The following is a 57,671-nucleotide window of genomic DNA, read 5'->3' on the forward strand; positions in this document are numbered from 1 at the left end:
AGCATTATCCCTTGTATTTCAACCGAAAAAAGCCCCAAAAATCCAAGGCGATATTATGGATTACATCTATGGGAATGCCTCATAATTGATAACTTTTATCGGTCTCACATCATTGACAAACCTACACGTTATGTACAGCATACCGCCCTCCCCTGCAAAATTCCTTCTTTGCCGCTCAGGCGGGAGCAGCCCGTTTCTCCCTTCCGCCGACGGCTTCGAGGAACGGATAGGACAATCCCCCGGACAGGGCGATGGAGCTTCACCGTCCCATACGGGGGAATCTGTCACCTGAAAGAAAGTCTCTCCTTGAAAAACAGCAACCAAAACATCCACTCAATCCAGCAGATGATTCATCCGTGTCAGCGGAGCGGAAAGATCCATATGTCCGGCTAAGGTTTCCACTTTTTCCCCATCGATAAGGATCTGTACTTTCCGGATCTCAGAAAATCCGGTCATGGTATTGACGACAGAACCGACCAGCATCTCCTCACCGGTCGAGCCGCCGGCAAAATGGCGAACCAGATCCCGGCTGAAATCCACATACGCCGTATCCCCGCGGACGCTGACGCTTCGCAGCTTCGTCTGACGAGGAATGATGTTCGTCTGCCCTTTCTCCTTCGTCCCTTCCAGCAAAGCTTTCATCGCTGCCGTATATTTATCGCCGCCTGACAGGCTGATCGTGCGGCGTACCGCAATAAGCTTCATCCCCTGATCATCCGGGTAATACACTTTGATTTGCATGGTTTTCGCCGCTTCCTTCTTCGCAGGAGAAGAAGAGGACACCTCTCCGGCAGAAGTCCCCGTCCCGGCTGTGACCGACGATGAAGTTCCGTTTACTGTCCCTCTTTCTCCTGCCGTTCCGCAGCCCGCCGTCATAACAGCTGCCGCCAGAATCATCCCCGTCAGCAGAATATCCTTCCACTTCTTCATGATATCACCTCATATTTTCTGTCCGGCTGCTGCCTTCCGAAAAGTAACGAGCCAGTGCACGGACTGCCGCACCAGCGATTTTCCATTGATAAGATTCGTCACGAAGCATGGCTTCCTCCCGTTCATTGGAAATAAACCCAATCTCGATCAGGGAGGCCGGCACACGGTTATGTTTCAGCACATAAAATTCTGCCTGCTTCACACCACGATTGTATAATCCGCCTGCACGCGCCAATTCTTCATTCAGCCGGGCGGCCAGACGACGCCCGCCCGCCGAAGGCGCATAATAATACGTTTCCATTCCATGCGCCGCCGGGTTCGAGAACGAATTGCAATGAACCGAAACGAAGGCCTCCGCCCCCGGCAACTGATTCACAACATCACAGCGCGCCTGAAGTTCTTCTTTGGCGGTATCGTTCGGCGCATAGACATCGACATCTGTAAGCCGCGTCATCCGCACACGCGCGCCGGAACGTTCCAGCAGCTCTTTTATTTTCTTCGACACCGACAGGGTAACTTCCTTCTCCATAACGCCGGTCGGGCCGATGGCGCCGCTGTCGCTGCCGCCGTGCCCCGGATCGATCACCACTGCCCTGCCGGACAGCTCTTTCCACGATCCGCCATGATCGGTCTGAGGCTCCAGCAGATCGATGACAAGCCGATACGGCTTCCTCGCACGGCGATCCCGTTCCGCGGTGTAAACCCGAAAGTCCGCTGCATCAACGGATTGGAGAGCATGCACCTGAACCTGCACAGCGGATTCCCTGCTCTGTCGAATGTGCAGGGAATCCGCCAGCTTACTGTGAAGGCGAATATCCTGATGCAGCTCGCCGCGCTTCATATTCTGCAGATCGACCGTGATCTGCCGATCCGGCGCCGATACCGATGCCGTATACTTTGCGGGTGCGCGTTCCATACCGATCTCAATACGAAATGCCTGCCGGCCATCTATGGTCAGCTCTGTCGTCTGAAAGTAATTGAGCTCATTCATCCGGTTATGACGCGCTGCTTCACCAGTACCCGGCACCAGTATAAGCAGTACAGCCAGAATGACTCCCGCCCAACTTGCCCAGCGGAATATTTTGTCCATCAGACTGTTCCTCCTCAATCTTGCAGCAGGTCCAAAGCTTCCTGCTCTGCCTGCTCCGTCGCCTCTTTGTCATAGGAGATGTCTATCTTCAGATAATCTCCCTCGCTGACCTCCGCAGGAAGAAACTCCCGGGGAAAATTTACCTTTTTCATCTCATCGCCAAGAAGAAGCACGGCCAGCTCTCCCTCAAAGCGATCAATATACGCAGAAATCATTGTGCGCCTCCCTCTTCCGGCTGAATCTGATAAGACTGCCCGTCGCTCGTAATCCGGATCGTGCCATTCTTATCCGTCTCAAAAATCTTCAGCTTCAGCGCCCGAAACCTCTTCATCGCTTCTTTATGCGGATGTCCATAGTCATTGCCGGCTCCGCACGAAATCAACACGGCTTCCGGTTGTACAGCGCGCAGGAACACATTGGAGGAAGAGGTCTTGCTGCCGTGGTGACCCGCTTTGAGCACGGATGCTTTCAGATCCTTTTGATAGCGGGCGAGCATAGACTCCTCTTCTTTGGTTTCCGCATCTCCAGTAAACATCATGGAAAACGTTCCAAAAACCAGCTTTCCTGTCACAGACTCATTGTTCGGGTCATGCTTGTACCCTTTTTTGCTTCCTTTCTGTACCTGTTCGGCAGAAGGCGCAAAAACCTGAAAGGAGATATGATCGCCAAAGTCCAGAACATCTCCGGCCTTCAGCGCATGACATGGAATCCCCTTTGTTTTTAACGCTTTCCGGTAACCGATATACAATTTCGAAGTAGACAGAATGCCATTATCATAGACCTCGCCGACTTGAAATTCCTTCAAAAGCAGTTCCATTCCGCCGATATGATCCGCATGCGGATGGGTAAGAATGACTTTGTCAATTTTACGAACTCCCGCTTTTTGCAGCTCACTGCGCAGTTTTTCACGCTCGTCCACATCGCTCGTATCGATAAGCACCGTCTGTTCGGACGTCTGAATCAGAATCGCATCGCCCTGACCGACATTCAGCATACGAAGATCCAAATGCCCCGGCTCAGGCATGGATGACGACGATCCATCCGCAGCCGAAGCACTCTGCTGCGCCGCAGAGGGACCGGAGCCCGGCGTATTGCCGCAGCCAGACAAAAACGCTGCAGCAAGCAGCAACAATCCAAGGAAAATACCGATTCGTTTTCGCATTGCCATCACCTCATCTGCAAGAGAATCCTTGCCGCTTTAAAATATAACGATAAATTCCCTCAGCCGCCCCGTCTTCATCCACGGTTGGCAAAACATGCTCTGCCCGGGCCTTCAGTTCCCGTCCGGCATTGCCCATGACCAGACTGTGCCCGACGGCATCCATCATTTCCAGATCATTGAGGCCGTCGCCGAAAGCATAGCTTTGTTCCACCGGAATATTCAGATACGACAGCGCCTGCTGTATACCGGTCGCCTTAGACACCTCTGCCGAATAAAGTTCCATATAGCGCTGAAGCGTCGGATCGATCAGTCCTGTAAGGCCCGGCCAGGCCAGAAATTTATGAAAGATCCCGCCAGCGCCCGGCGTGCCGCAAAGAAATTCCATCTTACCGACGGACAAGCGGTCTAACTCGTAATCACGCACAAAACGATCCACCGGAATATCAATATCACGATATACCTTCTCAAGCCCCCGGTACTCCGTCTTGAGATAGACATCCGGCCAGCTTTCCAGAATATACTCGATGCCGTTTGCTTCCGCAATCGCTACAATTTCCTTCACCGTCGGCAGAGGAAGATTTCTGCGAAAGATAACGCGTCCATCCAGAAGAACAATTGCTCCGTTGAGCAGAACAAAACCGTCGAACAGGCCTGAGGAGGTAAAATCCGGACTGAGATAGGCCCATGGCCGTCCCGAAGCGATAAACGTATAACACCCGGCCCGCCGAAGATCACGAATGGCCGCCCTGACCGCCTCGTGCATCGAGGTCTGCCCATTTTTGATATTGATCAGCGTACCGTCAATATCAAAAAAGACCGCCTTACTCATCGTTTTCCTTTCCAATAAACATAACACCGCACGATGAGCAGTACCGCCCATATCACAAAACAAACAACATAAACCTTATCGATCAGCGTCATGGCCTGATAATCAATAGAAAACAAAAACAGATACAAGCCGATCGCTCCGATCAGCAGATCCATTGGCCTGATTGCCTTGCGTAACCAATTCACAGAGATTCCTCCCCCTTTTGCCACATCCAGTAAAATTCATTCTTAATGTTACTAAAAATCCCGTTGGTATTCAAGCAGAAATTGCAGGGGCCGCTTTGACAGACGTTGACAAAATCATACGGCTTCTATAAAATATACGAAAGAAACGGTATGTTAAAAGATATAACATTTTATTATAAAACATACACAGAGGTGAATCGGATTGTTGAAATATCAGGCCATCGCAGAGGACCTCCGCCAGAAAATCACACAAGGCACCTACCAGCCGGATGATCAGCTGCCGCTGACCAGCGAATTGGAAAAGATCTATCATGCCAGCAAAATGACGATCAAACGGGCGCTGGATCATCTGGAGTCGGAAGGGCTTATCGTCAAACGACGCGGCAGCGGCACCTTTGTCAAAGGACTAGCCATGAACGATCTCGATAAGCTCATACGGCACAGCCGCAGCCAGCTCTTCGGCATGTCGAAAGTCTATGCGGGCCATGCGGTCACCAGCAAGGTACGAGTCTTTGAGATCGTCACCGCCCCAAAAGAAGTCAAGACACAGCTGCGTCTTAACCATGAAACATTCGTCTATCGCATCGTCCGCGTACGCCTTTTAGATGGAACGCCGTTTTCTCTGGAAACCAGCTATATGCCGATTTTTCTGATCCCCAATCTGCGCCGCCAGCATGCCGAACAGTCCATTTTTTCCTACATCCGGGACTCTCTGCATCTGAAAATCCAAAGCGCACACCGGATCGTCCGGGTCCGCGGAGCCAACAGTCAGGAATCCGCGGAACTGCACATCGCATCAGATTCTCCGGTCGCTGTCGTACAGGAAACCTACTTTCTCGCCAGCGGCATCCCCTTCAACTATAGCGTCACCACGCATGAACCAAAGCATTTCGCTTTGGAAACGGTTATCATCGATTAAATTTTATTTGAATAGGACAGAAAAAGCCGGGCGCTTGCCGCAATACAAGCCCCGGCTTTTTGCTTTTCTCTTTTATCCTGTTTACTTCCAGCCCATAATCGCTGCTATCTTATCTTTGAGGTAGTCAGCGATTTTTTGATGTCCCGTCTGCAGCGGATGCGTGCTGTCATGAGCATAATCGCTCTCTTCGAGCAGCGGCTGCGGATCATTGATTGCAAGGAAGTAGACTTCCTTCATCCCTTCGCCTGTCACCTGATCGACAGCAGCCTTGACCCATGCACGTCCCCGTTTGCCGACCCAGCCCGGCACTGGTTCCGTGCAGATAATCTTCTTGCCGGGATTCACTGAACGGATTGTCTTGATCAGGTGGACATAACCAGCGACGAACTCATCCCGGGTCGGACTGTGCTGTGCCGGCTTGCTGAAATCATTGGTTCCCATCGCAACAATCGTCGCATCAATCGGGAAATCCTTCGCGTCCCAGAGGGAATGCTCGCCCGATTTCCTGTCAGAATACATCGTCCAGACATAGTGATCGGCTGTGTGAACCTGATTCGACGGCCAAGGATCCGCCCAATTGTGGACAACGCCCTCGCCGGACTTTGCTACGATGCTGTAGTCAGCCCCCAGCATGCGCGACACCTTCGGACCATAAGCCTGATCGTTATCTTCGATATCGTTGTAGTTCTCGCCCTTGAGTTCGCCGTCATTTTTGGCGCCGGCCGTGATGGAGTCGCCGACGAATTCGAGGCGGCGCGTTTTGAGCGGGTCCGGTTTCTCAAGCTTCGCACCGTCGTCGAGTTCAAAACCGTAAAACTTCGTCGTACCCATGTAGCCCTCAGTCGAACGCACAAAGAGCAGCTTGTGGGTTCCCGGTTTGAGGTTCTCAGCAAGAACCGTCTCGCTTCCCTTCGGCTTGATCTTCTTGAGCGCGCTGCCATCGATGCTGACGCGCCACTTGTCGTTCGGGTCGCGCATCTTTGCCTTGATGCTCGTGCCCGTGAAGTTTGCCTTGATATAAACAGCCCCCTGCGCACACTGGTATTCCTGCGCATTGCTCTTATCCCAGCGGCCGAAATACTGCAGATTCGCGTCATTTGGTGCAATCATCGTCGCAGCCGATGCGTTCTGGGGCACACCAGTACAGAGTGCGCCCATGCTCAGAAGCGCCGCCGCAAGCAAGATGCGTTTCTTCATTATGATCTCTTCCTTTCGTCTGTCACTGCGTTGCCTTCTGGCCTCACGCCCTGTCATTTCCCAGTCTTAGCGGCATGGCGGACTTTCTGAATGTCGATCTCCGTCTGCTCGCCCCTGAGGAAAGTGCTCTTCCCGGCCTCGCTGCCCGTCCTGTGCCATGAAGCCTTGGCAAGCTCCGGGGTTAGCTCCTGCGTCTTGCCTTTGCGCGCGCCGACAGAGAGCATCGTCTCAGCCCATGCCTTGCGCATCATACCGTAGCCCTTCGGACTCGGATGAACGCCATCCGGCCCAAGCCAATCGCGGTGATCCTTGAAGATTGCCCAAAAATCCGGCCCCTTGAGAACGCTCTTCGGATATTTCTTGTAGAGCTCATCGATCTTGGCGTTGTAAAGCGGTGCATTGTCAGCCACCCCGGGTTCAGCCGACCAGGGAATCTTGCCAACAACCGGTACCTTGCCAGTCGCGAGAACCTTCTGCACGATGGTGTCCATGTTCTCATAGTACTTCTCCATGTTCTTCCCATTGCCCCAGGAGTCGTTCGTGCCAAGCACGATGCCGACATACTTGCCCGGGAAGACGGAGAGCCAATTGTCGATGTTCTTTACGCCGTCTTTCGACTTGATGCTGCCCGTGCCGCCGTACTCGAAGATCGGGTAGTAGGCCGGATTGGCCGCGTTCACGAGCTGGCCGGCCGGACCGTATGGCGAACCGGAAAAGTTGCCCGAACCTGCCGTGATGCTGTCACCGTAGACAATCCAATCATCGGCAAGGCCGTCTTTCGCCTCGTAGACATCGAGGTTGATGGCCGCCTTCGGGCCGCTCGCATTATCGACCGTGCCGACATGGACGCGCACCCAGTTGTACTTTGAGAGATCGAGCACGTGCTGGCGCGAATGGTAGACATTGTCCTTGACCGTCACGAGCGTCTGCCAGCCGCTCGCCGGCAGCTTGCCGCCTGCGGCCGTATTCCCCTCGATCGTGTAGTTCTGCAAATTGCCGTACGAGAGGCGCTGTTTGATCGTCGGGTCGTAGTCATAGCTGCTGCTGTACCAGACGACGACCGACTTCGCGCGGCTGGCCTGCGGAACCTTGCTGAGGTCGTAAGCCAGCCAGCCCGGCGCCTTGCCGTTCCAGGTCGTCTGATAGTTCGCATCGTTAGCAAGCTCCGGCTTATCGCTTGAAGCATACGCCGGCACGCCGCGGCTGATGAGGTGCGTCGCCGGTATCGGTGCCGCAAAAGCAGCGCTCGTACCCATGAGGCAGCAGGCTGCTAATATGGCAATCCGCCGCTTAGGCAACAGCGGAAAATGTTTCATTCTATACACACTTCTTTCTTTGAATCATATAACAACGTCAGAAATTGAACGTCAGGCTCGAGAACCATTTGCTGCGGTCAAAGCCCGGATTCGTGATCGAGCTGCCATAAAAATACTTGACCAAACCCTGCAGATTGTGGCAGAAGTTGTAGACAAGACCGCCCTCCCAGCCGCGCTGGCCAATCTGCGCGCCGTCCTCGTAGACCGTCTTGACGAGCGCATCCGGCGCGAGGTAGCGGTAGCCGAAGTAGTAGCCGAACGCGTGGTTCGGCTCCGCGCTCATGTTCTCGCCGCCGTTGAACTGGTACTCCGCCGTCCAGGCCTGATTGTAGCCGCCCTGGTTGCCGTGCGCATAGGCCGCGTAGAGATTGCCCTTCCTGCCGATCTTGTGATTGGCCGACAGCGCGTAGATGCGCAGCGCATTTTCATCGTAGGCCGCCGAAGTATAGGCGTAATAGCCGGCCTCCGCGTCGAGGCGGTCCGTAAACCGGTGGCCAAAGGCAGCACCCGTCAGCGTGCGGCGGCGGTTGATGGTCTTCGACAGGGTCTTGCCCGTGACGCTCATCGTGCTTCCCTCTACGCTCTTTTCTTTATTCCAGTCCGCTGACCAGCTGCCGTTATTCGGATAGGTGATCTTGACGGTCTGGTCGGCCGCATTGCCCGACGCGCCGCTCGCCGATGCGCTCGTGGATCCGTGACGGATAAAGTCATTCTTGGACGAAACCGTATTGCTGGCCTGCGGGATGGAGCTGGCCTTGACATGCATGAGCTTGTAGTAATCGCCCGTGCCATCCTGATTGGTCCAGCCTTCTTCGATGATGTTGCTGTAATCTGCATCCGCTTCACCGAACGTCTTGGTGGTGCTGCCGGAAGAAAGCTCTTCTGACGCATCTCTGTCCTTGACATCGAGCCGCCCCGTAAAGACGCTGAACCAGTTCTTATCGTCCTTATGCGAAACGTCGAAGCCGCGCATGACGGCGTGGTTGACGAAGTCGTTCTGCACGCCCGTGTAGAAGGCGCCGAACTTGCCGTCGAGGCCGGTCTTGTCGATCGGGCCACCGACGTAATACGTCTCCGGGCGCATGACGTTCGGGCGCTCGTGGCCGCCGTTCCACGTCTCCTTCTCGGCTTCTTCCGTATTGAAGCCGCTGCCATCGTAGCTGTCCATCTGTGTCGTAAACGTGCCATGGAATGTCAGCGCCGTCTTCGGCACATCGGCGTCGAGGTTGAGCTTGAGCTCTTTGCGCCAATGCGGCGAGGTCTCGCTGCCATCCTCGTTTTTGATGCCGTCGTGTTTAGCGCGGTCGTACTTCTGCGCGATGGAGCCCGTGATGCGGACGTTCTCCTGCTTCTTCTCGAGGCGCGTGACGCGGACGCCGAGAGCGTCGAGGTCATCGCGGAACTCGCTCGAGAGCTGGTCGATGAGCTGCTGGTCCGGCGCGCTGGCCTTCGCCATGTGCGTGCGGGCGTTCGCGATGATCTGCGCCATCTCATAGCGCGTCACCGTCTGGTCGCCGCGGAAGGAGCCATCGCCGTAGCCCGTCAGGATGCCATCTTTAGCGAGCTGCTCGACCGCGCCGTACGCCCAGTGGTTCGTCGGGACATCGTTGAAGAGGTCGCTTGCCGGTGCCGCGAGTGCCGAAGACGTGGAAAAGACCATTGCGGAAAGGACGGCCATTGCCAATTTCTTGTTATACATGAGAATACCCCCTGCTCTCTATTTACTCACATTGTTATCCCAGGAATCACCGAATCATCAGAAGTAGCAGAACACGCCGGAATAGAGCTTGTCGCGCTGGCGGCAGTCGCTGTCGGCATACGTCAGCGATTTGCCGAAGCCGTACTTGAGCGTGTACTGCAGATTGTTGGTGAAGTTGTAGTACATGCCGATCTCGACGCCCTTCTGACCTTTCTCGATGCCGTCGCCGTACCCGCAGCGGATGTAGGAATCCGGCGCGAGGTAATGGTAGCCGGCATAGGCGCCGAAGGCGTGTGCCTTCTCCGCTGACATCCACGGATTGCAGTTCCACATGAGGTCGGCCATCCAGCCGCGGCTGTGGCTGTTCGTGCCGTGCTGATTGCCCTGCGCGTACGTGCCGCGGAAGATCAGCTTCGGCGCCAGCTTGTAGTCAAACGTCGCGGCGCCGACGTAGAGCGGCTCGCGGTTATAGGCCGCCGACGTGTAGCGGTAGGCGCCGAGCGAATACGTGAACTTCTTGCTGTACATGCGGTCGTAGGCGATGCCGTAGACCGTCTTCTTCGTGCGCTTACTGCCGTTGAACATATCCTGGATGTTGCTCTTGGCGTTGTCCGAGCCCGTGCCGCCGTTGTCGAGCACCTTCTGCTGCTCCACCTCGCTCAGCGGCGTCTTGCCGTCGCGCGAAAGGCGCGGCTGCCAGTTGGTTTCCGCTGTTTTCACTACATAATAATTTTCATGAGCGCGAACATTATCATTCCACGGCTGGCTGATTTCACTCTTCCAATCTCCTGCCGTGTTATCGTACTGCGCACCGGCGCCCACAGCCAGATCGCCGTCGTCGCTGTCGACTACTCCGCCGAAGGCGTGCCAGTTATATTTTTTTGACCAGTGCTCAAGCATCAGACCGCGCAGATTGGCCGCGTAGACGAAGCCGTTCTGCACCCACGGCTGCAGGATGCCGACGCGCGTCCAGAGCTGTGTCTTGCCAAGGCTGCCCTCGAGGTAAGCGAGATTCGGCTTGAAGAGCTCGTCGTACATCTGGCCGCCGTTATATGGATTGGCATGATTGCCGCTCATCAGATGTTCCTCGTTGAAGCGGTCGCCGCCTATCTTCGTCTCGAGATTCATCTTGAATTTCCAGTCGCCCATGACCTTCGGCAGCTTGGCCTCTGTATTGAGGTAGAACTCCTTGGCCCACCAGCGGCTCTTCTTCGTATCGCCGCCCGCGTGGTTTTTCGCTTCGACCGTCTGCTGGAAGTAGCCGTGGACCGAGAAGTTGTCCTCCGTCTTCTTCTGGTGCTTCTCGAGATCATCCACGCGCTTTGCCAGTGTTTGCATCGAGTTGATTTCGCTGTCGAATTCGTGCGACAATTTATCGAGCAGCTGTTTGTCGGCAGCGCTTGCCTGCTCTTCATGCGCGAGCGCGCTGGCCACCATCTGCGCCATCTGATAACGCGTGACTATGGCATTGCCGTCAAAGCGGTTCGCCTGCATCCCCTTGACCAGACCATCCTGTTTCAGCTGTTCGACTGCCGCATAGGCCCAGTGACCGCTCGGCACATCGGCAAACATCGCCTCGCCCGTAGCGGCTGATGCCGTTTCTCCAACCGTCCCCACTGCGACGATTGCTGCCAGCGCCCCCAGCATCCGCTGCGATTTTTTCATACTGATTCCCCCTTTTTCTCTTCCATCAGAGAACCCGGCGGTTCCCCCAACCTTCCTCCTATTTGTTTCTCGTGTTTCTTATTCGGATGGTAATTGATTGAACGCTGTTAGTATAGCATCATGTATAGCCCATGTCAATAAAAAGATATGACTAAATTTGTGAACATTTAGGTGGTCGTCTAAAAAAAGTATATACTTTTCTTGACAAGGTAAGGCGAATATCATATACTAAGCGCAAGGAAGAAAAAATAATACTCAACCGAAGGATAGGAGATCAAACATGAAAACAAACAAAAAAAGACTGTCTGCCAGCCTTCTCATGCTGATGCTTTGTTCAGCGCCCGCGCTCGGGCTGGCCAGCCCGGCCGACGATCCGGATGATCCTGCCTATGTGCAGAAAACCGCGATTCCCGATGCCGAAAAAGCCAGAGCCGAAGCACCCGGACTGGATGCACTGGCCGAAAAGGCGCCGAAGGAAATCACATTGATCGACCGGCAGGCGACGCCGGAAACAGCAGCACTTTATCAATATCTGGCCGCCCTCCCTCAAACCGGCCACATTCTTTACGGCCATCAGAATGATGTCCACCATAAAATGTTTCTCACCGACAGCGGGTCCGTCTCCGATACAGAGGACGTAACCGGCTCCATCGCCGGTATCGTCGGAATGGACGCGCTCTCTCTGACCGGGGCAGAGCTTACGCTTACTCCGTCAGAACGTCAGGCAGGACTGACTTATACCGACAAACTGATAAAAATTAGTGAAGCCGCTCACCGCAAAGGCGCCATTCTTACCTTGTCCATGCACATGCCGAATTTCGCAGAAGTCGCGAAGAAAGGCAAAAAAAATGGCCAGTGGGACTACAGCGGCTATTCGCCCAACAATCTAAGCGGCAACGTCGGGCATCGCATTCTTCCTGGTCAGGATCTGAATGAGGTCTACAATGGCTATCTCGACCTTGTTGCCGATTACCTGCTAAAGCTGCAGGCCAAAGGCATCCCGGTCATATTCCGTCCGCTGCATGAGCATAACGGTTCATGGTTTTGGTGGGGCGGAAATAACATCGACGAAGGGGATTTTCTGGAACTTTGGCATTACACAGTAAAATACCTCCGCGATACAAAAGGTGTGCATAACTGCCTGTATGCCTATTCTCCCAACGGCCCTTTCTTCGACGAAGCCAGTTATCTGAGCCGTTACCCGGGCGACCGTTATGTCGATATACTCGGTGTCGATACTTATAATGATGAGCAAAAGGCAGAATGGTTCAAACATCTGGATCAAACGCTGGCTGTTATGCAGAATACCGCACAAAAGCACAACAAACTCACAGCTCTGACCGAAGCGGGCGTACGTGACGGCGGAGCACTTCCGGTCAAGGGCAATCGGAACAAACGCTGGTTTCAGGATGTAGCAAAAATCTGTCTTGACCGACAGGTCCCCTATTTCCTGACCTGGGCGAATTTCGAAAAACTCGAACATAATTTCTTTGAACCATACATGGTAAGCGATACACGCGGACACGAGATGATCAATGAATTTATTGATTTCTACAACGAGCCGAGTACGCTATTCGCGGACGGCATCATCGATTTCACGAAACTGCCGTCCCCGGTCGTACGAAAAAACTGAACCATAGAAAAGAATCTTACCAATGAGGCAATATCAACATATAGCAGATTCTATTAGAAGGAACCATACTATTTATCCAAAAAGGAGTGTTTTTTATGTTTTCTCTTTCCCACCATCGTCTTACTGCGCTTTGCAGCACAACTTTCCTTCTCGGCACCATCACGCTGGCCGCACCGGATCCGGCCGGCATGGACAATCTCAGCGGGCCGGTCTGTGAAGCCGCAGCTCCGGCGGTAAAGAGCTGGGATTTTCAAAAAGATGCGCAGAACTGGGCATTCATCGGCGGCTGGAGCTACAGCGGCGATGCTTCGGCCGTCTGGGATGCGGCCAATGGAGGATGTCTAAAAGTCAATGTCGATTTTTCGGATGACAAAGACCAAAGCTGGAGCGAAATCAAGCTATCGGACGGAAGCGTTACGAAAGCATCTCCAATCCGGGTCGGAGCCGGCATATCCCAGGCGTCTTTTGATCTCTATTATGATGCCTCACAGCTCAAAGGAGATGCTGCGCTGAAAGCAAAGCTCTATGCATCATCGGTCAAGGACAATGTGGTTATCGATCAGCCAATCGATGATATGGGCACAGCAAAAGCAAAAGACATTCCCGGCACGACATGGAAAAAAACACATGTCCGGGTTATCTTCGAAGATAAGGTAACGGAGGATATCGCTCATCTCGAACTCAGTATCGTCGGTTATCTGACCAGTTACAAAGGTGCAATCTGCATCGACAACATCGAATTAAAATAATCTCGCTTTCCCCTGACCCCTGTTATACTAAAACGAGTACCCGGTAAATGCCTTTTCCGACATTTACCAGGTACTCGTTTCTTTCTTTATCAACAGGCCAGTCCGGATTGTTTTCGTTAACCTGAATCTGCTGGCCTGCCGCCTTATCCGAGAGTTTTTCCTCTGCGGCAAGCAAATCGTGCGCGGCGTGGAGCTGGAGCTCTACCTGCTTGTAGGACGTGCCGCCGAGCGAGTTGCGGTTCTTGACGCACGTCTCGGGGCTGATGGCCTCCTTGATGTCGGCGCCGAAGAGCGGCGAGAGCTTCTGGAAATCCTCGAGGCTCATATCCTCAAGGTAGATGCCCTTCTCGATGCAATCGTGGACGGCCTGGCCCGAGACGGCATGCGCCTTGCGGAACGGCATGCCCTTCTTGACGAGGTAGTCGGCGAGATCGGTCGCATTGGAGAAGTCCTCCGTCACGGCCTTCTTCATGACATCCCTGCGGACCTTCATGCCGCGAATCAGCTGCGTGTAGCCCGGCATGATGACATTTTTATACTACTCGGGATTGGAGTCAGATTCAAGTTATTTCAGAACCTCGATGGTACATTTTTTGCAGTTGTCATCGGTACTCGAGGTCGCGCGTGCCGCGGCGGATCTCCTCCGACACGGGCAGGCTGGCCTCGTAGCGGCGCACGATGACGGACGTCGTCAGCACGCCGGCGAGCAGCACGATGGCGACAAGCAGGAGATACCAGTATAAGCGGGTATTCTGAAAAGTAACGGAAAACGATAGAAAATCCATGGAAGCGTCATCAGTCGGCCGCGGGATGCGCGAGCGCCTCTGCCATCGTGTCGTGGATGAGCTTGGCATAGGCCGCCGTACCCTCGTCGTTCGGGTGGATGCCGTCGCCGCCGAGCCATTCCGGATGCTTGGAAACGAGGCCGTACCAGTCGACGATCGTCACGTTCGGATGGTCTTTGGCCATATTCGCGAGGTAGCCGTTGTTCGTCTGCTGCCACGAGAGCTCCGGGCAGTAGACATTGACCCAGAAGATGTGGCGGTCGGGACCGAGATACTCGAGGAGCGCGCGCGTCTGGACCTCGTACTTCTCGTAGCCGGCAATCGGGCCGTTCGTGCCGAGCGCGATGACAACGTTCTTGCCGAGGCGTCTCTGCGCTGCCATCTCTTTCGCCGCGTCGAGGCCGCCGCCGACGTAACGCGAGACTTCCGCATCGATGATGCAGCCCGGCAGCACCTTGCGAAGCTCGCCCGAAGAGCCGAGCATCACGGAGTCGCCGATGCAGGCGACGCCCGAGAGGTCGACCGCGGCTTCATCCTCCGCTGCCTTCTGCTCGGCGGCCTCTGCTGCCGCCTGGTCATTGGCCGCCTGCTGCTCCGCGGCATTGGCGGCGAGCCTCTCCTGCAGCTCGCCCGTGTCGCTGACCTTCTGGTCGGCCGAGACGGCAATCACGTGGCCGCCGAAGCCCATGAGCGTGAGACCCGGCAGCGTGAAGGCTGTCAGGAAGATGCAGGCCGTGACGATGTGGCGGCCGCGGATGGCCGGCAGGCGGCGGCTCGTGATGACATGCGCGAGTGCGTCCGACCAGATGGTCAAGACGAGGATGGCTGCGATCTCGAGCGCCGCGTAGTACGGCAGCTGCGTCCAGCCGAGCTTGGCGAAGAGGTAGATGACCGGGTACTGCCAGAGGTAGATGCCGAAGCTGCGCTTGCCGAGCCAGCCGAGCCAGCGGAGCCCCGGGCTCTCGAGCGCGGCGCCGACGAAGAAGCGGTCGTCGGCCGTCAGCAGCAGGAGCGCACAGAAGAGCGCGGTCATCGCGAGCATGCCCCACTCGTAGACGTAGGCAGACTGGCCGTCAAAGAGGAAGTAGGCGGCAATCGATGCGCCGACGAGTACGGGCCAGGCGAGATAGCCGAGCAGCATCCTGTATTTGCCGAGGCGCGCGCGCGGGTGGTCGACCCACCAGAGGCCGAGCACGGCGCCGAAGAGCAGCGCGTAGACGCGCGTGTCCGTGCCGTAGTAGAGGCGCGTGACATCCATGTCCGGCTTGTACATCATCGGCATGACGGCCGCCGAGCCGAGCGCGAGCAAGGCGAACACCGCGAGGGCCGCCCGGCGCCCGGCGAGGATGTCGAGAAAGGCGTAGAGCGCGAAGAGCAGCGGCCAGACGAGGTAGTACTGCATCTCGATGCCCATGAACCAGAGGTGCGTGAACGGCGAGGCATTCGTCAGGCGCGTGAAGTAGTCGGCATTCTGCGCGATCTGCCACCAGTTGTTGTAGCCGAGGACGATCGAGAGGAACTCCGGCCGGATGGCCGCGACGGCCTTCGGCAGCACGAAGGAAAAGACGCCGACCGTCGTCAGCAGCACGATGAAGAGCGACGGGTAGATGCGCTTGATGCGCTTCCAGTAGTACGCCTTCACGCGGAAGCGGTGCTCGAGCCAGCTGCGCTTGCTCGTGTAGGCGAGCAGGAAGCCCGTGAGCACGAAGAAGAGAGAAACGCCGAGGTAACCGCCGGGCAGCCGCTCGGGGAACATGTGGAAGATCGTGACGCCGACAATCGCCAGCGTGCGCAGCACATCGAGCCCGTCGATGTGCCGCCTGCCTGCCACTTCACGTCCAAATAACGACAAAATGATCAACTCCTAAACCATGATATGTAATACTATTCTAATATAGAAGGAGAAGCAGGAAAAATCAAGCCCGAAGCCGAAAAACAAAAGAACATACGAAAATGTGACCGCCATGTGCAGACCAGAGACACCACCAGAAAGGAAGATCGCCATGAACTACCGCCTGCTCGCCGCCAGCCTCCCGCTTTTCCTCGCGCTGCCGGGCGCCGCCCTCGCCGCCTCCTGCCCGGCCGCCAGCCCCGCCATCCACTACGAAGGGCGCTGGCAGGAAAACGGCGGCTGCTACGAGGCGGCACAGGGCGCCGTCTACCTGGAGGCAGCCTTCCAGGGGACGCATGTCGCCGCCCATCTCCAGGACCCCGAGAACCGCTGGCTCGTCTCCATTGACGGGGGCCCTTCGCGCAAAGTGCGCGCAGCCAGGAGCGGGCCGACCGTACTCGCCGATGGCCTTCCCGCAGGGCGCCACACGCTCCGGCTCGAGCGCGCGACCGAGGGATCGTACGGAGTCAGCCGCTTTGCGGGGCTCGAGGCCGAGGCGTTCGACGCGCCCGCGAGGCAGGCATCTTCGCTGCGGCTCGAGTTCGTCGGCGACTCCATCACCGCGGGCTTCCGCAACGACGGCAAAAAGCGCGGCCACAACGACGCCGCCATCGAGGACGGCTCAATGGCGTTTGCGCCGCAGCTCGCGCGCCTTCTCGGCGCCGACTACAGCATCGTCGCCAAGTCGGGCGAAGGCGTCGTCCACAACTGGGGCGCCGGCTGGCCAGACCGCGGCCTGCACACGGAGGAGCGCTACCGCTGGACCTTCTACGGTGCGCATAAGACGCCCGGCAACACCATCTGGCAGAGTGAGAAGCTGCCCGTCTCCGCCGTCATCCTCGCGCTCGGCACGAACGACTTCAGCGACAAGAAGCGCCGCCCCTATCACGAGGAATACGTGCAGGCCTGGACGGGCCTCATCCGCCAGGTCCATGAGATGAATCCCGCTGCCCCCATCATCTGCCTTGAGCCGCTGCCCGCCGCCGTCTCTCCGCTCGCGGGCCTCTGGATTGAGGAGTCCTGCCAGCGCGCGCAGCGAGAGGACATCCCGGCCCACTACATCGCGCTCAACGCAGACGGCCCGCTGCTCGCCCCCGGGGACTTCGTCGGCGACGGCACGCACCCGACGAAGTCAGGCTCAGCCCGCCTCGCCCGATACCTCGCCCCGCGCCTCGCGCCCTTCCTGCCCCATCATTGACAGGACCAGGCCATCGCCGCGTCCCCGCGCCGTCGTCCACGAGACGTATTACCTCGACAACGGCCAGCCGTTCCATTCTACATAGACACAAAGACGAGGAGCCCGCTTCCCCATCGCACAAGAGCGATGAGAGAAGCGGGCCTCTCGTTTCTTGTCTTTTTATTTACTTGACCTGGATCTGCCGGTCGGCGGCCTTGTCGGAAATCTTTTCCTCGGCTGCGAGCAGGTCCTTGGCAGCGCTGAGCTGGAGCTCCACCTGCTTGTAGGACGTGCCGCCGAGCGAGTTGCGGTTCTTGACGCACGTCTCAGGGCTGATGGCCTCCTTGATGTCGGCGCCGAAGAGCGGCGAGAGCTTCTGGAAGTCCTCGAGGCTCATGTCCTCGAGGTAGATGCCCTTCTCGATGCAGTCGTGGACGGCCTGGCCCGAGACGGCATGCGCCTTGCGGAACGGCATGCCCTTCTTGACGAGGTAGTCGGCGAGGTCGGTCGCATTGGAGAAATCCTCCGTCACGGCCTTCTTCATGACATCCCTGCGGACCTTCATGCCGCGGATCAGCTGCGCGTAGACGGCGAGGCTGAACTTGACGGTGTCGATCGCGTCGAAGATGCCCTCCTTGTCCTCCTGCAGATCCTTGTTGTAGGCAAGAGGCAGGCCCTTGACGGTCGTCAGCATGGCCATGAGGTGGCCGATGACGCGGCCCGTCTTGCCGCGGACGAGCTCAGAGACATCCGGGTTCTTCTTCTGCGGCATCATCGAGGAGCCCGTGCAGTGCGCATCGTCGAGCTCGACGAAGTGGAACTCGCGGCTGCACCAGAGGATCGTCTCCTCCGAGAGGCGCGAGAGATGGACCATGAGGATCGAGGCCGCAGCGAGGAACTCCATGATGTAGTCGCGGTCGCTGACGGCGTCGAGACTGTTCGTGTAGATGTTCTCGAAGTTGAGCTGCTTCTGCACGAACTCGCGGTCGATCGGGAAGGTCGTGCCGGCGAGGGCGCCGGCGCCGAGCGGCATGATGTCCGCGCGCTTGTAGACGCCCTCGAAGCGGGCGAAGTCGCGTGAGAGCATGCCAAAGTACGCGAGCAGGTGATGCGAGAACAGAATCGGCTGTGCGCGCTGCAGATGCGTGTAGCCCGGCATGATGACATCGCTGTACTTCTCCGCCGTCTCGACGAGCGCGCGCTGCAGGTTCTCGATCTCCTTCTGCACGGCCACGACCTCGCGGCGCACATACATGTGCGTATCGAGCGCGACCTGATCGTTGCGGCTGCGCGCCGTGTGCAGCCGGCCGCCGGCCTCGCCGATGGCGTCGGTCAGGCGCTTCTCAATGTTCATGTGAATATCCTCGAGGTCGACGGAGAACGCGAAGTTGCCCTCCTCGATTTTCTGAAGGATGTCCTTGAGACCCGCGATGATCTTGTCGCGGTCTTCTTCCGTGATGATGCCGCACTTCGCGAGCATCGTCGCGTGCGCGATGGAGCCCGCGATATCCTCGTGGTACATGCGCTTGTCGAAATTGATGGAGGCCTGAAACTCGTTGATCATCTCATCGGTCGACTTGGAGAAACGGCCTCCCCACATAGCCTTGCTCATTTACTGTTCTTCTCCTGCATCAGGGCGCGTACCTTGAGCGGCAGGCCAAAGAGGTTGATGAAGCCCGTGGCGTCAGCCTGATTGTAGACATCATCATGCTCAAATGTGACGTATTCCTTGCTGTAGAGGGAATACGGACTCTTGGAGCCGGCGGAGATGATGTTGCCCTTGTAAAGTTTGAGTTTGACCGTACCCGTGACCGTCTGCTGCGTGCTGTCGACGAAAGCGGACAGCGCCTCGCGCAGCTGGCAGAACCACATGCCGTCGTAGACGAGCTCGCCGAAGCGGACGGCGACGTGCTGCTTGAAGTGGTACGTCATGCGGTCGAGGCAGAGGTACTCGAGCTCACGGTGTGCGTAGTAGAGGATCGATCCACCCGGGTTCTCATAGACGCCGCGGGACTTCATGCCGACGAGGCGGTTCTCGCAGATGTCGACGATGCCGACGCCGTTGCGCGCGCCGATCTCGTTGAGCTCCGTCAGGAGAGCGACCGGATCCATCTTCTTGCCGTTGACGGCAACCGGCTCGCCTTTCTCGAAGTCGACCGTGACGTATTCCGGCTCGTCCTTGGCATCTTCCGGTGCCTTCGAGATCAGGAACATGCTGTTGTGCGGCTCGTTGGCCGGATCCTCGAGGTCGGAGCCTTCATGGGAAAGGTGCCAGATATTGCGGTCCATGGAGTACGTCTTGTTCTCCGTCGCGATGGGGATGCCGTGCTTCTTGGCATACTCGATCTCAGCGGAACGGGAATCGAGGTCCCACTCGCGCCACGGAGCGATCAGCGTGATGTTCGGTGCGAGCGCCTTGACCGTCAGCTCGAAACGGACCTGATCGTTGCCCTTGCCCGTAGCGCCGTGTGCGATGGCGTCAGCGCCCTCTGCCTTGGCGATGTCGACGAGCTTTTTGGCGATGATCGGACGAGCGAACGACGTGCCGAGCAGGTACTTGTCCTCGTAGACCGCACCGGCCTTGAGCGTCGGCCAGACGTATTCCTTGAGGAACTCTTCCTTGAGGTCTTCGATGTAGACCTTGGATGCACCGGATTTCAGTGCCTTGTCGTGTACGGCGTTGAGTTCATCCCCCTGTCCGACATCGGCGCAGACGGCGATGACCTCGCAGCCATCATAATGCTCCTTAAGCCACGGAATAATAACGGAGGTATCAAGACCACCGGAATAAGCCAGCACTACTTTTTTAATTTGCTTTGCCATAAATAAAACCTCTTTTCTATTTTCTTCCTCATGATCCCTATGGGTATCTATGTTCAGCCCATGGTCAGTGCCATGATCGCTTTCTGTGTATGAAGCCGGTTTTCCGCTTCATCAAAAATGACATCCGCATTGTCTTCCAGCACATCGTCCGTAATTTCCTCACCGCGATAAGCCGGCAGGCAATGCATGACAATCACACGCCTGTCCGCTCCGGACAAAAGTTCCCGATTGACCTGATACGGGGCGAAAACCTTCTTCCGGGCTTCATGTTCCTTCTCCTGTCCCATACTGGCCCAGGTATCCGTGACAACAATATCCGCTCCCCGGACTGCTTCCTTCGGGTCAGTCACAAGCGCGATGGACGCTCCGGTAGCCCGCGCATCTTCCATAGCCTGTTTCGTGACAGTCTCGTCCGGACGATAATCTTCCGGAGTCGCTGCAACAAATGTCATTCCTACCTTGGCACAGCCGTACATATAGGAATTCGTCATATTATTTCCATCACCGACATAGGCCATCTTGAGTCCGCGCAGGTTTTTCCCCTTATGCTCCTGAATGGTCAGCAGATCCGTCAGCACCTGACAGGGATGCAGCAAATCCGTCAGCGCATTGATGACCGGTATATCCGCCCAGCGGGCCAGCTCCTCAACGCGGTCATGACCGAAAGTACGGATCATGATCCCGTCCAGATAGCGGCTGAGCACGCGGGCTGTATCCTTGATCGGCTCACCGCGGCCAAGCTGCAGATCACGGTTCGAAAGAAACAGCGCCTGTCCGCCCAGCTGATACATGCCGGTCTCGAAGGAAACGCGCGTACGGGTCGAAGACTTTTCAAAAATCATGCCCAGCGTTTTGCCGGCAAGCAGATGATGTTCCACTCCCGCTTTCTGCATCGCTTTCAATTCCTGAGCCAGTGTAAGGATTTCCTGTACATCATCCACAGATAAATCGTGGATGGATAACATATCTTTCCCCTTCAGCATTGAACGACCTCCATTACTGTAATCACAGTCCATCACTAATGCATATTATACTACGACAATATGTGCTTGTGAAGTGGACTTCATCAGAAATTCTGTATACATATGCAAAAAACAGATCAAGCAAACTCCGCCAATACCGTATCCAGAATATCCGCTACCTCATCCACCTGTTCCTTCGTCACAATGAGCGGCGGAATGAATCGCAGAACTTTTCCTGCCGTACAGTTGATGATTGCTCCCTTGTCCAGGCAGGCATTGACGATATCCCGCCCATGTTCACTGTTGGAAAGCTCCGCGCCGAGAATCAGTCCCGTACCGCGCACATCAACCAGCACGGATGGATATTTATCCTTCAATGCCTCCAATTTTCCTTTGAAATAGGCCCCAACCGTTTCAACATGCTGCAGGAATTCCGGTTTCGGCACAGTATTCAGCACGACATTCGCCGCAGCGCATGCCAGCGGATTGCCGCCAAACGTCGTGCCATGATCGCCGGGCCGGAATGCCCGGGCCACTTCATCCGTAGTCAGGAACGCGCCGATGGGTACGCCGCCGGCAAGCCCCTTTGCCAAGGTAACGATATCCGGCTTCCCCCCATACTTCTCATAGGCAAAGAATTTGCCGCTGCGGCCGATGCCCGCCTGAATTTCATCAAAAATGAGCAGCGCATGATACTTGTCACAAAGCGCCCGCACCTGCTGCAGATATCCCGGGTCAGGGGTATACACACCGCCCTCTCCCTGAATCGTCTCCAACATAACTGCTGCAGTCTTATCGCTCATCATCGCTGCCAGCTCAGCGGCATCATTATAATGAACATAATCAAATCCAGCCGGCAGCGGCCCTACTCCTTCATGATAATGCGGCTGTCCGGTTGCCGTAAGCGTAGCAATCGTACGGCCATGAAAGCTGTCCCAGGCAGTGATGATCTGCGACTTATCCGGGTCAATCTGATGCGCATACTTGCGGGCGATTTTTATCGCTCCCTCGTTGGCTTCGGCTCCTGAATTGCCAAAAAAGGCCTTGCCAAGACCGCTGAGACGAACAAGCTGCGCCGCAGCATCCGCCTGCGGCTGCGTGTAATAAAGATTAGAACAATGGATAAGCTTTCCCGCCTGCTCGGATACAGCGTGTACCAGCGGGCCATAATGATGTCCGAGTACATTGACGGCGATGCCGCCCAGAAAATCCAAATACTTTCTGCCATTGATATCCCAGACATAAGCTCCGTCTCCATGATCCAGAACAATCCGATACCGGTTGAATACAGGGAGATAATTTTCCCTGTCCTCCGCAAAAATCTCCTGATCTGTTTCCTTCATGTCTATCCAGCTCCTGTTCTTAGCGCACAACCTGTGTGCCGATTCCCTTGGAAGTAAAAATCTCCAAAATAATCGAATGATCCAATCGTCCGTCGATGATATGCGTTTTTCCGGCGCCCTTATCCAGCGCCGTAAGGCAGGCCTCCACCTTGGGAATCATGCCTCCTGCAATCACGCCGTCACGGATATATGCTCTGGCTTCCGGCAGATGCAGGGTGGAAATAAAGGTATCCTTGTCATGAAAATCCCGGTAGATTCCTTCAATATCCGTAAGCAGCAGCAATTTCTCCGCCTGCAAGGCCCCAGCAATTTCAGCCGCTACATAATCTGCATTGATATTGTAGCTCTCGCCATCCTGACCGACGCCGATCGGTGCGATGACCGGCACATAATCCTGATCCAGCAGATCTTCAAGAATCGACGTATTTACCTGCTCCACTTCACCGACGTATCCGATATCCACCTTGCGGGATGTATCTCCTTCATAGACGGTAGCCAGTTTCTTGCGTGCCTGAATCAGTCCCGCATCCTTCCCGCTGAGACCGACCGCCCGGACGCCGCGATGATTCAGCAGATTGACGATCTCCGAATTCACCTTGCCGTCCAGTACCATCTCAGCAATCTCAACTGTCTCGGCATCCGTCACACGCAGCCCGGCGACAAAGGAAGATTGTTTGCCAACTTTTTTAAGAAATCCCGTAATCTCCGGTCCGCCGCCATGGACGATGACCGGCCGGATCCCAACGTATTTCATCAAGGCCACATCCTGCATGACCTTTTCTTTCAGCTCATCATTAATCATGGCATTTCCGCCATACTTGATCACGATGGTCTTTCCATAAAATTCCTGAATATAAGGCAGTGCTTCCACCAGAATAGATGCCTTATCCTTTGCCGTAAACGTAATCGGCAGCCCCCTTCCTTGTCCTCCATCGATCAGGTGTGATATTCTCCGTTGATCTTCACATATTCATAAGAGAAATCACAGGTCCAGACCGTCGCTTCGCTTTCACCGCTGCCCATATCGATCTCAATGACAATATCGTGCTTTGCCATGACCGCACGCAGCGCCTCCTCATCGGCCTCGGCGCCAACGCCGCCGGCATAGACCGGAATCCCCCCGAACTTCACCACCGTCTTTTCCGGATCCATCGGCACACCGGCATAACCGACAGCGCAGATCACGCGGCCCCAATTCGGATCCTGACCGAAGAAAGCCGTCTTGACCAGCGGACTGTTGGCTACGCTCATACCGATTTTTTTCGCATCCGCAAACGATTTGGTTCCCGTGACGTGAATGGTCAAAAATTTCGTCGCCCCTTCACCATCGGAAGCGATACGCTCTGCCAGCCCCCGGCAAATCTTCAGCAAGGTTTCCTTGAACGTATCGTAATCCGCGCCTTCGGACTCGATTTTTGCATTGCCGGCCGCTCCGTTCGCCAAAACGATACACATATCATTCGTACTCATATCACCATCTACAGAGAGCATATTGAACGTAACTTCAACGACCTCCAACAACGCTTTCTGAAGAAGGCTGCTGTCGATAGCTGCATCCGTCGTAATGAAGCAAAGCATCGTCGCCATATTGGGCTGAATCATCCCCGACCCCTTGGCGATAGCTCCGAAGCGGACGTTCTTTCCGCCGATCTCCACCTCCGTCGCGCATGCCTTCGAATACGTATCGGTCGTAATGATAGCCTTGCCGGCATTTTCACTGCCGTGTTCATCCAGTTCCGACACAGCCTGATGAATCCCTTTTTCCATCTTGTCCATCGGCAAATTCACACCGATAACACCTGTGGACGCGACAATGACATCATCCGGCTGACAGCCGAGCTCCTGCGCCGTGATCAGCTGCATGGAACGAGCATCTGCAGCGCCCTGCTCCCCTGTGCAGGCATTGGCACAGCCAGCATTTGCCGTGACAGCATGCGCGGTTCCCGTCTGTACCACCTTCTTCGAAGCGAACACCGGCGCCGCCGCAACCGCATTCTGCGTAAACGTCCCCGCAACAGCCGCTTCTTTTTCCGTATAAATAACCGCAACGTCTAAATTACCGCTCTTCTTGATCCCGGCCCTGACGCCAGCCGCCTTGAATCCCTGCGGGAATGTAACACCTGCTTTTGCATTCTGTTCACTGAACATATTCTCATTTCCTTTCTGTACTTCCACTCATGGCAAAATTCGACTGCGTCCCTTATCAGGGATACATCGGCACATAATCCAAACCTGCTGTTTCGTCAAATCCGCAGGCAATATTGAAATTCTGAACAGCCTGCCCGGCCGCCCCCTTCACCAGATTATCGATCGCCGACAGGACAATCACGCGATTGGTGCGCGGATCGATATGCCAGGCAATATCGCAGAAGTTTGACCCGCGGACATCCTTAGTCGACGGATACGCGCCGCGTCCCAGCAAACGGATAAAATGCTCCTTGCCATACAATTTCTCATATGCCGCATCCACCAGCTCCGATGCGATTCCGTCCCGCAGACGGGCATAGCAGGTAGCAAGAATGCCACGTGACATAGGTACCAGATGGGGAGTGAAGTTAATGATGGATTTCTCCCCGGACAAATCGGTGATGGCTTGTTCGATTTCCGGCGTATGACGATGACCGGCCACGTTATATGCCCGGAAATTATCATACAGTTCCGGAAAATGATTAGCCTGCTTTGCCGAACGTCCGGCGCCGGATACGCCGGACTTCGCGTCAACAATAATGGTGTTCACATCGACCAGATGCTGCTTGGCCAGCGGAGCAAGCGCCAGAATACTTGCTGTCGTAAAGCAGCCGGCATTGCCGATAATCTTGGCGTTCCGTATCTCCTCACGATAAAGCTCCGCCAGCCCATAGACCCGTTCCGCTTCGGGATGCGTATGCGGTACATGATACCATGCTTCATAGACGGACGTATCTGCAAATCGGTAATCCGCACCGAGGTCGATGATTCGGACCGGTTTCCCTGCCATGGCCCGTCCGACCTCCATCGCATGACCATGCGGCAGCCCGATGAATACGAAATCACTATCATCGCCAATCGCTTCTATTTCCTTCATGCTCTCCAGCGTCATATCATAAAGGCCTCGCAAATGCGGATACAGATCGGCGATCTTTTCGCCGGTATGACTTTCCGACGTGATATGCACGACCTCTGCTTCCGGATGATTATATAAAATTCTCAGAAGCTCTGCTCCGGCATACCCCGTAGCACCTAAAACACTGACCTTCATATACTCTCCTCCTCAAACATGCCCGGCTCCGTAGGAATACCGCATTGGTCTCTTCCTGAGCGCACAGGATAAAGTATGTTTATAATTATACATCTTTAATGTATAATTTTGCAACCCCTGACAGAAATATTTTTGACAGCACCGCCCTGTCCGATTCTACGAGAACATGATATAATAGAAAAGTTATCATTGCTCTTGTCCTTCAAGGAGTATGCCATGAAAAAAAACAAAAAAAAGAAACTGTTTTGGAAGCTGTTCCGCTTCCTATTCTTTCTTATTCTGATCTTCTTTGCCGCATTTTTCTGCGCCGGAGGAACTTCCGTCTTTTCGCCGCGAACCTGGCAGCATGCAGGCGACCTCTTGCCTGCACCAGAACGCCAGCCTCCGGCTCTCCGGCAGGAAGGCGGCCCGGTGCAGCTCTCTCTTGCCGATCGTATCGGACGTTTTCTCTTTCTTCGCCGGGCCGTCAGCAGTCGAATCAATCCGGACAGCTATGTACCGATTCGCGATATCCCGGATTCGATGCAGCAAGCGATTATCGCAGTCGAAGACAGCCGTTTTTACAGCCATCACGGATTTGATCCGGAAAGCATCATCCGCGCTTCCCTCGTAAATCTCCAGTATGGCCAGATCGAAGAAGGCGCCAGCACCATTACCCAGCAGCTGGTCAAAAACCTGTTTCTGACCCATGAGCAGTCATTCGGACGCAAGGCAGAAGAACTGCTGCTTGCGCTCGATATGGAAGCCAATTATTCCAAAGATGAAATTCTGGAGCTCTACCTCAATACCATTTATTATGGCTCCGACTATTATGGAATAGGCCCTGCCGCCAAGGGCTATTTCGGAAAAAAGCCCTCGGAACTTCAGCTCCCGGAAGCAGCGATGCTGGCCGGACTTCCCAACGCCCCCTCCGTTTATTCGCCCTACGTAGATTTCATGATGGCCAAGAAGCGTCAGTTCGTCGTCATTGATTCCATGGTCCGATGCGGTTTTCTCGATCAGGATATTGCAGAATCCGCCAAAATCAAGCCGATCTATCTCGCACATGAATAAATACATCCTGCATAGAACCACGAAAAAAGAGAAGTCTCCCGACAGGAAGGCTTCTCTTTTTTCATTTATTTTTTCTTGCTGGCAGCTTTCAGCTGTTCTTCCGCCGAACGCTCAAAGTGCTTATAAAACTGCTCACAAAGCGTCGTATACGTATTTACCGTATCGCCCTCGTTTTTGTTCGCACGAATTTCGTAGCTGTAAAGCAGCTGATTGGTTCCGGATTTATAGACATCAAAGAAAAACGTCGTCCGGCTGTTATTGGCCACAGTCAGAATGACATACGCATCCGCATAATGGACAGCGTTTTCTTTAAACACTTTTGCTGCCTGACGACGATCCAATGCCTTGATATCCACGTTGGATGCCGTCTTGATCCCTTCGGCCACAGCATCATAAGATACGACATAGCTGCGGGTTACGCGGCTGGAATCAAAAACGATCTGAGTCAGCATCGCTTTGTCCGGCGCCTTAGGGTCCACCTGCTGATAAAGAGGCATGCCGACGGCCAGACGTTTGACCGATGTCAGATCCGCGCCTTCCTGCACCGTCACTTTATCTGAGTTGGCAAATGCTGCCTGCGTACCAAGTACGACCATACAAGCCACTAACAAAATTCGAATGATTTTTTTCATGGACTTCTTCCCTCCGATTGCTACAGTTATCTGACGCTGCAAACGCATCCGCGTCATGTCTATTTTACACTATTTCCCCTGTTTCTGCCAGTAAAAATCCCAAAGGATCCAAAATGAAACACGTGATTCATCGTTTGCTCTGTTCCGGATAAACACGCTTTTCAATAGCCCGAGCCGTCCGCGTTGTCGCCAGACCGCCCTCGCTGGTTTCCCGCAATGATTTCGGCAGAGCCTTCCCGATGCGGTTCATAGCATCGATCACCTCATCTACAGGAATCGCCGACCGGATCCCCGCCATAGTCATATCCGCTGCCAGCATCGCTTCGACCACAGCAAAACCGTTTCGTTTCACACAGGGTACTTCGACCAGTCCTGCTACCGGATCGCAGACCAGCCCCAGTAAATTCTTGATCGCCAGTGCGCAGGCATTGCCGACCATGTCCGGTGTTCCGCCAGCCAGTTCAACCAGCGCGCCGGCGGCCATCCCGGCCGCTGTACCGCATTCGGCCTGACATCCTCCGGCAGCTCCGGCAATGGAGGCATTCTGATCAATGACCATGCCGATTCCGGCCGCCGTAAACAGCGCCCGGATAATCTGCGCATCCGACACCTTTTTTATCTCTTTTGCTGCATACAAAGCAGCCGGAACGATTCCGCAGGAGCCGGCTGTCGGACAGGCCACAATGCGCCCCATCACGGCATTGACCTCGCTGATCCCTACCGCATAAGATGCCGCGGAAAGTGCAGGTCTGCCCAGATAGCCCTCCTCGCGAAAACCATACAGACGCCGGGCATCCCCGCCGGTCATTCCGCTGACAGAGCGCTCGGTATTCCGGATCCCCCGTTCGATTGCTGCCTGCATCACCCTCCAGTTCTCTTCCATGCCGGCAAGTACGGTTTCCCGGTCATGCTGACTATCGTGTACTTCACGGGCAATCACGATTTCATGTACGGGGAGATCCTTTTCTTCCGCCATAGCCGTTAATTCTTTCAGCGTATTAAAGCGAATCATACATATCCTCCCATCAATCAAATCGCCGGAATGGAAAACGCATTTTCCACCTCGTAAACTTCACGACATTCTTCCACTACTTCCTCGGCCGGCTGATCATCCAGCTCCATAATCATCATGGCCGTCTCGCCCCGGTTCTGGCGGGATACGCGCATAAACGCAATATTAACCTCATAACGGGACAGAATCTGCGTAACCTGCGTAATGACGCCCGGCCTGTCGCGATGGATCGTAATCAGCGCGGGATACTGACCTGTCAATTCCACTTCATATCCATCGATATTCGTGATCCGGATATTGCCGCCGCCAACAGAAGCGCCGCGCACACGTGCAATGCGCCCGGTCACACCGACCAGATAGATCACTGCCGTATTGGGGTGTGCATCTTCCAGATTGACGGGCTGAAAACTGTAATCCATCCCCTGCTGCCGCGCCAGCTTCAGGGCATCACGGATGCGCTCGTCATCCGGAGAAAATCCCAATATTCCGGCGATCAACGCTTTATCCGTTCCATGGCCGCGATAAGTGCGGGCAAAGGAGCCGTGCAGATTAATTTCCGCCCGCACAGCCGGCTCACCGAGTATTTTGCGCGCCATCAGACCCAGCCGGACGGCTCCGGCTGTATGTGAACTCGACGGACCGATCATCACCGGTCCGACAATGTCAAAAACGCCATGCATTTGTCGTTCCCCTCTCACGCAAAAGGACTGCTGCAAAGAGCTCTGTCCGAAAATCCTTTTCCTTCCGGAAGGATTTTACGCCTTGCAAACCATGCAGCAGTCCATCGTTATCCGTATTTATTTGATTAACCCATGATTCCGGAGCGCAGCTTCCAGTTTCCGTTCATGCTCCGGCTCCATCTCGCAAAGAGGCATGCGCAGGGGACCTGCTGCATAGCCCAGCTTGCGCATCGCTACCTTGACAGGAATCGGATTCACTTCGCAAAACAGCGCATCAATGAGGTCGGCATATTGAATCTGCATATCCGATGCCTTTTTCACATCTCCGTCAAAATATGCCTGACAAAGTTCATGCGTTGCCTTCGGCGCTACGTTGGAAAGCACTGAAATGACGCCCTGTCCGCCCAGCGAGAGAATCGGAAGGATCTGATCGTCATTTCCGGAATAAAGCACAAGATCATCTCCGACTGCCGCTCTTAGACGCAGAATCTTGGACAAATCGCCATTCGCCTCTTTAACGGCAACAATATTCGGATGCTTAGCCAGCTGAACATACGTCTCCGTCGCAATCGAGACGCCGGTACGAGAAGGAACATCATACAGAACGATAGGAATATGAACCGCGTCCGCAATTGTCGTATAATGCGCAATCAGTCCCTTCTGCGTACATTTGTTATAGTAAGGCGTGACCACCAGCAAGGCATCTGCGCCAACTTTTTCAGCGTATTGGGAAAGCTCCACCGCATAAGCCGTCTCATTTGAGCCGGTACCGGCAATAACCGGAATGCGTCCCTTGACCTGATCCACGGCAAACTTAATCGTCGCCCGGTGTTCCGCATCCGTCATGGTAGCCGATTCGCCCGTCGTACCGGTGATGACAATCGCGTCCGTACCGCCGGCAATCTGATCCTCAATAATACGCCCCAGCTCCGAAAAATTGATTCCGTCGTCTGTATATGGCGTAATAATAGCTACTCCAGCGCCCTTGAAAATTGGTTTTTTCATAAAAAAGCCTCCCATTGCGAGCTTATTCTAATTGTTGCGCGTTTTACTCATTATCACATGATACACGCGGAAAGTCAACGTCCTTTCTGCGCATATCATATAAAGTGAGCTCTGTTCAGAGCCCGTCAGCACCGGATAAACGTCAAAGCGCCGGCTTAATCGTACCAAACAACGACCGCTCCTCTTCCAGTTTTTCCTGCCCGCCAAACACACAGAACACATTCTGCTTCATGCAGGCATCGATCGTTTCGGCCAAATTCCGGATATCTTCCTGACGGGTATCCAGAATTTGTTCCCGATTTTTCTGGCGGTCTGCGCGACTGATGCCTCTAAGCCAGCATGTTGCTGCAGCGTTTCCTTTCATTTGCGGGGTCAGGGGTGTATCGATCACACTCATCGTTCCGATAATAAACTTATCCATTTCGCGATCTGACGCGCTGAACTGACGGAGGTATGCTGCTGTCCCGTCAAATACATCCAGAGTTTCCCGCAGATTCGGATCGCGATAAGAACCGAAATACATCATACCATTCCGGTTGAAATTCGTGAAGGCGCCATAAGCGCCTCCCTGCACGCGAATCTTCGTCCAGAAATACCCATAGCGCAAAATCGTTTCCAATACATGCATGGAGCCGGTAAACGGATAGCCAAGCTGGATAAAATTCGCGCCTTTGCTGACATACTGAACACGACTGGAAGAGAACAACCCTTCATTCAGTGCCTGCAGCGTCCAATGATACGTCTCCGGCGCAAACTCTTTCGCACTGAGTGTCTGCCGGAATTTGCGGAAGCCCTGTTCGATGGCCGGATATCCCTCTTCCCGCTCTGTCACACTGATAATCAGACGGTGCTGATTAAACAGGCGCGGCATAAGTTCCTGAAATACTGCCTGCATTTTCGGCAGGGCCTCATCAAAATGCTGTAAAAGATCGCGGATAAACTGATAAAACGGCAAGCCGCCTTCATCCGCATAACGGCCGGCTTCATGGATATAGCCCGCCAGCCGGGATGCGACAACCTGATGAGCGGAACGCTGCAAATTGACTTCCATGGATGCCTGTTCCTGCTCCAGCAGTTCACGGATGCGCTTTGCATCCGTGAACCGGCTGCGATTCAGCACCTCGTCCAGCAACAGGAAAAGCTGCGGCAGTTTCTCCCTGAGCGCCTTGGCCTTGATGCGGAATTTAGGCAGATTGGAGTCCGGCTCACCATTGCGCGTATAAGTGGTCAGCTCATACGCAACACCTCCGGTATAAAGATTTTTGTAGTTAGCCAGCTCGGCATAAGTATGCTCGGACGTATCAACATTGCCCAGCAGCTCACTGAGCAGATACGCATACGGCAGATATTCCTGAGGGACGGTCTGCGCATCAAAATAAAGGTTCAGATAAACGATGCCATTCGTCTCAATATCACTGAACAGAACCGTCGTCCCCTCGATCTCTCGTACGGAAAGCGGAAGTTCATACGTTTCACGACGAATGTCGGAGAGGCCCAGCACGGGGATGGTGCGCAGCGCCTCCTCCGATTCCGGACTCTGCTGCCGCTCCTTGAGGGCGCGGGTCGCCCGAATGACGTCCTGAATCTCCTGCGGCGACATCGCCGCTTTTTTCTCAGCCAGACGCTCCTGTAGCTCCCGTTCGCGCTTCTCGGCCAACGTCTTGTCCGGCGACAGGACCAGCAGGGTACTGTGCGTATTCTGCAAAAAATACCGGCGGATCAGGTCTTCAAAATATCCCTGATCCAATCCCTCCCGAATCGCAGCCAGATTTTCCTCATAGCGCAGACTGTCCTCCGGCTGCCCGTCATAAAGCCAGGTCTTCATCGCCCGTATTCCATAGATCAGCCCCTTAGGCGCCGATCCATAATCCGATTCGCGCAGGCGGAACTCCAGCAGATTAACGGAGGCTTCCAACAGCGTACGATCCAATCCATGATCCGCCAGATTTTGCAAAGTATTAAGGACCAGTTCCCGAAACGCTTCCGCACGATCTGCTTCCGCATTGTTCACAATGATGCTGAAAAAAGGCTGCAGGATATCGTCTTCAAAATTCGAATCGACATCCTTGCCGATTCTGGCATCGATCAAGGCCTTGCGGAGCGGTGCGGCCGGAGTCCGAAGCAGCGCGTGTTCCAAAATTTCCAGCCCCATCATATCCCGGGAATTCAGGCTGTCGCCGACTACCCAGTTCAACGCCAGAAAGGTCTTTTCTTTCGTATCTTCCTCCTCACTGACCGGGTATTCTCCCGACCACCGCACCATATTGGGAAAAGCCGGCTGCCGCTCAATCCGCGACGGCACCGGAATGCGGTCAAAACGGCTCAGATACTCTTCATCCAGATAGGCCAGTTTTTCCTCGATATTCAGGTCTCCATACAAATAAATATAACTGTTGGACGGATGGTAATAGCGCTCATGGAAAGCCAGAAACTTCTCCTGAGTCAGATCCGGGATGGCTTCCGGATCCCCGCCCGATTCAAAGCCATAAGTCGTATCCGGATACAAGGAAGACATAATCCGGCTCTCAAGCAGATCATCCGGCGCAGACAGCGCTCCCTTCATCTCATTGTAAACTACGCCGCTATACGACAGCTCATCCTCCGGTTTTTCAATCTCATAATGCCAGCCCTCCTGCATAAGCACCTGTGGATTATCGCGCATGGCTGGATAAAATACCGCATCCAGATAAACATCCATAAGGTTCTGAAAATCTTTATCATTACGGCTGGCCACAGGATACATGGTCTTATCCGGATAAGTCATCGCATTCAGAAAGGTATTGAGAGACCCTTTAACCAGCTCGACAAACGGCTCCTTCAGCGGATATTTCCGGCTTCCGCAGAGCGTCGAATGCTCCACGATATGCGCTACGCCGGTATCATCCACCGGCGGCGTGCGAAAAGAAATCGAAAACACCTTATTATCATCCTGATTCTGCAGGAAAAAGAGACGCGCTCCGCTCTTTTCATGTTCCAGAAGCCACCCCACCGAGTTCGTTTCGCCAATCTCGCTTTTTCTCAATACCCGGAATCCATGAATGATGTCTTTTTCTTCCAAAAAAATACCTCCCAAAATCGATTTCAGTTACGATAAGACTTCACAAATCAGCCCCAGTGGATGCAGCAGCCGAAAGGATCCCCGCCAGGGGAAGCGCAGCATCTGTCAAACGGATCGATTGTCCTATGTAACTTATTATAACATAGGTACTGCCGCTTTGTTTTTTAATCCCATTCTGTTCATGCTTACGGCGTACGCAAAAGATCCTGCAGCTCTTCCCGCGTCACAGCATACGTTCCAAGCCTCATAACGACACGGCCGGCCGCCAGATTGGCCAAATATGCTCCATGTCTCGGATTCAATCCGCCAGCCAGCGCCAGCGCAAAGACTGCCGCGATACTATCCGTCGCGCCGAGCACATCGAAAAGCTCCTGGGCCTTCGTCGGAATATGAGCGACCACATCCTTCCCCACCAAAGATAATCCTTGCTGAGATCGTGTCACGATCACATTGCGCAGCCGATACTTGCGGAGCAAATAATGCGCCGCCTTTTCTACCTGGTCATCCTCATTCTCCACAGGCTGCAAAAGCGCTTGATTTACCCGTTTCATATTGGCTACAACATAATCCGCATGCGCGTAATTCACCCAGTTGTGCCCGCTCATATCCACCACCACAGGAACCCCGTGATTATGGCAGAGCTCGATAATTTTCGCACAAGTTTTCTCCGTACAGGCTCCATTATCATGGTCGGAAATGACCACACAATCCAGACTCTCATTGAGCTTCTGACCGATATACTGACGGAATTTCTGCGCGTCCTCACCATCCACGGCCCCGGATTCTTCGAAATCAAGCCGAAACATCTGCTGATTCCCGCTGACGACACGCACCTTCGTTGTCGTCGGCCGGTCGGTATAAATAAGCCCCGACGCATCAATACCATAGCGCCGAAACTTTTCTACCATACTCTCACAGTGCTGATCGTCACCGACAAATCCCGAAATCCCCGTCCTGACGCCCAGCACAGCAAGGTTACAGGCAATATTCGCACCGCCGCCCAATTTTTCCGTGGAAGAATGCACCCGGGTAATCGGCACAGGAGCTTCTCCCGAAATCCGCGTCACTTCGCCATAATAATACTTATCCAGCATAATATCCCCAACGACCAGCACCTTGCAGGCCGCCGGCTTATCCTCCAGAAACTGGCAGAGCATTTGATTGTCCATCACAAAATCCTCCCCCAAACCGTCATAGACAATATGCTTATGTATTCGCTTCCAGACGGACAAAATCCTGCCGGTTCCGCAAAAACGCGTCAGACACAAAACGCCCTCCTGACCGGGCCTTGCAGCCTGCTCAGGAGGGCATCTCTTCAAGATATGCGATTTTTTTATTTCTGCATCAGATCATATTCTTGGAATATGCGTCATAAAGCGCTTTCAGTTCTTCCACCTTATCGTACATCTCAACCTGAAGGCCGGAAGCCGTCGCATAATCGCCCTCGTTCAAAGCATTCGTGAGCAGCGTAAACAGAGATTTTTCATCGATGCTGTCTTTGGCCAGATAGCTGCGAATGCCGCTAATCTTGTTCCAATTATACGAATCCTGATCCGTCACAAAATCCGAATGAATTTCCTTTGCCGCACGGACAATATCGCGGTTTTCCGGAATAATGCGGGAAATCAGCTCCGTCTTCCAGCGAAGCAGCGCACCATCACGGAACGCGCTGATGATCTGATCATCCAACGCGCCGCCGGCAGTAATCACCGACTTCTTCTCCGGATAATTCTCGAAATTCTGCATGTTCTCCCAAACCGTAGCCGGCGGTGCGCCAAAGAGACGGTTGCGCTCTTCGTCCGTATAGTCTTCGAAGACATTGTTCTCCGAACGATACGCACGATCCTTTTCCAGATAGAACCCCTCTTCGCCAGCATCCTTGGAGATCTCGGCAACGAGTTCGGCCGTCGTATGCTTAACCGCAGCCTTAATGCCATCGAGGCAGGCCGAATAAATGGCGGCCAGCACCAGATAAGTATTCGTATACGGGTTGCAGGCACGCAGCTCAAAACGCGTTGCATACGGATTGCTGAGGTCACGAATCAGTCCGGCAAGAATCGTACGGTTGCGGGAAGGCTGATCCGGCTTATGTCCCAGCGAGGTGACGACACAGATCGGCGCCTCAAAGCCAGGTTTCAAACGGTTCAAAGAATCGTTCGTCGCAGAGACAAACGGATTGATCGTCTCATAGTTTTTCAGCATGCCCATGATGGCGCCATAACCGACAGCACTCATGAAATCCTTCTTCGGATCATCCGCCGTGAAAAGATTATGCATCTTCCCGTCTTTGGTCACCGCCGCCATGCCGATATGCGTATGCTCACCATTTCCGGCCAGCCCGATCATCGGTTTTGCCTTGAAGCTTACTTCCAAGCCGACGGAACGGAACGTCTCTTTCACGACAGAGCGTACAAAAATCTCATTGTCTGCGGCCTGCAGGGCATCGGCAAAGCGCCAGTCAATTTCCAGCTGCTCGCAGACATGCGTCATATGACCACTCTCGTCGATCTGCGCTTTCAAGCCGCCGACCTCTTTATGACCCATCTCTACCTTGAAGCCATACTTATCCAGTTCCAGCAGGCAGGTCTCCATAGCCGTGCGGACCACGCCATGCAGACGCTCCCAGTACTGTTCCTGCAGAACCTGAGAGGCGGACATTTCTTCAATGGCAGCATCCTCCAGCGGAGTCTTGACCCAGAATTCCAGCTCTGTCGCAGAAGTAAACTGGATATCCGTCACATCGCTGCCGTTTACACTCTCCAGCCCCGACATCTTCGGATTTTCCTTGAACAGCTGCAGCAGATTCTTTTTGACATAAGAAAGGGTATCGGCCAGTACCGCACGGGAATCTACGCGTTTGCCCTCATGAATCAGGAAAGACGGAATACGCAGCGTACCAACCGGTTTCTCGGTTTCCTCATCATAATATTCCATATTGTAATCGACAAACCAGTTGACCGACGGATCCACTGGCATATCCACCTTTGCATTATTCAGCGTAGCAATTCCCGGAAGAACCACAGACGATCCATCTGTCTGCACTGCCGTGCCAGCATAAAACTCATCAATATCCTTAAGGAAGATACGAACAGGAATCTTCTCGTCCGTATCATTGCCGGCCATATCGACGCCGACCAAAGAAACGAACTTAATCTCCGGATGTGCTTTCACCTGCTTGAGAACATCTTCTTTGCTGGAATTTGCCGGAATGACATAAAGTAAATCGTCCATCATATACCATCCTTTTCAATACAGAATCCACACCAAAAAGCCATACAAAGCATCCAGCTGTGCGATCAGCACACCCAATCAATACTCTGTATGGCTCCATTGCCAAAACATATTTGTCTTCTGACATGACTTATAATATCACAAGACAGTGCACTTGTAAAGCGTTTATTTTGTATACAAAAGGGACTGACCGAGTGACGACTCTATGCTCTTTTCAAAGGAACGGCAATCCTGACCGTATACCTGTCGGAAAGCCCGGCGGCTGTCGCCCGTGAGGCGCGTTTTGTCCTGCCACTCCGCCAAAGACTGCCAGCCGTAACGATCGACAAGCCGCAAAACCGCGTATTCTGCCAAAACGGAAACGGTATCCTCAGAAAATTCTTCTGCCGCAGACTGATACCCATCTGCCGTTTCCATGCGGGAAAGCGGAGGAAGCCGTCCGGACTGACGAAGAACGGACAGCCATGCCTGACGATATTGAGTCAGCGCCCCATATCCGGACTCGCTGAGCCGAACCGTCCCCATGACATACCCTGCCCCCCGTACCAGCCACTCCATATCCTCTGCCGGATGTCCTGACCGCTGTGACTGCATGATCCGCATGAGCATCGTTCCCATGCTGAAAATCTGCTGCCGTCTGGTATCCAGTTGTCCGACATTGATAAGTACGGTGCTCCCATTTTCAATCCAAAGACTGGATGCAGCCAAAGTGCCGGCTTTCTCCGGATTCATGCCGCAAAATTCCTGCACAGCCCGGGACAGGTCCTGCTGGTCGGAAGCCAGAACAATCTGGTATTCACCATGCAGAGTCCCGCCAAAATGGGATTGGAAGGACTGCTGGGCCAGTTGTGCCTGACGGGCCAGTTCATCAGCCAGTTCCTCGCGGACGCCCTTTCGCGAAACGAAATGAAAAACGGCTTCTTTTTTTTGCTCCTGCTGCCACCAGACACGGAATTCACGCAAAAAATCATCCAGCGCAATGCCGAATGTCTCCTGAAAAGCCTGCTCGCCACGCTCTGCCTGTCCGAGGCGTTCAAAGTATTCTCCGAGTTTGCGGCATTCGATGCCCTCGGCACGCGTAGACAGCAGATACCAGCTCATGAGATCCGACATGGCATACGAATGAAGATTCTTTTTCATCAAAGCTTTTCGCTGTTCCAGATTATTGTGCTGAAGCTGATCCGGACTGGCCGTTTCTGCTGCTCCAAGCAATTCTGCTTTGACATCCATCATCCATTTATCCACTGGCCGCTGTCCCAAATGACTGGCCAGGACCGCGCCGAAATAATCCGCCGATCCTTCTTCCAGCCAGAACAACGCCTTTTCATCCGTGTCGCGGCCGCGACTGAGCTCATATTGAACCTGATGAAACAGCTCATGCCCCGTCGTACTGATACGGTCTGCCGGTGTGGACATCACTCCGGCCTTTGCATTGATCGCCGTCAGTCCCCTGCGCCCGCCTGTCCAGCCGCCGGAAAGCGCGGCAATTTCACCGGCTTCCTCCGCACTGAGGTGAAACGCATCTTTTAATACGTTTTGATAACTTTGTTCCGACCCCGTCACATAAACCTTGACCGGATGATGAAGCCGGATGCCCGTCGTGCTTTCCAGAACCGACGGAAACGCCTCCACAGCCTGACGGACATCCTTTACCGCTGCGGGGTCCGGCTCTGCTTCGCCGATGATCTCAATGCTTCCTTCCTCCCGGCTGTTCATGGAACCTTGCCAAAATCCATGCACAGCCAGCCCGCCAGCCAGAAGGGCTGCCGCCAGTGAAATCAACAGCAGGCAGCGACTGGTTTTTCTCATAGGCTTCTCCGATCCTCCTCAGCGCCGCCAGCGGCAGGTGACGTACTCGGCCATATCAATCAGCCCGAACAGCAGCAGCCCCATCAGACTGAGTACGACGATCCCTGCATACATATCCAGATAATTGACGCGCAGCCAGGCATCCATAATGTAATACCCCATGCCATATTGCGTGCCAAACGTTTCGGTAAAAAACAGGACGGAAACAGCCGTTGCCATGGCAACACGAACAGCCGTGATGAATTTCGGCAGGGAGGCAGGAAAAATCACCTCACAGAAAATCTGGCGAACGGAGGCTCCGAGCGAATACAGCGGATAATAGGTTTCAACAGGAATCGTCCGTATCGCATCGCGCACAGCAATGACTACTTGAAAGACAATGATCAGGAAGATCATTAAAATCTTCGAAAACTCTCCCACTCCAGCCAGCAGCATCAGAATCGGCAGCAGCGCAATCTTCGGAATCGGATACGTCAAATAAACCAGCGGCGCCAGAAAACGGTCCGCCCGCGGAAAATAGCCCATTATAACGCCGACCGGATAGCCGATGAGGACGGCCAGCAAAAGACCGGCGGCAATGCGCCAGAGGCTAAAGCCGGCATGAACGGCCACCGACTGAGAAAAAATACGAACCAGCTTCAAAAGCACTTTATCCGGCGCAGGTATCACCGGAAGATCCAGCAGAAGCGCGATTCCCCACCAAAGAAAGAGAAGGAATACTGCGCCGAAAAGATAAGACCGGATGACAATATGTCCTTTATTCATGACAACCTCCCGCCCGTATCCTTTCACGCAGTTCCCGCCCCCGGGCAAAGAATTCCTGTGACATCCGCATTTCTGTCCGGCCTGCCAAAGGATTCGGAATAACCTCCGCCACGGTTCCCGGATCAGCCGACATACGCACGATGGTCTGCCCCAGATAAAGCGCCTCTTCCACATAATGCGTAACCAGTATGGTAGTCGTGCCGCGCTGCTTCCATAACGTCAAAAATACATCCTGCATCTCCTCGCGCGTAATCGCATCCAGCGCGGAAAACGGTTCGTCCATCAGAAGGACATCCGGACGAAGAAGAAACGACCGGGCCAACGCCACCCGCTGCTGCTGACCGCCGCTTAGTTCTCGTGGATAGCGCCGTTCCAAGCCCTCAAGTCCCAGACACTGGCAAAGCCTTTCGGCTTCCCTTCGGGTTGCAGCAGTAATCTCTCCTTTCATCCGACAGCCCAAAAGAATATTCTCCCGGACCGTCTTCCATGGCAAAAGGCCATAATTCTGCGGCATAAAACCGATTTTTCGTTTTTTCGGGTTTACCGGGCTGCCGTCCAGCAGCACGCTGCCCTGATCCGGATGAATCAAACCGGCAATCACTTTAAGCAGCGTAGACTTACCGCATCCGGAAGGACCGATCACCGCACAGACCGCCCCCTGTGGAACCGTCAGGCTGACGTCGCATAAAACCGGATTATTCCGGCTGCGGCTGCTATACCCGACAGTCAGATGCCTGGCTTCAATCATGTCTTTTTCCCCACATTCCTCACAGCAGATCACAGACCAGATCCTTGTAGCTGTATGTTTCGTTTATCAATCCTTTTTCCTTCAACCAGCGGATGCAGTCCGTCACATCGCTTTCTTTCGGCAGTTCTGCCTTGTGATAGACCGGCAGTTTCAGCGCTTCTTTTGCCGCCGGCGGGAATCCGCCCTTTTCAATCACCAAATCGATGTATTCATCCTGCGGGGTCTGATTCAGATAATCCACCGCCCGGTTATAGGCACGATACATCGCCTGTATCTCCTGGTGTTTGTGATCCGCCGCCTTGCCGGTAAACAAAATCACACCAGGATTAATCCCCAGTTCATCGGACCCGGTGAGGAACCGGCAGCCGTTGTGAACGGCAATGCTCGCCATCGGTTCGGGCAGTGTTGCCGCCGCCAGCTTCCCATTCTGAAGCATCTCCAATCGTGTCGGGATCTGCGGGATAATCACCTTATGAATACTTTCGCTGTCCATCTGTGCATGCGTCAGAATCTGATCGGTAACATATTCGATGATCGTATTGCGGGATACAGCGACATCCTGCCCCGCCAGTTCCTTCACATCGCCGATTCCGGAAGAGGCTCCGGCAATGAGCTTATAACTTCCGTCTGTACGGGAAGTTACTTTCACGTCAAATCCGCCGGATCTGGAAAAGGCAACAGCCAGCATATCGGAAACAGCGCCGTCAAGGTTGCCGCTTTGCAACGCGGAATCCCGATCCATGGCGCTGCGAAACGGCTGAAGATTCACCTGCAGTCCTTCCTCGGCAAAAAAACCTTTTTCCTGTGCAATCAGGAAAGGCACCGAATCTGTATCCGGCATCAGACCAATTGTCAAAGGCTGAAGGCCCTGAGGGGCTTCAGCCGATTTTTCACCCGTGCCGCATCCGGCCACGACGGCCAACGATAAAAAAGCCATGACCGCAATCCATAATTTTTTCAACACACTGCACTTCCTTTACTCAGCGGGAGAGCCAGTTTTCCAGCATTCCCGCACCGACCTTTGCATAATAGACCGCCTGATCAATCATGCCCTTATTGGCATCATAAGCATTGACGGCCTTATCCTTGAGCTGCGCAGCTTCCTGTTTCATCGATGTCACCTGATCCAGTTTTGCATTGACATCATCCAGCATGCTTTGCGCCTCTTCCACAGACTTTTCCACGGCACTGGCATCCCCGGTAGCCTGCGCACTCTTCTGATCGTTTTCGCTGACCTGCCGATTTCTTTTGGACTCCCGACCGGTCACTTTATCCACCAGCCGGCCTATCGCCGACCCTGGCGCACTGTCGCGGAGCTGTTCATTGCGGCCCTGAGCGCGGCTGGCCTCGCTTTCCAACTGGCGTTGACGCTCTTGCAGTTCTTTCTTCTGCTGCTCCAGTTGAGCCCGGCGGGCCTTGAGATCGGTCTCCTGATCAGCCAGCTTCCTTTGCCGATCCTGTAATTGCTGTTCCTGCTGTTTACTCAGCGACTGCTGCTGCGAATAGCCGGCTATCATAAATCCGATAAACAACGCCGCCAAAAATCCCCCGCCAAGCAATAAAGCCTTTTTTCGCTTTGGGGTAAGCCAGGAGTTTTTTTTAGCCGGATTCTGCTTCTCCGGAGATAATTCGCGCACAGTCCCGGTTCTTGCGGCCGCTCCTTTCTGCGGAAAAGGCGGCTTGATGCCGAGCGTCTCTTCGCGGACCGGAGGCATGGACTGCGTATCAGAAAGGCTGTCCGTCCGCCCGGCTCTGCGTTCCCGCTCCGTACCAGCTGATTTCATAAGTTGTGTATTTTCCAGATCATCTTGTTTCATGTCATTCACTGTTCTGCTTTCTGACCTTTCTCCCCCTGCCTAAGCATAAAGGCATGCTCCTTCTGCATGGTCTCACAGAGACGCCGCAGCGTCCACAGAGTATTGAACGGAGTAACCACCGACTTGAACGGAATTGGCGGCACGCCCGCTTCACGCAAAGCCCGAAGTACTTCGTCCAGGCGTTTATTCCGGATATTTTGCAAAATCATAACCTCATGCGGAAAGGAAAATTCACCGTCATCCTTTGCCGAAGATGCTTTAAATCCGCCTGCCCCTAAAAGGTAGCCAACCTTTTCACGCCAGGCGTTCTCCGGCAGAATCTTTGTAGCAATTCCCATCCGTCGAAGAACACTGCGGGCCAATTCCAGTTTTGCCGCATCCCGGAATTGATAGAATAAAACCTGTTCTTTTCGCTTCATTCACGATTCTCCTTCATTTACTGAGACAACCCGCGCATAAGCAGATATGTAATCAGTTCATCCATGGAAACGCCTTCTTCCTCTCTGCGCCCCTCTAAAGAACGGCGCAGAGAACGCGGCAGCCGTATGGACAGCAGTCCATTTTCGGCAGAACTATCTTTTTTCTCTGCCATCGGTTCTTCCCTGACGACGGAAGTCTTTCGATCCGACCGGCCCTGCTTCCGGCTCTCTTTGCCGGAACTCTGTTCTTTTCCGCTCTTTCTCGCCGGTCCTTTTGACACACTGCCCTCTGACGCCGGTTTTTCTGCCTTTTCGGCTCCTTTTTTCTCCTTTTTCCGACCTTTCTTTTCCAATTCCTGTCCCGTTTCGCTGCCCGTCTTTTCCGTCATGCTCTTTCCTCCGTCTTTCTTCGTCAGCTTCGATGTTTCCTTTTTCTTTTCCTCCGGCGGATAAACAAAAAACTCGTTATAGGCGTTGCGTAGCACTTCACTGGCCTGCTTTGTACCGACTCCGATGATATAAGACGGCGTCTCAGAGTTCAGCAGCTCGGCGATCCGCACGAAATCGGAATCCGTCGTGATGATGAAAAACTTGCGAACCCCCTCCTGATAAAGGATTTTCGCCGAATCATAAATGGCTGAATCCAGCGAATTCTTTCCCAGATACGTCCGGCTGATCTGACGAAACGTAAAGCCCGGCCTGCGCATCAGGCGCTCCCAGCGCTTCTGCTCCGGACGTGCTTCCCAGTCTGAAACCACAATGGTGCGGCAAGGCTGATACCTTCTTGCCTTCCCCAGCGTATAATTCAGCATTTCAAACGGAGAATTTTCAATATCATACAGGATCGCCACCGTTTCCTTGCTCGAATGAAGCGTGAGCGATGCCTTCTTTTTTGTCGAAGGAGCCGGCTTGCCTTTCCCGGCTCCTTCTTTGCTTTCCATGATTTCTTTCATCCTTTTCCTCTTTCTATTCTCAGACGTGCTGGCATACTTCTTCGATGATGCCGCCGCCTGCTACAATATCCTCATCGTAAAATACCACGGACTGCCCGGGGGTAACCGCCCGCTGCGGCTCGTCAAATTTCACCAGCAGCCGCCCGTCACGACGCATGGAAACTTCCGCCATTGCTTCATTTTTTCCATAACGAATCTTGGCAGAGAGCCGCATCGGCTTTTCCAACGCGTCGAAGGCAATCCAGTTCAAATCACCGGCTACGAGACCTCCGGCATAAACCTCCCCGGATCTGCCAACCACCACCTGATTCTTCTTCATGTCCAGTGCTACGACATAAAGCGGTTCAGCGGCCGCAATCCCCAGCCCCTTGCGCTGCCCGATCGTATAAAGAGGCACCCCTTCATGATGCCCCAGTACATGTCCCTGACGGTCTACGATATCCCCGGGGACCAGACACTGCGGCATATTCTCCCTCAGATATGCCTTATAGTCATCATTCGGCACAAAGCAGATTTCCTGACTGTCCGGTTTATGTGCCACGGGCAGATTGAAACGTTCTGCCAGCTCTCGCGTATGCGTCTTTTTCATATCGCCCAAAGGCAGGAGAAAGCGCCCCAACGTGCGCTGGGTCAGATGATACAAAGCATACGACTGATCCTTCTGTACATCAATCCCCTTGCGCAGCAGATACCTTCCTGTGTCTTCTCTGGTGATGCGGGCATAATGTCCGGTGGCCAGATAATCCGCGCCCAACTCCAATGTTTTATCCATCAGCAGGCCGAACTTCATATAGCGATTGCAGGCAATGCACGGATTCGGAGTCCTTCCCCGTGCATATTCCATCAGAAAGTAATCAATAACGTCCCGCTGAAACGCTTCCTTAAAGTTTACCGTATAATGGGGAATCCCGATGATTTCGGCCACCCGGCGCGCATCTTCAACACTGGCCAGACTGCAGCATCCCCGATCATTGCAGGAAAAATCCCGGCTTTCCTCTGAGAGCCGCATGGTGATTCCGATCACCTCAAAGCCCTGTTCCTTCAAAAGAGCTGCTGTAAGAGAGCTGTCCACTCCGCCGCTCATAGCCACAACTACTTTTTTCTTCTCCATATTGATACTCCCGTTCGCCCTTGTTCCATGATTACTTTTTAGTATAGCATATTTCCCGCCTTGGAAAAACAACCTGCGCCGAAGCCGATTCGATTAGACGAATGGCACAGCAAATGATAAACTGATAAGCAGAATGGATCAGGAGGGATACATCATGCACGTCACCGGCATTATTGCTGAATACAATCCGTTTCATTGCGGTCACCAATACCAGATTCGCCGCATACGGGAAGCCATCCCGGAGTCGGCAATCATCGCCATCATGAGCGGCAGCTTCTGCCAGCGCGGACAGGCTGCTATGCTGGATAAGTGGACACGCGCTGAACTCGCCGTCCGGGAAGGCTGCGATCTGGTTCTCGAGCTTCCCTTCGTCTTCGCCTGCCGCAGCGCTCAAGATTTCGCCCGGGGCGGCATCCGACTCCTGCAACGTCTCTCCATTGTCCACACGCTTGCATTTGGTGCCGAAACGGACTGCCTGACCGATCTGCAAAAGGCGGCCGCTGCCATAGATACCACCCCGGTTCAAAACGGCATACACAAAAAAATCGCCGCAGGCTGCTCTTATGCAGCCGCACTGTCCGGGGAGTTGGCGGAGCGATGCCGTCTTTCCCCACTGCTGCTCCGCCAGCCGAATAATATTCTGGCGATAGAATATCTGCGTGCGCTGTCTGACACGCCGTCTATACAGCCGCTGCTCATTCAGCGTCAGGGCGCAGCCTACCACGACAACGATCTCCATGCCTGCAGAGCCAGCGCTTCCGCGATCCGCACGGCATTGCACAGAGCTTCCGTTCTGGCGGCTCAAACCGAAGGGTCCCTGCTGATCAGCCAGATGTCCGCGGCACAGTGCCGGGCCATCCAAAACGCAGTCCCGTCAGAAGTCTGGCAACGCATCGAAGCCTTGAATAAAAACGAACTGCCGGCCTACGACCGTTTTCTGATTCCGCTTCAGCTCCTGATGATCCGATCGGAGCTTTCCGAACTGCGCAAAACTTATGGAATCCGCGAAGGATTGGAATACCGCATAAAATCTGCGGTTCTTGCCGCCAGCCATACAGAGAATATTCTTCGTTCAGCCGCTACAAAGCGTTATCCCCGCAGCCGGATCCAGCGTCTTTTGCTGTATCTCCTGCTCGGATTATCCGAAAAAACAATCCACGATATGGATGAATACGGGCCGCTCTATGCGCGCGTTCTGGCAGGAAATGCGACAGGACGAAAGATCCTGCGCAACATGCGAGCCATCTCCTCCATTCCGACCGTTACCAAGACCAGTTCCTTCCTGACCAGCCGGCAGCGTTCGGAAGGGCAGCAGCATCTCCTCCCTCTGCAGCGGCAGCTGTCCATCGATACCATGGCTACCGAGCTAAGAAATCTGCTTCTTTCCGGCGGACCATTCCGCAATGATTTTCAACAGTCGCCGCGCTTTTTCCCCGAATGAGATCTGCATAGCCCAGCCGCAAAAAAGCTATCCGGGATCCTGCCTGACCGGATAGCTTTTCTGTCTCTATTTATCCGGTGATAACGGAGATAAGCACCCGTAACTCCCTGGATTCATTCAATCAGAGTCAGGGCAGCCCAAACTCCCCCTGACTAGGTTTCCTTTTATTTGACGGAGATAGCCAGCACCTGCTCAACAGCACCTGATTTTTCCTGAAACAGTTCCAACACCAGCCCATCCGGAAGCTGAAGCCATTTTTCCGGCTTTCCCTCCATGGGATGAACGCCCTCCCAACGGAGCATATCCCGTCGCACAGCGGAAAAATCCTGAACGACTATGCCAAGATGATGCGGCCTTCCAACCGCCGGATCCTCCGGCGATGCGACCAGCTGAATACCTCCATCCAGCCAGACCTGCGACAGATGTCCATGATTTTCCTTCTGACGCGTTACACTCATGCCAAACACCTGAACAAAAAAACGTACACTCCAATCGATATCCTGAACGGTTACCGCTGTATGTTCCACATACGACTTTCTCCCCATGCGCAGCTCCTCCTTATCCTTCATAAAAAACAGAAATAGCCGCAGGCACCGTTTCGATCCGAAGAGGAAGCATCGGCCCGGCCTCTCCATCCAGATCGCTCTCCATCGGTTCAGCAGATTCAATATAAAAATCAGCCGCCTGAAGATGAAGGACCTGCTCTTTCTCCGATACCGGGCGCCCTGCAATCAGATCTGCCGTGATCGACATAAGCGACGGAAGTCCGCACTTACGGATAGCTAGAAGATCCAGTTTTCCGTCCGTAACGGAAACATCGCGCGCAACATTCCGCATGCTTCCCACCACCGCACTATTGATAACAACAAACAGAAACGCCTCCAGCTCATAGCGGCGTTCATCTGCCGATATGCGAAGCGGTACCGCATGAAATTTTGGAAGCTCTCCAATGCCCCGGATATAATATGCCATTTTCCCTAAAGCATTCTTCAGACGGGCATCCACTTCATGGGCAATCCCCGTCATCATCCCCGCGCTCGCCACATTGATAAAATACGTTTCTCCCACCCGGCCAAGATCCATACGCTTGGTTTTGCCGTCGGCAATGCAATCAAAATACCGCTCCATATCCTCATTGATCTTCAGATAAGTAGCAAAATCATTGGACGTTCCGCTGCCAATAATTCCAATAGGAATATTCAGTCCATGACGCACCATAAGGTTCACACATTCATGAACCGTTCCGTCTCCGCCGGCGGCCAGAATGCCATCTGGCTGTACGGCACGGACAAACGACGCAAACTCTTCATTGCCCTCTTTTTTCGTACGATACAACAGCAATAAAATGCCGCGGCGCTGGAAGGCTTCGATCATCCAGTCCAATTTATTCTTGAAGGCCGCATGGCCGGAAACCGGATTATAAAAAAGAACCAGTTTCTTCAATCCTCATTCCTCCTGAAAAACGAACCGCATAAACGATTAATCCTGTCCATCATCTCTGGTACGGAATACACCGATACGCCGCAGAAACCGGATCCCGATACGGCCGATCATCGGCATGCGCTCAAGATCCTCCTCCAGCAGACCACCGACCAGCAGCATAACAGCAAGATAAACTGCACAGCCGAAAAACACTGCGCCAAAAGTGGACAATACACCAATGTGCCACCAGGCCATGGTCCATTCATAGAAAAAGTACACGGCGGCTGCCATGACGGCCGAAGCGGCCATCGTTTTCAGCAACTGCGGAAGCTCCATGCGATAACCGATAAACTTATAGATAAAAATCAAATTAATAACGGCAGCGACGCCCATATCGGCAGCAGTAGCCCAGGCTGCACCCATGATGCCAAGCCATGGAAGAGCGGTGAGCTCCCAGTTCAGAATCACCTTAGCTGCTGCTGCCAGAATCATATTCACCATTGGGATCGTCGGATGCCCCAGTCCCTGCAGAATCCCCGTCGAAACCTGATGCAGGCCAAGCAGGATGATGCTGAACGAAGAAATCATGACCGCCGGGCCGGCGCCGGGCGCATTATAAATCAGCGCCGAAATCGGCGTAGCCAGCACGAATACGATCACAAAAGCAGGAAAGCAGACAAAGTTCGAAATACGGACAGAAGCAGCAGTCTGACTATACACCCGCTTCATATCACGAAGCGCGCGCGCCTCTGAGATCGCCGGCACAATGCTCATTGCCATGGAAGCCGTAATAATACAGGACAAATTGACCAGCGGCACAGCCATACCCGTCAGATAACCGAAAAGTTCCGTTGCTTCATTGACACTATACCCGGCTACTTCAAGGCGCTGCGGCACAATCATGAGATCCAGATTGGACACCACCGGCAGCATGATACTCGCTGCTGATACCGGAAGAGACAGCTTAAAGATGCGCTGGATAATCTGCCAGGCCGGTTCGCTTTCCTGACCGGGCAGCGGCTGCAGATCATTGCCATAATCACGCTCGATATCCCGATCCAGCTTCCAATGAAAATAAACCAGAACCATCAGCCCGGTTACCGCCCCGGCCAAAGCGCCAAGAGAAGCACCGGCCGAAGCATAATCCAGCCCCCAAGGCAGGAGCAGCTCAGCCAGCAGGATCATCGTAATGACACGAAAAATCTGCTCGACAATCTGCGAAACAGCCGTTGGCGTCATCCGCTGCCACCCCTGCAGATAACCACGCGAACTGGCCAGCAAAGTAACAAAAAACACCGTTGGCGCAAGCACTACAATCGACTTATACGCCCGCGGATCACGTACAAACTGCCATTCTATGAGCCAATCCGCAGCAAAGTAAGTCAAAAAAGAAAAAACCAAACCGGTAACGACCATCAATGCCATAGAAATATGGAATACCCGGCGTGCGCCCAGAATATCTTTCAGCGCCACCTTTTCTGCCGTTATGATGGAAATAGCCACCGGCACACCGGCCTGCGATACCGTCATGGCAAAAAAGTAAATGGGAAAGGCCATCTGATACAGGCCGATTCCCTCACCGCCAAGGATACGGGAAACAAAAATCCAATTTAAAGAGCCGATAACCTTGACGACGAAGCCTGCCACCGTCAGGATAAAGGTCCCCTTCAGGAACGACTCTCCCCGACTGGATTTTTTCTCTTGTTTTATTTCCTGATTACTAATTGGAAACACCGCCTATAGCAAAAACAGGCTGCCACAGCCGGCCTCCTGTCCGCTTTGCAAAATACATACAGGCCCCCCGGATAGCAAGGAGCCATATAACACACTGGATTATATCATTTATACATGAAACTTTCCAGTCTTCCGACTCAATTCTCAAGCCTCTTTCTTATCAAAGGGCACATGATGGAGCAGCAGATCCGGATTGTTGTCCGTAATCCATCCGAGCGCCCACTCATTGCTGACAAGCAGAACCGGATTGTGATCGCGGTCATAAACAAACATCCCGCGGTCTGCCCCCTTCAACTCAGCCGGAGTCACTTCCCGACCATCCTCATAGGCCATCCAGCGCGCAACCTCATACGGCTGCATCGTCATTTCAATATCGACATTGTACTCGTTTTTCAACCGATACTCCAATACCTCAAACTGCAGCGTTCCCACCGTACCGACAATATAGGACTCCATGCCGGCGCCAGCCTGCTGGAAAAGCTGAATCGCCCCTTCCTGCGTAAGCTGCTCCATCCCCTTGACGAACTGCTTGCGCTTCATAGTATCTTTGGCCTGAACCCTTGCAAATTTCTCCGGCGGAAATACCGGAAAATCTGCGTATTTAAACTTATGCGCCGCATCACAGACCGTATCGCCGATCCCGAACACACCCGGATCAAACAAACCGACAATATCCCCCGGATAAGCCGTATCAATAATCTGACGGTCCTGTGCCAAAAACTGCTGCGGCTGAGCCAGTTTGATCATCTTTCCGCTGCGCTCGTGCCAGACTTCCATATTGCGTTCGAATTTCCCCGAGCAGATACGGATGAAAGCCAGCCGGTCCCGATGCGCCGGATTCATATTGGCCTGAATTTTAAACACAAAGCCTGAAAACTTTTCATCATCCGGCGCGATCAGCCCATCCGATGATCTGCGCGGCTGCGGCGTCGGGGCCATACGAATATATCCTTCCAGAAAATCCTGTACGCCAAAATTCGTCATAGCAGACCCGAAAAACATCGGCGTCAATTCACCGGCATCGACCTTTTCCCTGTCAAATGCTTCACCGGCCTCATTAAGGAGATCGATATCGTCTTTGAGCGCCTGCCAGGTTTCCTCACCCACACGTTCGATAACCTCCGGATCATCCGGCTCATAGATATCGGCAATACGAGTTTCCTGTCCATGCGTCGTATCGTCAGCGAAAAGCAGCACCTTGTCGTTGCGGCGATCATAGACACCAAGATACTGTCCATCTTGTCCGATCGGCCAGTTCATCGGATAAGAGCGAATGCCAAGAACCTGTTCAATCTCATCCATAATGTCAATCGGCAGCTTACCATAATGATCCAGCTTATTAACGAATGTAAAGATAGGGATACCACGCTGCTTGCAGACCTTGAACAGTTTTTTCGTCTGTGCCTCGACACCTTTAGCCACATCGATAACCATGACCGCACTATCGACAGCCATAAGCGTACGGTATGTATCCTCCGAAAAATCCTGATGGCCCGGTGTATCAAGGATGTTGATACGGCACCCGTCATAATCGAACTGCAGAACCGAGGAAGTAACCGAAATACCACGCTGCTTTTCAATTTCCATCCAGTCGGACACCGCATGACGCTGCGTCTTGCGCGACTTAATCGAACCGGCCAGATGAATAGCCCCGCCATAAAGCAGCAACTTTTCGGTCAGCGTCGTCTTTCCGGCATCCGGATGAGAAATGATCGCAAACGTACGACGCTTCTTTATTTCCTTATCGAGTTCTTCGCTTAATGCTGACAAAATAAATCCTCCAATTGTCTTATATTGTTGATACAAACACACTTTTCCCTTTTGAAACGCCTAAGAGGAGTTCAAAAAAGTGTATTCGTGTGCGAATACCGAGAAGCCTTGCTACGACTAAGTTCCGAGTCTTTTGCAGTATCCTTGGGACAATGTCCCAGAGCATACCTTATCTGATTGCAACTTCTACGAACTCACATAATAATCATTCTACCATAAAATAAGAAGGGAATACAAGAAAATTGGCACGGGACTTTGCCCGCGCTTGTAGGTTTACAATAGATGTGAGACTGGAGGGATATACAAAAGCGACCGAATCCCGTAGAATATTGGTTGCAACAAACTTCTACAAAAGGAGACCCGATCGCCATGTCTATCATACCACATCAGAAGCGTTATTTGCCACATGAAATTGGGACGCGCATTCACGCCGTCACCCTCTATCGCTCAGCCAAGGATATCGAGTTCGTCTGTCGTCGCTATAAAATTTCAAAAGCATCCCTCATGCGCTGGAACAAGCGTTATGATGGTACGCCAGAATCTCTCGCTGACCGATCGCATCGCCCCCATACCGTACATCCCAGAGCACATACCAACGAAGAAATCATGTGGGTATTGAACCTTGTCCGTCGAACCCCTGACATAACCCCCCCGCGAACTCTACGGAAAGCTCAGGCTAAACACGGATTTATCTGCACTTCTACTCATTGGATGGTCTGAACCTGCAGATGCGCCATTACATCTATGGGAATGTCTCATAATTGATAACCTTTATCGGTCTCACATCATTGACAAACCTACATCACAGATATCCAGATAATCTGAGCGGATTGTATAATTAAGTTGAACACTTAAAAATCCATAGCGAACCCTTGTGGTAAAATGTAGTTGCACAAAAACACAAAGGAGAATCACTATGGATCAAAATCATTTTACCACGGATGCGTTACGCAAAAAAGGGTCTCATTTAACTTTTGAGGAACGAGTCATTATCCAAACGCGTCTCCGCGACAAGCAATCGTATCGGAGCATAGCCCGTGAGATTGGGTGCTGTGTCAATACAGTACGCAACGAGGTGAAGCGTGGCAAGGTTCTTTGCTATAACGGCAAGGTGGAACGCTATCGCGCAGCAGACGGGCAAAGCACCTATGAGGCGCATCGCGAAAACTGTGGTCGCAAATGCGACGCGATAGCAAAGGGAGCATTCCTCGACTATGTGCAGAAGAGACTTCAGGAACATCACTGGTCGCTCGATGCCTGCTTTGGCAGGGCACTGGTTACGGGAGAATTTCAACGTGGCGAGATGGTCTGTACGAAAACCCTGTACAACTATGTCACGCTGGGACTCCCAGGAAAAATCAAGAGTATTGACCTGCCCTTGCGCGTCAAGCGAAAAAACGCCAGGAAGCGGGTTCGTGAGCGCAAGAAGAAGTTCGGCCGCAGCATAGATGAACGCGATCCTTCTGTGGATGAGCGTCGAGGTTTCGGGCATTGGGAGTGTGACCTTGTACTGGGATCTCGCTCAAAGGACGAGTTACTGCTGACTCTGGTTGAGCGCAAGACACGCTGTTCCCTCATCAGAAAACTGCCCAACAAGGAAAGTGCCTCTGTAATAGCAGCCTTCAGCAAATTGAAAGATGGAATGTTCCGCGACTGTTTCAGCCGAGTGTTCCTCAGCATTACGACAGACAATGGCAGTGAGTTTTCTAGCCTGTCAGAGCTGGAGAAACTAAGTCACACACGGATCTATTATGCGCATCCGTACTGCTCCAGCGACAAAGGAACGAATGAGAATCACAACGGCTTATTCCGTCGATTTCTTCCCAAAGGGAAGAAAATCCAGGATTACCCCGTGGAACACATTTCCAGAGTAGAGTGCTGGGCCAACACCCTGCCAAGAAAGATACTCGGCTATAAGACACCCGAGGAGTGCTTTGGGGAAGACATGCTTACAGTGCTTACTGCATAAAGGTTCGCCGGGTGTTCAACTTATTATTGCAATTCGGGCTATATGTATTTCTCTATTTCTTCTATACATTTCTCCAGATTCGTTAATATATCCTTTTCCCAAAATCGCAAAACCAGCCACCCTGCTTCAGTCAGTTCGTCATTGACTTCCTTATCCCGCTCCACGTTGCGGGCAAGTTTCTTCTGCCAAAACTCCTTATTGGTAGCCACTTGTTCGCCAGGATTATCCTGATGACCACGCGCGTGCCAAAAATCGCCATCCACAAAGATAGCGATTTTTTGACGTGTCAAAACAATATCAGGTTTTCCCGGCAGAGCTGCATAATTTTTACGACAGCGCAGGCCCTTTTTCCAGAGTGCTTTACGCAATACAACTTCCGCCTTTGTATCGACCGCACGAATGCGACTCATATTATGATGGCGCTGCTTACGGGTTAATACGTCCATCTTCTTTTCCTTAAATCATACTGCAGTTTTCTCCTGCACCAGCTGGATAAACTTCGCCAGCGAGAAAATATCTTCCCGGTACTCTTTCGGGTAGGTGCTAATATACGGCTGTGGCACTACAAGTACCACGTTTTCGCTTTTCATTTCATGGAGCTGCTGGGGGGAAATTCCCTGCTGCAGCGTACACAAATACTTTGTCTTTACCCGGTCGGCCTCAGTGATGACCTGACGCCAGCGGTCTTTACAGGTCGTCTTGGCGCCCAGCACAACCAGCTTGTCAGCAGGATATTTCGGGTTATGGTAGGCGCTGGCGCCAGGGAAAACAAAGTCCGGGCGTTTCTTTTCTTCTGTGACTACCTGCGGCTCATAGGTGAGCTTATTTCCCTGAAAAATTGCTTCCAAATGATATTCCAGAGACTTGCCCGCACGGCTTTTGCGGCGGTTAATCACGCTGTTGGCGGTGTCGATAAAGTCCTGCATAGAGTCAAAGCCACTCCGGATTACATCACCGTACTGTATTTCCTCGATACGGCGGAACAGGTCATATTCCATATTGTTCCAGGCCAGCAATTCCTGGTCAGGCTTCTGCACGATATTTTCCATGTGGTCATACACATCATTGTAAATATCGCGGGCAGCTTTTGACATATCAAAGGCTTTCGGGAAGGCGCCCTGGAGGGCATGGACAAAGGCATCCATCTTCGCCAGCTTCTTTTCTTCCTGCTGGTCAACAGAAAGCATTTCCGTTCCAATCAGGCGGCCAGTTTCTGCAGGGGACAAACTGAAATAATCCAGGAATTCGTCAATATCGTCCTCGGTTTCCAGCACCCAACCTTCATAATCCTCATCATCCAGCTTGACGATAACCACCAATGCCCCGGTGTTATCCGGCTTCAAGAGGTCAAAGCCACGGCCAAAGCGGGTAATGCGGTATTCATTACGGGTGCCCGTTCCGTAATAGGTGAACTTACTTTCTGTCTCAAAATCATCCATCCAGCGAATTTTGGCCAGTCGTTCCTTATTCTCGCCCTTGACGCATTTTTCATCAAAGATAATGGAATAAGCAGGCTTGGGAACATAAATTCCACACTGATGACCGCCCGTCAGCCCGGTATCATTGGCGGACAGAAACTTGCAAAAAGCCAGTTTTCCCTTGTTTACAGAAGCTATGGCCTGCTGGCTTAAAGACTCTGTTTGTACCATATTACGCACCTAGTTTCATTGATTTTTTGCTTTCTTTAACTATTTCTATATTTGCTTTTTTATCCCCTTCAATGGCTGCATCAAGTTCATTCATTTTCTCAACAACCAATTTGGCAATGGAAGTCACCAAGGGAACCACCACGGAATTGCCGAACTGCTTATAAGCTCGTGTATCGGACACGGTAATCTTGAAGTCCTCCGGATATCCCTGCAGACGAGCACATTCACGGGGAGTCAAACGGCGAGGATTTTTCCCCTCGCCCTGGTTAATGAGAATTTCAGAGCCGTCCTTGTAGTAGCGCGCACTAAGGGTACGGGTTACACCGTCAAAATCCGGCATTCCATAGCCAAACCCATTGCCCTTGGCCTTGTGCTTGGCAGCGTAGTTTTGCAGATATGCCCAAAGTTTATCCGTCAGCGTGTATTTGGCATCCACTACCGGCTGCAGAATATCCCGAAGCACGGGGACTTTTTCCGGCTTATCTTCATCAACATCAAAACTGAAATCAAAGAAATTGCCATAGCGTTGACGGTCAAAACCGACAATAAAGATACGTTCCCTGTGCTGGGGAACAAATCCCTGGCCATCAATCACAGCAGCAAAGACCTCATAATCCAGCTGATCCAGCGATTCCCGGATAACTTTCCATGTATTGCCCTTATCGTGGCTCTTCAGGTTTTTGACGTTTTCCAGCATAAAGGCCTTGGGCCGCTTAGCCTCGATAATCCGGCACACATCAAAAAACAAAGTGCCCTGTGTCTTGTCCTGGAAGCCCGTAGCCCTGCCCATGCTGTTCTTTTTGGACACACCGGCAATGCTGAAAGGCTGGCAGGGAAAGCCCGCCACCAGGATATCATGGTCAGGAATATCCTCACTTTTCACTTGGGTAATATCCCCCTGAGGCATTTCGTCAAAGTTGTCAAAATATGTTTTTTGAGCATACTTATCCCACTCACTGGAAAAAACACACTGCCCGCCCTGTCGGGAATAGGCAATCCGCATCCCGCCAATACCGGCAAACAAGTCAATAAAGGTAAAATTTCCCTGGGGAGCATTTGACCTCTTCTGCCGGCTCAAATGAGCCACAAGGGAGTCCGTAAGCACGGAGCTGGCCGACACGCCGTTATCTCTCGTATAAGTTTGCAGTTTTTCGTACAAATGATCATCCAATTTCAGGCTTAACTGTTTCATATCTACCTCACTGGGTCATATTGGTAATACTTTTCTTTCCCTATTATACAGAAAAATATCTGGTACGGCAATACTTAGGGAACAACGATTTTAATTATCTCGCGAGTATCTGACTGGTGAATCAGTAGCACTGTAAACGCACATCAAAAGGCAGCTATCCGGGGACAGCTGCCTTTTTCGTGCCTATATATCCTGGGAAACATCTTTCCGGATGGCGTTGTCTATGATTTCTTTTGTATGTTCCGTAAGCCGGGGATAAGCTTCAATAATCGCCTGCAAACGTGCGTCCATGGCCACAAAGAATTTGGTATTCGGAAAAAAATATCTTATATCCACCTGCAAGACTTCTGCTATCTTTGCCACCGCCTCAACACTCACGCCTTTTGTAAAGCCCCGTTCCCAGTTGGAAATAACCTGTGATGATTTCCCTATCTTATGCCCCAGCGCCGCCTAGGATAATTTCATTTTCATCCGCCGAGTCCGTATGTACTGTCCTATGTTTTTATTTCCCATAAATTCAACCTTTTCCCTATAATTAATCCCTCGACGTTTGAATCGCAAATAAACCACTATCATATACTTTTTGATTTACTCATTAAACCACGAGATGGTACAGATGCAGTATGAAATGCATATTTACATTTATTAGCTATTTTTTCACCTTTACACACAAAATAATCAATCAACTCTTGGCAATTTATTTCTTTTGAGGTATCTATAAGTATTCGAATTGCTGTTCCATTAAAATAAGTATGTCCTGTCCGTTTTATTCCACTTGAGTTAATAGTTAAAAAATCCTCTCCACTTGCGACAGTTAATTCACCATTGAGATATTTACACACTTCCTTAACCATATACAAACCAAAGCCAGAGTTATCCCATTCATTTGAAAGAATCGTTTTCTTTTTTCCATATGCTTGAGATACGCCAGGATTAAGAGTTAACTTTATAGCCTCTAAATCATTCGTCACTAAATCTCTATAAATTCTGTTCATCTTCATGCTTTTTAATATTCCTATTCCCTCATCACAAATCGCAATCTCTACCTTATCGTCATTTTTCCAATATTGCCCACATGCCCAAGCAGTTTGTGATTGAGAATGATCGTATATATTCCGAATCATTTCTCGTATAATATACGTCATTAACTGTTTAAATTCTTCATTATTTCTACTTAAAACAATTGCAAGTTTTCTAGACTCCATCTCTATGATATCTCCCATATCTAAGATTTTGTCTTTTTGCACTCTATTTTCACGATAAGCTTTACTTAAATCGATTCGATGTATAGGTATATAATTATCGTTTCCCAAAGCCATAGCATGATCATACTTCGAATCCAGATCCTTAGATATCGCACTTATAAACCCCATATTAGTAGCATACGAAAAACCTTTCGCAGAAAAATCCGGTTCAAATTCAAATGCTTTAGTCTTGTTTTTTTCTCGAAAGCTCTTCATTATCAATGCCATGTAAAGCATACTAAATGGCCTAACCCATTGCATTTTAGCCACCAAACAAATATAGTCATCCACATTAATCCCTTTTAATTTATACGCAAAATCTAATGCTGTATCCGTATACGATTTAGTTGGTATCTCTATTCTCATAATTCACCTATTATAATCATTTTTACTTCACACCTGCAAGTCCTTTAATCGTCATTTTATAAAGACAGGATGCTTCTCTACCATTTAGGGAACTATCTGCACGACAATTTTCACTGTCTACTGTACAAGATAGGAATGCTAATGTGCAAATCCCATGCTCCATAACCAGTTACAGAGAGTGCCTATAATCTCCAGCCAACAGCTCTGTTATTTTATCTACGGGACAATCATCTGCATCAACATAAATCCTTATTAGATATTTCTCACTTGCGCTAATATCTCGGATTCATCTGCATAGCGATGTATATGGAATCGTTTGTTTCCGGTCAGCATAGCAAAAAGCTGTGTTTCCTGTGGGCGATAGAAAATATGTACTTTCTTGCCCTGAGCTTCAGCGTAAGCCAACTCATATCCAACGCCCAACGATACCTGAGTGCATTCTGCTACGACAACATCACATTCACGCAGCCAAGCCGTATCCTGTTCATAGATAGCTTTGTCACCTTTATCTTCTACCGTAGATAAACTCAAGTCACCTACATGCTCAGTAAGCACTTGATGTTTTTCTTTCAAGACAGCTATGACTTTACGATAGAGTTCCGCATCCTGCCTGCCGCCGCGTATGGAACCTGCAAAATAAACCTTCATCGTCCCAGCCTCATTTCATCTTCAAGTCCAACAGTACCTTATCGGTTTCCCACAGCGATATGACCGTATAGCTAATCCCTCTAGAACAACCTTGATTTCTTCAGCCTTTACCTTTGCTCGTTCCAGATTCGTTTCCTTACGGCCATCTATACAGGACACCACGGCATAATGGCCTACAGAGTTGAACGCAGCCACCGCAGAGACTATTGCACATGATCAAACATGCGACAGCCCCCCTCATCATCGCTTTTTAGTTTCGGATGGTAACATTAATTGTCCGCCTGCTATTTACTCCCAATTATTTCAAGACCTTGAACCTTTCCGGCTCTTTTAATGTACGTTGAAGCTGC

The 57,671-nt window shown here is 52.7% G+C and carries 52 protein-coding genes and 1 pseudogene (1 of these 53 running past the window's edge); 7 read left to right on the forward strand and 46 right to left on the reverse strand.

Annotated elements, in window-relative coordinates; genetic code table 11:
* Positions 1-333 precede the first annotated feature (333 nt).
* Genes FYJ78_RS10620 through FYJ78_RS10645 form a run of 6 tightly spaced genes read right to left on the reverse strand, consistent with a single transcriptional unit; the run spans position 334 to position 4,196 of the window.
* On the reverse strand, positions 334-930 hold the full coding sequence (locus FYJ78_RS10620) for a GerMN domain-containing protein (RefSeq protein ID WP_235900014.1): 597 nt from the start codon (positions 928-930) through the stop codon (positions 334-336).
* A gap of 4 nt (positions 931-934) precedes the next feature.
* Positions 935-2,020: an N-acetylmuramoyl-L-alanine amidase family protein gene (locus FYJ78_RS10625; RefSeq protein ID WP_154621363.1), complete on the reverse strand. Its 1,086-nt coding sequence runs from the start codon at positions 2,018-2,020 to the stop codon at positions 935-937.
* Positions 2,021-2,034: 14 nt separating this feature from the next.
* Positions 2,035-2,235 (reverse strand): DUF3006 domain-containing protein, encoded by a 201-nt coding sequence (locus FYJ78_RS10630; protein ID WP_154621364.1) that lies wholly within the window; start codon positions 2,233-2,235, stop codon positions 2,035-2,037.
* Positions 2,232-3,182, reverse strand: a complete 951-nt coding sequence (locus tag FYJ78_RS10635) for a ComEC/Rec2 family competence protein (protein WP_154621365.1) — start codon at positions 3,180-3,182, stop codon at positions 2,232-2,234. The genes FYJ78_RS10630 and FYJ78_RS10635 overlap by 4 nt, the downstream gene beginning before the upstream one ends.
* Positions 3,183-3,192: 10 nt before the next feature.
* A complete protein-coding gene (locus FYJ78_RS10640) occupies positions 3,193-4,011 on the reverse strand; it encodes an HAD family hydrolase (protein ID WP_154621366.1) in 819 nt (272 codons plus the stop codon).
* Positions 4,008-4,196 carry a hypothetical protein gene (locus tag FYJ78_RS10645; protein ID WP_154621367.1) on the reverse strand — a complete coding sequence of 63 codons (189 nt, stop codon included), beginning with the start codon at positions 4,194-4,196 and terminating at the stop codon, positions 4,008-4,010. The genes FYJ78_RS10640 and FYJ78_RS10645 overlap by 4 nt, the downstream gene beginning before the upstream one ends.
* A gap of 202 nt (positions 4,197-4,398) precedes the next feature.
* On the opposite strand from FYJ78_RS10645, the gene FYJ78_RS10650 reads away from it, so the two are divergent.
* Positions 4,399-5,115 carry a GntR family transcriptional regulator gene (locus tag FYJ78_RS10650; RefSeq protein ID WP_154621368.1) on the forward strand — a complete coding sequence of 239 codons (717 nt, stop codon included), beginning with the start codon at positions 4,399-4,401 and terminating at the stop codon, positions 5,113-5,115.
* 81 nt (positions 5,116-5,196) lie between these two features.
* Here the strand turns inward: FYJ78_RS10650 and FYJ78_RS10655 are convergent, their stop codons facing one another.
* From FYJ78_RS10655 to FYJ78_RS10670, 4 genes are read right to left on the reverse strand one after another with little or no spacing between them, the layout of a single operon-like run.
* The gene (locus tag FYJ78_RS10655; RefSeq protein WP_195847948.1) at positions 5,197-6,312 is read right to left on the reverse strand and encodes an SGNH/GDSL hydrolase family protein; all 1,116 of its coding nucleotides are present in this window, start codon (positions 6,310-6,312) and stop codon (positions 5,197-5,199) included.
* Between the two features lie 53 nt (positions 6,313-6,365).
* A complete protein-coding gene (locus FYJ78_RS10660; protein ID WP_154621370.1) occupies positions 6,366-7,628 on the reverse strand; it encodes an SGNH/GDSL hydrolase family protein in 1,263 nt (420 codons plus the stop codon).
* Positions 7,629-7,665: 37 nt separating this feature from the next.
* Positions 7,666-9,327 carry an S-layer homology domain-containing protein gene (locus FYJ78_RS10665; protein WP_154621371.1) on the reverse strand — a complete coding sequence of 554 codons (1,662 nt, stop codon included), beginning with the start codon at positions 9,325-9,327 and terminating at the stop codon, positions 7,666-7,668.
* 57 nt (positions 9,328-9,384) lie between these two features.
* The gene (locus tag FYJ78_RS10670) at positions 9,385-10,992 is read right to left on the reverse strand and encodes an S-layer homology domain-containing protein (RefSeq protein ID WP_154621372.1); all 1,608 of its coding nucleotides are present in this window, start codon (positions 10,990-10,992) and stop codon (positions 9,385-9,387) included.
* Positions 10,993-11,272: 280 nt separating this feature from the next.
* Here FYJ78_RS10670 and FYJ78_RS10675 point away from each other — a divergent pair, with 280 nt between their 5' ends.
* Complete coding sequence (locus FYJ78_RS10675) at positions 11,273-12,625, forward strand: glycoside hydrolase family 26 protein (protein ID WP_154621373.1); 1,353 nt, start codon at positions 11,273-11,275, stop codon at positions 12,623-12,625.
* A 95-nt stretch (positions 12,626-12,720) separates the two neighbouring features.
* Positions 12,721-13,374 (forward strand): hypothetical protein, encoded by a 654-nt coding sequence (locus FYJ78_RS10680; protein ID WP_154621374.1) that lies wholly within the window; start codon positions 12,721-12,723, stop codon positions 13,372-13,374.
* A 118-nt stretch (positions 13,375-13,492) separates the two neighbouring features.
* Here FYJ78_RS10680 and FYJ78_RS10685 read toward each other — a convergent pair.
* The 3 genes and pseudogenes from FYJ78_RS10685 to FYJ78_RS10695 form a co-directional block, all read right to left on the reverse strand.
* Positions 13,493-13,888: pseudogene (locus FYJ78_RS10685) on the reverse strand (argininosuccinate lyase); the annotation flags it as partial.
* An 88-nt stretch (positions 13,889-13,976) separates the two neighbouring features.
* The gene (locus FYJ78_RS10690; protein ID WP_154621375.1) at positions 13,977-14,159 is read right to left on the reverse strand and encodes a hypothetical protein; all 183 of its coding nucleotides are present in this window, start codon (positions 14,157-14,159) and stop codon (positions 13,977-13,979) included.
* A 10-nt stretch (positions 14,160-14,169) separates the two neighbouring features.
* Positions 14,170-16,011 (reverse strand): acyltransferase family protein, encoded by a 1,842-nt coding sequence (locus tag FYJ78_RS10695; RefSeq protein ID WP_154621376.1) that lies wholly within the window; start codon positions 16,009-16,011, stop codon positions 14,170-14,172.
* A 151-nt stretch (positions 16,012-16,162) separates the two neighbouring features.
* Here FYJ78_RS10695 and FYJ78_RS10700 point away from each other — a divergent pair, with 151 nt between their 5' ends.
* Positions 16,163-17,248, forward strand: a complete 1,086-nt coding sequence (locus tag FYJ78_RS10700; protein WP_195847949.1) for an SGNH/GDSL hydrolase family protein — start codon at positions 16,163-16,165, stop codon at positions 17,246-17,248.
* 163 nt (positions 17,249-17,411) lie between these two features.
* Here FYJ78_RS10700 and argH read toward each other — a convergent pair whose 3' ends face one another.
* The 7 genes from argH to argC form a co-directional block, all read right to left on the reverse strand.
* A complete protein-coding gene (gene argH / locus FYJ78_RS10705; RefSeq protein WP_154621378.1) occupies positions 17,412-18,839 on the reverse strand; it encodes an argininosuccinate lyase in 1,428 nt (475 codons plus the stop codon).
* The gene (locus FYJ78_RS10710) at positions 18,836-20,050 is read right to left on the reverse strand and encodes an argininosuccinate synthase (RefSeq protein ID WP_154621379.1); all 1,215 of its coding nucleotides are present in this window, start codon (positions 20,048-20,050) and stop codon (positions 18,836-18,838) included. Before FYJ78_RS10710 ends, argH begins: the two co-directional genes overlap by 4 nt.
* 53 nt (positions 20,051-20,103) lie before the next feature.
* Positions 20,104-21,033, reverse strand: coding sequence for an ornithine carbamoyltransferase (gene argF, locus FYJ78_RS10715; protein ID WP_154621380.1), 930 nt, complete (start codon positions 21,031-21,033; stop codon positions 20,104-20,106).
* A gap of 116 nt (positions 21,034-21,149) precedes the next feature.
* Complete coding sequence (locus FYJ78_RS10720) at positions 21,150-22,355, reverse strand: aspartate aminotransferase family protein (RefSeq protein WP_154621381.1); 1,206 nt, start codon at positions 22,353-22,355, stop codon at positions 21,150-21,152.
* A gap of 19 nt (positions 22,356-22,374) precedes the next feature.
* Positions 22,375-23,262 (reverse strand): acetylglutamate kinase, encoded by an 888-nt coding sequence (gene argB, locus FYJ78_RS10725; RefSeq protein WP_328597711.1) that lies wholly within the window; start codon positions 23,260-23,262, stop codon positions 22,375-22,377.
* A 29-nt stretch (positions 23,263-23,291) separates the two neighbouring features.
* Entirely contained in the window at positions 23,292-24,503 is a 1,212-nt protein-coding gene (gene argJ, locus FYJ78_RS10730; RefSeq protein ID WP_154621383.1) for a bifunctional glutamate N-acetyltransferase/amino-acid acetyltransferase ArgJ, read from the reverse strand.
* A gap of 55 nt (positions 24,504-24,558) precedes the next feature.
* Complete coding sequence (argC, locus tag FYJ78_RS10735; protein WP_154621384.1) at positions 24,559-25,593, reverse strand: N-acetyl-gamma-glutamyl-phosphate reductase; 1,035 nt, start codon at positions 25,591-25,593, stop codon at positions 24,559-24,561.
* 216 nt (positions 25,594-25,809) lie between these two features.
* On the opposite strand from argC, the gene FYJ78_RS10740 reads away from it, so the two are divergent.
* The gene (locus FYJ78_RS10740; RefSeq protein WP_154621385.1) at positions 25,810-26,646 is read left to right on the forward strand and encodes a transglycosylase domain-containing protein; all 837 of its coding nucleotides are present in this window, start codon (positions 25,810-25,812) and stop codon (positions 26,644-26,646) included.
* Positions 26,647-26,711: 65 nt separating this feature from the next.
* On the opposite strand, the gene FYJ78_RS10745 is transcribed toward FYJ78_RS10740, so the two are convergent.
* The 15 genes from FYJ78_RS10745 to mnmA form a co-directional block, all read right to left on the reverse strand.
* A complete protein-coding gene (locus FYJ78_RS10745; protein WP_154621386.1) occupies positions 26,712-27,278 on the reverse strand; it encodes a coenzyme F(420) biosynthesis enzyme in 567 nt (188 codons plus the stop codon).
* Between the two features lie 127 nt (positions 27,279-27,405).
* Entirely contained in the window at positions 27,406-28,290 is an 885-nt protein-coding gene (gene sdaAA / locus FYJ78_RS10750) for an L-serine ammonia-lyase, iron-sulfur-dependent, subunit alpha (RefSeq protein ID WP_154621387.1), read from the reverse strand.
* Between the two features lie 17 nt (positions 28,291-28,307).
* Positions 28,308-28,970, reverse strand: coding sequence for an L-serine ammonia-lyase, iron-sulfur-dependent subunit beta (gene sdaAB, locus FYJ78_RS10755; RefSeq protein WP_154621388.1), 663 nt, complete (start codon positions 28,968-28,970; stop codon positions 28,308-28,310).
* A 117-nt stretch (positions 28,971-29,087) separates the two neighbouring features.
* The gene (gene dapA / locus FYJ78_RS10760) at positions 29,088-29,975 is read right to left on the reverse strand and encodes a 4-hydroxy-tetrahydrodipicolinate synthase (RefSeq protein WP_154621389.1); all 888 of its coding nucleotides are present in this window, start codon (positions 29,973-29,975) and stop codon (positions 29,088-29,090) included.
* A gap of 142 nt (positions 29,976-30,117) precedes the next feature.
* Entirely contained in the window at positions 30,118-33,033 is a 2,916-nt protein-coding gene (locus FYJ78_RS10765) for an insulinase family protein (RefSeq protein WP_154621390.1), read from the reverse strand.
* Between the two features lie 185 nt (positions 33,034-33,218).
* A complete protein-coding gene (locus FYJ78_RS10770; protein ID WP_154621391.1) occupies positions 33,219-34,202 on the reverse strand; it encodes a bifunctional heptose 7-phosphate kinase/heptose 1-phosphate adenyltransferase in 984 nt (327 codons plus the stop codon).
* A gap of 175 nt (positions 34,203-34,377) precedes the next feature.
* Positions 34,378-36,264, reverse strand: coding sequence for a type I glutamate--ammonia ligase (locus FYJ78_RS10775; protein WP_154621431.1), 1,887 nt, complete (start codon positions 36,262-36,264; stop codon positions 34,378-34,380).
* A 165-nt stretch (positions 36,265-36,429) separates the two neighbouring features.
* Positions 36,430-38,073: a hypothetical protein gene (locus FYJ78_RS10780; protein ID WP_154621392.1), complete on the reverse strand. Its 1,644-nt coding sequence runs from the start codon at positions 38,071-38,073 to the stop codon at positions 36,430-36,432.
* Positions 38,074-38,091: 18 nt separating this feature from the next.
* Positions 38,092-38,838: an ABC transporter permease gene (locus FYJ78_RS10785; RefSeq protein ID WP_154621393.1), complete on the reverse strand. Its 747-nt coding sequence runs from the start codon at positions 38,836-38,838 to the stop codon at positions 38,092-38,094.
* On the reverse strand, positions 38,831-39,586 hold the full coding sequence (locus FYJ78_RS10790) for an ABC transporter ATP-binding protein (RefSeq protein ID WP_154621394.1): 756 nt from the start codon (positions 39,584-39,586) through the stop codon (positions 38,831-38,833). Before FYJ78_RS10790 ends, FYJ78_RS10785 begins: the two co-directional genes overlap by 8 nt.
* Positions 39,587-39,605: 19 nt before the next feature.
* Positions 39,606-40,547 carry an ABC transporter substrate-binding protein gene (locus FYJ78_RS10795; protein WP_154621395.1) on the reverse strand — a complete coding sequence of 314 codons (942 nt, stop codon included), beginning with the start codon at positions 40,545-40,547 and terminating at the stop codon, positions 39,606-39,608.
* A 19-nt stretch (positions 40,548-40,566) separates the two neighbouring features.
* A complete protein-coding gene (locus FYJ78_RS10800; protein ID WP_154621396.1) occupies positions 40,567-41,403 on the reverse strand; it encodes a hypothetical protein in 837 nt (278 codons plus the stop codon).
* Positions 41,404-41,408: 5 nt separating this feature from the next.
* Positions 41,409-41,822 (reverse strand): DUF3783 domain-containing protein, encoded by a 414-nt coding sequence (locus FYJ78_RS10805; protein ID WP_154621397.1) that lies wholly within the window; start codon positions 41,820-41,822, stop codon positions 41,409-41,411.
* A gap of 17 nt (positions 41,823-41,839) precedes the next feature.
* Positions 41,840-42,775 (reverse strand): NYN domain-containing protein, encoded by a 936-nt coding sequence (locus FYJ78_RS10810; protein WP_235900015.1) that lies wholly within the window; start codon positions 42,773-42,775, stop codon positions 41,840-41,842.
* Between the two features lie 19 nt (positions 42,776-42,794).
* The gene (gene mnmA / locus FYJ78_RS10815) at positions 42,795-43,886 is read right to left on the reverse strand and encodes a tRNA 2-thiouridine(34) synthase MnmA (RefSeq protein WP_154621398.1); all 1,092 of its coding nucleotides are present in this window, start codon (positions 43,884-43,886) and stop codon (positions 42,795-42,797) included.
* A 133-nt stretch (positions 43,887-44,019) separates the two neighbouring features.
* Between mnmA and FYJ78_RS10820 the strand changes: the two genes are divergently transcribed.
* Positions 44,020-45,327, forward strand: coding sequence for a tRNA(Met) cytidine acetate ligase (locus FYJ78_RS10820; RefSeq protein WP_154621399.1), 1,308 nt, complete (start codon positions 44,020-44,022; stop codon positions 45,325-45,327).
* 164 nt (positions 45,328-45,491) lie between these two features.
* Here FYJ78_RS10820 and FYJ78_RS10825 read toward each other — a convergent pair whose 3' ends face one another.
* From FYJ78_RS10825 to FYJ78_RS10840, 4 genes are all read right to left on the reverse strand, one after another.
* Positions 45,492-45,872, reverse strand: coding sequence for a VOC family protein (locus FYJ78_RS10825; protein ID WP_154621400.1), 381 nt, complete (start codon positions 45,870-45,872; stop codon positions 45,492-45,494).
* 13 nt (positions 45,873-45,885) lie between these two features.
* Positions 45,886-46,770, reverse strand: a complete 885-nt coding sequence (locus FYJ78_RS10830; RefSeq protein WP_154621401.1) for a diacylglycerol/lipid kinase family protein — start codon at positions 46,768-46,770, stop codon at positions 45,886-45,888.
* A 36-nt stretch (positions 46,771-46,806) separates the two neighbouring features.
* On the reverse strand, positions 46,807-48,483 hold the full coding sequence (locus tag FYJ78_RS10835; RefSeq protein WP_328597710.1) for a putative polysaccharide biosynthesis protein: 1,677 nt from the start codon (positions 48,481-48,483) through the stop codon (positions 46,807-46,809).
* Positions 48,484-48,627: 144 nt separating this feature from the next.
* Positions 48,628-50,253 carry a peptide chain release factor 3 gene (locus tag FYJ78_RS10840; protein WP_154621402.1) on the reverse strand — a complete coding sequence of 542 codons (1,626 nt, stop codon included), beginning with the start codon at positions 50,251-50,253 and terminating at the stop codon, positions 48,628-48,630.
* A 916-nt stretch (positions 50,254-51,169) separates the two neighbouring features.
* On the opposite strand from FYJ78_RS10840, the gene FYJ78_RS10845 reads away from it, so the two are divergent.
* A complete protein-coding gene (locus FYJ78_RS10845; protein ID WP_154621403.1) occupies positions 51,170-52,222 on the forward strand; it encodes an IS30 family transposase in 1,053 nt (350 codons plus the stop codon).
* 38 nt (positions 52,223-52,260) lie between these two features.
* Here the strand turns inward: FYJ78_RS10845 and FYJ78_RS10850 are convergent, their stop codons facing one another.
* The 7 genes from FYJ78_RS10850 to FYJ78_RS10880 all read right to left on the reverse strand — a co-directional run.
* On the reverse strand, positions 52,261-52,668 hold the full coding sequence (locus FYJ78_RS10850) for a very short patch repair endonuclease (protein WP_154621404.1): 408 nt from the start codon (positions 52,666-52,668) through the stop codon (positions 52,261-52,263).
* 15 nt (positions 52,669-52,683) lie between these two features.
* Positions 52,684-53,871 carry a type II restriction endonuclease gene (locus FYJ78_RS10855; RefSeq protein ID WP_154621405.1) on the reverse strand — a complete coding sequence of 396 codons (1,188 nt, stop codon included), beginning with the start codon at positions 53,869-53,871 and terminating at the stop codon, positions 52,684-52,686.
* A gap of 1 nt (position 53,872) precedes the next feature.
* On the reverse strand, positions 53,873-55,063 hold the full coding sequence (gene dcm / locus FYJ78_RS10860) for a DNA (cytosine-5-)-methyltransferase (protein ID WP_154621406.1): 1,191 nt from the start codon (positions 55,061-55,063) through the stop codon (positions 53,873-53,875).
* Between the two features lie 183 nt (positions 55,064-55,246).
* Entirely contained in the window at positions 55,247-55,507 is a 261-nt protein-coding gene (locus tag FYJ78_RS10865) for a helix-turn-helix domain-containing protein (RefSeq protein WP_154621407.1), read from the reverse strand.
* 128 nt (positions 55,508-55,635) lie between these two features.
* The gene (locus FYJ78_RS10870) at positions 55,636-56,673 is read right to left on the reverse strand and encodes an ATP-binding protein (protein ID WP_154621408.1); all 1,038 of its coding nucleotides are present in this window, start codon (positions 56,671-56,673) and stop codon (positions 55,636-55,638) included.
* A 252-nt stretch (positions 56,674-56,925) separates the two neighbouring features.
* Complete coding sequence (locus tag FYJ78_RS10875) at positions 56,926-57,321, reverse strand: nucleoside 2-deoxyribosyltransferase (protein WP_154621409.1); 396 nt, start codon at positions 57,319-57,321, stop codon at positions 56,926-56,928.
* Between the two features lie 284 nt (positions 57,322-57,605).
* Positions 57,606-57,671 carry the 3' end of a DEAD/DEAH box helicase gene (locus FYJ78_RS10880; RefSeq protein ID WP_328597712.1) on the reverse strand. The gene runs 2,865 nt beyond the window's last position, so only the last 66 of its 2,931 coding nucleotides appear in the window; the start codon falls outside the window, past its right edge — the gene reads right to left on this strand; its stop codon occupies positions 57,606-57,608.

It is taken from the genome of Wylensekiella montiformis (assembly GCF_009697385.1).
Taxonomy (GTDB): domain Bacteria; phylum Bacillota; class Negativicutes; order Selenomonadales; family Selenomonadaceae; genus Selenomonas_A; species Selenomonas_A montiformis.

Excerpts from the sequence above, each read along its gene's own strand:
- FYJ78_RS10625 (WP_154621363.1), bottom strand. The coding sequence starts at position 2,020 with ATGGACAAAATATTCCGCTGGGCAAGTTGGGCGGGAGTCATTCTGGCT.
- FYJ78_RS10665 (WP_154621371.1), bottom strand. The coding sequence starts at position 9,327 with ATGTATAACAAGAAATTGGCAATGGCCGTCCTTTCCGCAATGGTCTTT.
- FYJ78_RS10820 (WP_154621399.1), top strand. The coding sequence starts at position 44,020 with ATGGATCAGGAGGGATACATCATGCACGTCACCGGCATTATTGCTGAA.
- FYJ78_RS10740 (WP_154621385.1), top strand. The coding sequence starts at position 25,810 with ATGAAAAAAAACAAAAAAAAGAAACTGTTTTGGAAGCTGTTCCGCTTC.
- FYJ78_RS10845 (WP_154621403.1), top strand. The coding sequence starts at position 51,170 with ATGGATCAAAATCATTTTACCACGGATGCGTTACGCAAAAAAGGGTCT.
- FYJ78_RS10720 (WP_154621381.1), bottom strand. The coding sequence starts at position 22,355 with ATGAAGGAAACAGATCAGGAGATTTTTGCGGAGGACAGGGAAAATTAT.
- sdaAB (WP_154621388.1), bottom strand. The coding sequence starts at position 28,970 with ATGCATGGCGTTTTTGACATTGTCGGACCGGTGATGATCGGTCCGTCG.
- FYJ78_RS10745 (WP_154621386.1), bottom strand. The coding sequence starts at position 27,278 with ATGAAAAAAATCATTCGAATTTTGTTAGTGGCTTGTATGGTCGTACTT.
- FYJ78_RS10675 (WP_154621373.1), top strand. The coding sequence starts at position 11,273 with ATGAAAACAAACAAAAAAAGACTGTCTGCCAGCCTTCTCATGCTGATG.
- FYJ78_RS10670 (WP_154621372.1), bottom strand. The coding sequence starts at position 10,992 with ATGAAAAAATCGCAGCGGATGCTGGGGGCGCTGGCAGCAATCGTCGCA.
- FYJ78_RS10630 (WP_154621364.1), bottom strand. The coding sequence starts at position 2,235 with ATGATTTCTGCGTATATTGATCGCTTTGAGGGAGAGCTGGCCGTGCTT.
- FYJ78_RS10620 (WP_235900014.1), bottom strand. The coding sequence starts at position 930 with ATGAAGAAGTGGAAGGATATTCTGCTGACGGGGATGATTCTGGCGGCA.
- FYJ78_RS10660 (WP_154621370.1), bottom strand. The coding sequence starts at position 7,628 with ATGAAACATTTTCCGCTGTTGCCTAAGCGGCGGATTGCCATATTAGCA.
- argH (WP_154621378.1), bottom strand. The coding sequence starts at position 18,839 with ATGAGCAAGGCTATGTGGGGAGGCCGTTTCTCCAAGTCGACCGATGAG.
- FYJ78_RS10785 (WP_154621393.1), bottom strand. The coding sequence starts at position 38,838 with ATGAATAAAGGACATATTGTCATCCGGTCTTATCTTTTCGGCGCAGTA.
- FYJ78_RS10805 (WP_154621397.1), bottom strand. The coding sequence starts at position 41,822 with ATGAAGCGAAAAGAACAGGTTTTATTCTATCAATTCCGGGATGCGGCA.
- FYJ78_RS10870 (WP_154621408.1), bottom strand. The coding sequence starts at position 56,673 with ATGAGAATAGAGATACCAACTAAATCGTATACGGATACAGCATTAGAT.
- FYJ78_RS10700 (WP_195847949.1), top strand. The coding sequence starts at position 16,163 with ATGAACTACCGCCTGCTCGCCGCCAGCCTCCCGCTTTTCCTCGCGCTG.
- FYJ78_RS10790 (WP_154621394.1), bottom strand. The coding sequence starts at position 39,586 with ATGATTGAAGCCAGGCATCTGACTGTCGGGTATAGCAGCCGCAGCCGG.
- FYJ78_RS10655 (WP_195847948.1), bottom strand. The coding sequence starts at position 6,312 with ATGAAGAAACGCATCTTGCTTGCGGCGGCGCTTCTGAGCATGGGCGCA.
- FYJ78_RS10855 (WP_154621405.1), bottom strand. The coding sequence starts at position 53,871 with ATGGTACAAACAGAGTCTTTAAGCCAGCAGGCCATAGCTTCTGTAAAC.
- FYJ78_RS10825 (WP_154621400.1), bottom strand. The coding sequence starts at position 45,872 with ATGGGGAGAAAGTCGTATGTGGAACATACAGCGGTAACCGTTCAGGAT.
- sdaAA (WP_154621387.1), bottom strand. The coding sequence starts at position 28,290 with ATGATTCGCTTTAATACGCTGAAAGAATTAACGGCTATGGCGGAAGAA.
- argF (WP_154621380.1), bottom strand. The coding sequence starts at position 21,033 with ATGCTGAAGGGGAAAGATATGTTATCCATCCACGATTTATCTGTGGAT.
- FYJ78_RS10710 (WP_154621379.1), bottom strand. The coding sequence starts at position 20,050 with ATGGCAAAGCAAATTAAAAAAGTAGTGCTGGCTTATTCCGGTGGTCTT.
- FYJ78_RS10775 (WP_154621431.1), bottom strand. The coding sequence starts at position 36,264 with ATGGACGATTTACTTTATGTCATTCCGGCAAATTCCAGCAAAGAAGAT.
- FYJ78_RS10635 (WP_154621365.1), bottom strand. The coding sequence starts at position 3,182 with ATGCGAAAACGAATCGGTATTTTCCTTGGATTGTTGCTGCTTGCTGCA.
- dapA (WP_154621389.1), bottom strand. The coding sequence starts at position 29,975 with ATGAAAAAACCAATTTTCAAGGGCGCTGGAGTAGCTATTATTACGCCA.
- FYJ78_RS10770 (WP_154621391.1), bottom strand. The coding sequence starts at position 34,202 with ATGGACAATCAAATGCTCTGCCAGTTTCTGGAGGATAAGCCGGCGGCC.
- FYJ78_RS10800 (WP_154621396.1), bottom strand. The coding sequence starts at position 41,403 with ATGAAACAAGATGATCTGGAAAATACACAACTTATGAAATCAGCTGGT.
- argJ (WP_154621383.1), bottom strand. The coding sequence starts at position 24,503 with ATGTTCAGTGAACAGAATGCAAAAGCAGGTGTTACATTCCCGCAGGGA.
- mnmA (WP_154621398.1), bottom strand. The coding sequence starts at position 43,886 with ATGGAGAAGAAAAAAGTAGTTGTGGCTATGAGCGGCGGAGTGGACAGC.
- FYJ78_RS10690 (WP_154621375.1), bottom strand. The coding sequence starts at position 14,159 with ATGGATTTTCTATCGTTTTCCGTTACTTTTCAGAATACCCGCTTATAC.
- FYJ78_RS10780 (WP_154621392.1), bottom strand. The coding sequence starts at position 38,073 with ATGAGAAAAACCAGTCGCTGCCTGCTGTTGATTTCACTGGCGGCAGCC.
- dcm (WP_154621406.1), bottom strand. The coding sequence starts at position 55,063 with ATGAAACAGTTAAGCCTGAAATTGGATGATCATTTGTACGAAAAACTG.
- FYJ78_RS10680 (WP_154621374.1), top strand. The coding sequence starts at position 12,721 with ATGTTTTCTCTTTCCCACCATCGTCTTACTGCGCTTTGCAGCACAACT.
- FYJ78_RS10810 (WP_235900015.1), bottom strand. The coding sequence starts at position 42,775 with ATGAAAGAAATCATGGAAAGCAAAGAAGGAGCCGGGAAAGGCAAGCCG.
- argC (WP_154621384.1), bottom strand. The coding sequence starts at position 25,593 with ATGAAGGTCAGTGTTTTAGGTGCTACGGGGTATGCCGGAGCAGAGCTT.
- FYJ78_RS10850 (WP_154621404.1), bottom strand. The coding sequence starts at position 52,668 with ATGGACGTATTAACCCGTAAGCAGCGCCATCATAATATGAGTCGCATT.
- FYJ78_RS10875 (WP_154621409.1), bottom strand. The coding sequence starts at position 57,321 with ATGAAGGTTTATTTTGCAGGTTCCATACGCGGCGGCAGGCAGGATGCG.
- FYJ78_RS10640 (WP_154621366.1), bottom strand. The coding sequence starts at position 4,011 with ATGAGTAAGGCGGTCTTTTTTGATATTGACGGTACGCTGATCAATATC.